This is a genomic window from Streptomyces sp. NBC_01261 (assembly GCF_036226385.1).
GTDB lineage: Bacteria > Actinomycetota > Actinomycetes > Streptomycetales > Streptomycetaceae > Streptomyces.
Window position 1 is genome coordinate 4,068,289 of sequence record NZ_CP108463.1, and the last position, 56,754, is coordinate 4,125,042.

The window sequence follows — 56,754 nt, forward strand, 5'->3', positions numbered from 1 at the left end:
GAGACCTACAAGGAGCGGTGACAGGGCGACAGGTGGCGAGCCGTAGGCAGTCTCGTCTCAGCCTCAGCTGCCGCTACGCCCGCCCCGCCCAGCCCGCTCACCCTCACCGGCCCCGGCACCGAAGGCACCACCGAGGGAGAGTCCGTCGGCCGGATCATGCGGGCCCCGCGGGTCCTGCGGCTCACGCCGCCCTCGCTCGATCAACTGCCGTACGAGAGCGATGAGTTCGGCAGGCTCGAAGGGCTTGGCGAGAAACGCGTCGACGCCGACGTCGAGCCCGCTGTCGACCTCGTACTGGGTACAGGCGCTGACGATGGCAAGGGGCAGATCACGGGTCCGGGGATCGCTACGCAGCCGAGCGGCGGTACGCAGCCCGTCCAGCCGAGGCATAACGACATCGAGGGTGACCACATCGGGCCGCACTTGGTGAATCACGTCCAGACACTCGGCACCATCGGCCGCGGTCACGACCTCGAAACCCTCCAGCTCGAGATTGACCCTGATCAACTGCCGGATGACCTTGTTGTCGTCCACAACAAGCACCCGACCCGACGCGCCTGGCACAACTCGAGAGTAGGTCCGGACCGGCCACCGCGTCCGGGTTTTCCCCACTTCCACCCCCTGCGAGCGACCCACCACCCCTCACCACCCACCTCCCTGACCACCGAGAAACCTGTTCATGAACACGGGTAGGGAGCTGGTAGGGTTCTACCCGTCGCCGCGATCACCGCGACGGACACGCCCCCGTAGCTCAGGGGATAGAGCAACGGCCTCCGGAGCCGTGTGCGCAGGTTCGAATCCTGCCGGGGGCACTCGCCAGTCAGCCAGCAAGAATCATGCTCTGACCTGTGCGGATGCCGACACGAGAGAGCGGGAGTCAGTCTCACTGACTCCCGCTCTTTCTCGTTGTCTCTCAGTGTTCGCGCACTATCTGCGATACGCCAGACGTGGGCTCTGCCCGAGCTGGAACGGTGCCTGCGCTCCCTCCGAGAGGTCGTACGCTCAGCCCACCGACAACATGGGGGCAGACGTGAAGGACGAAGAAGACCTCGGAAGAGACGCCAAGGAAGCATTGCAGCGACTGGAAGCCAAGCTGCCAAATGCGTCCGCCAATTCACTTCGCCTGCCCGTAACGGACTTCAACGAGGTTACATCGGTCAGCAGCATACTCACACCCACCCTCTCCCAGATGACTCCCAGCGAGCTCAATAAGGCCCTACATGGTATCGACGCACTAATCAACGCATCAGATTCCCTGGGCACTTCGGACGTCAAGGAGAGGGGAATGATTCGACAATACCTAACACGGCGTCGAGAGAATATCATTCTCCGACTCTGGGAGCACACATACAAGAAATCGGCATCGTCACTCAAAGAGCTGATTGACAACCTTCCCGACGACGAACAGCGCCGTCTTCTTGAAGCCGAACTGGAAGACCTGCAGCGCGACACATTCAAGCTCCAAGCAGAGAGTCGCCAGGTCATAGCCAGACGCGAACGCGACGACGCCATACTCCGCGCCGAGTTAATGGAACGCAAATGGGAAGTTTGGTCAAAGATTCTAGCAAGGGAGTCGGTAGCAACATTCGCAGGCTCGCTGCTTCTTGTCGGACTTGCAGTGACGCTAATAGTCGCAATGTTCACCAAAACGCAAACCTCCGAAATTATCACCAATAGCTTCCTGATTGTGCTTGGTTATTTCTTCGGCCACAGCGGAAACTCTCGGGGTTCAGACCAATAAGCCGGAACCCCGAGAAGGTCTCACTGTTCTTCTTTTTCTAGATCCTTATCGATTAGCTGATTAGCCACTTCCTCGTGACCATCGATGCAGCCGTGATATCGGCGATGAATCACCTCGGGTGAATTACCCACACGCCGGGCCACCTCAGCGATCGGGACGCCTGCGTTCAGCCAGCGCGTGATGCACGTGTGCCGCAGGTCGTACGGGCGCCCGGCCAACGGTGAGTCGACGCGTTCCGGCGGGAGGGCGAACACCCGCGCTTCCTCCCACACGCGCCAGTACGTCGACGAACCGACCACTCCCCCGCGCTCGTTGCCGAACACGCGCCCTTCCTTGGCGGTCCCGAACTCAGTCAGGTGGGCCCGCAGGATCGCGACGAGAACGGGCGGGATGGGGACCGGACGGTCTGTGTCCGCCTCACGCGCCTTCAGCCCCCGGCGGTCGTGCCGCTCCCCGGAGTCGGTCCACTGCTTGCCGGAGACGGGACGCGTCTCTCGCAGCGTCAGCGTGCCCCAACCCACGTCCGGCAGGTGGCAGTCGGACAGCCTCAGCCCGACCGCCTCAGCGGGCCTGAGGCCCGCGTAGTACAGGACCGCGTAGAAGGCTGCCAGGCGCCGCCCGCGGTTGCGGTCCCACGAACCGACGTAGGAGACCGCGGTGAGCAACTGGCGCCCCTGTACGGCGTTCACGAGGACGCGTCGGTCCACCACCGCGCCGGACCCCACGCGCTTCTTGTGGGCCCCCTGGAGAGGGTTCTCCGGGAGTTCCTTGATGGCCACCGCGTGTTCGAGGGCGGTGTTCAGGGCCCGGCGCCGCCGCTTGTGCGTCTCCCCCGCTGCCGGGGTGCCGTCCAGTCGATAGCTGAGGCGGTACAGCACGTCTTCGAACACCTCAACGTCGACCAGGTCGACAACCGGACGGTCCTCCGTCGTGAGCCACTCGTAAGCGGCCTTCAGTTCGGCCGGCGGGAGCTCCCCCGAGTTCGCGGGGACGATCGCCCACCGGAATGCCAGGCGCAGGTACTTGTCCTCAGGGGTGTTCTCGCCTCGCTTGACCATGGCGAGTGCCACGGCCGCGAGACCGTCCGCCATGCCCTCACGGGTTTTGGCGGCGCTCATGCGCCACCGCCCGGCGATGTACTTCCGGCAGAACTCGAACCACCGCAACGACGGCTTGGCCTCAGCCGCCGTTGCCGCCGCTTCAGCCGCGCGGACTTCGGACTCAGGCTGTCCGCTTTCGATCTCGAACGCTTCGCCCTTGCGCATGGCCGCACGCAGCTCCGAGCGTCGGTTGTCGGCAAGTGCCGACGTGGCGAAGGTCGCGCTGCTCACCTTCCCGCCGACGACCCAACGGAGTTGATACGGGCGGGCCTTGCGGTCGACCTTCGTGACCTTCCACAGCCGGATGTCGAGGGAGTACCCGGGCCGGGCCTCCCCGTGTGGGCGGAGGGCCGGGGTGTCTTCGGTCGTGCTCACGCGGCGTCCTCCCGCTCCGCGAGCCAACGCTCATATTCGGATCGGCGGATGCGTACGTCACCGTTCGGCAGCTTGATCGAGCGCGGGCCCTTCCCGAGTTGGCGCCACCGGTAGAACGTCGACGGAGCAACCTTCAAGTCGGTGATGACCTCCGCGACGGTCAACTTCTCGTCCAGCGTGCGGGCGCTCATACCGCCGTCCCTTCGGCTTCGGTCGACCCGGACAGCCCGGACAGCTCCAATTCCGACTGTCCGGGTTGTTCGTGCTGGTCAGAGGGGGTAACCGGACAGTCGGACAGCGCGGACACCTCTTGGACACCCTGTGTCCGGGTCTCGGTGTCCGGGTAGTACCGGCCACCGGCGTCCTTGGTGAGCTGTCCCGCTTCAGCCATGCGCGAGCACGTCCGGCGGATCGTGTCCATGTCGACCTGTGGCAGCTCGCCCGCCATGTCCTTCGGCTTCGCGCCGGGGTGGGCGCGGACGTAGCGGAGGATCGCGGCTCGGGTATCGCCGACGGTGTGGTCGGTGACCGGGCCGTCCAGCAAGTGCCAGGCCCCGGAGGCGGGTTGGAAGCTGAGCGCGTACTCGGCTTCGTCCACGTCACGGCCGGTGACGTGCAGGATGCCGTCCGCCTGCCCGCGGGCCCGCTTCAGTACGAGCGTGGCGTCCGCGGCGCCCGCGATGCCGTTGGTCCCAGAGACCTCCGTCAGGAAGTCGTCCGAGCCCGCCTTGCGGACGTGATGGACCAGGACAACGGCGATGCCGTAGTGGTCCGCGAGCCGCTTCGCGTAGCCGACGGAGACATAATCCGCGTCATACGCGGACACCCCTTGTGGGGCTTGGCCGCGCATCTTGGCGAACACGTCGATGACGACCATGCGCGCGTCCGGGTTGCGGTCCAACCACTGCGCGATGGCCTCGGTACCGCCCGCTGGGAAGGGCGGGCACTCGGTCACGAGGGTGAGCCCAGCGGGCGCCGGCTGTCCTCCCAACAGCTTGCCCATACGGGTCTGGAGACGGCGGGGGGTGTCCTCCAGAGCGAGATAGAGGACCGGTCCGCCGTCGACAGGGACGGAGTCGAACGCCTTGCCCCCGGCGGCGACCGCAAGGGCGAGCCCGAGGGAGAGCCAGGACTTGCCGACCTTGGGCGGTCCGGCAAGCAGGCTCACGCCCTCGGCGAGGAGACCGGGCACGGCCCATTTCGGCTCCGGGAAGTCCGCAGCCATGAGCTGATCGGCCGTCCACGCGGTCCGCGCGCGTTCCCGCTTCGGTGGCGGCACGGTGGGGGGCTGGGGGTCGCTGGGGACGGAGTACAGGTGCAGGGGCGGAATCGGGTTGGCGCTCATGCCGCGACCGTCCGAGGGCGCCGGGCCCCGGCCCTGAGCCCAGAGGCGATCGTGCGCCGCGCCTCACGCTCGCCCTGCCCTACCTGGAGTGCGGCAGTCAACAGCCAGCCGGTCACGTCGGCTTCGCTCAGCTCTCCCCCGGCAACGAGCTGCCCGAGGGCGACAGACGCGATGTACAGCTCGTTGTTGTGCTGATCCTCGCCAGAGCCGGTGACCCGCTCGACTTCCCCGTTGACCGCTGCGTTCAGGAAGCCCGTGCGCCGTCCGCGACCGGCGAGGGCAACCCGGATGGGTTTCTGCGGGGGCAGCGGTGCGGGGCGCAGGAGTTCGGCGAGCCAGCCCGGCAAAGCAGCCACGGGCGCGTTGCGGGTGACCTCGTACGGGCGCCCGGAGAACGTACTGCCCGCTCCGACCACGAGTCCGCCCACAGCGCGGGTGTCGACCTTCCAGCCGAGCCCGCGGGCACTGTCGCCGGCCGTGTTGCGCAGGGGCTCGCCCTCGGGTGCGGAGAAGTACAGGTGAGTGCCGCCGCTCCACGTGCCGACGGTGTAGGTGTCGGTGGGGAGGGGCTGGCCGTGGCGCTCGCAGAGCACGGCCAGCACGTCGGCGCCGTCCGTGACGCCGTGCTCGGCCCATGCGGCCGGCGGGGTGTCGGCGGGGTGCTTGGGCCGGTCCAAGTCGATGACGACCAGGCCGGACGGGCCGGTCGCGATGCCGACGTTATACGCGGCGTGCGTCCAGCACCGGGTGATGCGCTTGCGATCGGTGGTGGCGTGCTGTTCCCAGTCACGGATCGCGGGGCGCTTGTCTCCGGGGATGAGGGGGAAGACGCGCCAGTCGTGTGACGCTGCGTCAAGTGCTGCCGCGAGTTGGGCAGGGCCGTCGGGGTACGGCATCCTGGGGTTCTCCTGTTCTGTCTTCGGATGGCCAGGGAGAACCGCGGCGGCGGGCGACCTTGCTGGGGAGTCCTGCCGCCGCGGCGTTGCTACAGGTCGTCGTCTGTGTCGTCGATCGGGCCGGAGTAGCCGAGCGGGCTGGACGCGTTGTGGGCGCGTTCCAGGGCTGCCGCCATCGCGGTGGCGTGCTGCTCCGCTTCGCGCAAGGCCTCGGATACGGCCATGGCGTGTTCGGTGGGGGTGCCGTGATCGGCGGTGAGATGTCCGGCCGTGTGGAGATCGGCCAGGGCCGTGCCGATCTGGTCGAAGGCCTGCGGCAGCCGGTAGGCGAGCGTGGCGAAGGCACCGACGGCCCGGTACACGGTGCCGGGGTAGGCAATGCCCGGGTGCCCGCCGGAGGCCCACCGGGTGGCGTGGTTGAAGGCGCGGACCGCCTCAGCGGCCTTGCGCGGGTGCTGGACCGGATCGGTCCTGCGGGTGCTCATGGGAGATCCCTTTCGTCAGGCTACGTTGAGCAGGGGTTGTTGCCAGGCGGGAAGGGCAGCTAGCACGCGAGTGCGCCAACGGAGCGCGTAGGGAAGGCAGTTGGCGCAGTTCTTGTGCGGGTGGCCGGGCATCGGGGGCCGTCTTCGGGCGTGGTAGCTCCATGCGGCGGAATCCGCCGACGCGAGCAGGTTGCCGACGCGTTCCAGGCCAAGGGTCTTGAAGCCGAAGCCGTGCAGCTTGAAGCCGTGCGCGGCCATAGCGGTGACGATGGCCGCGCCCTCGCGGGTGGACTGCAAGCGGCAGACCGAGCCGAGCCCCACCGTGGGCTCTCGTCCCAGGTCGGCTCCGGCCCGCTCGTACAGCTCTGCGCAGCGCTCGTAGTCCGCGATCGTGCGGCCCTGAAGCACGGGGGCGATGCGCAATTCGGGTGCGAGGGAACGCAGTTCCAGGAAGTTGGCGACGGTGCGGCGCTGGTGTTCTGCCACGCTGAGCTGGGTACCAACGAAGACGTTCGGGCCGGCCGTGCCGCCGTGGATGATGAGGTCCTCACACATCCAGTCCTGCGGTGCAGCCCAGTCGTAGGGGCCGACGTGCTCCCAGATGCGGCGCAGGTCCTCGATGTACTGGCGCGGGGTGCGCGTCCAGGTGCCGTGGCGCTGGAGCTCCGAGAAGCCGCCGGAGTCCACCGCGTACGGACCTTGCGCCTCATCCAGCTTGACCGCGTTGACGAAGTGCTCGGACTTCAAGAACAGCGGTACATCGGTCAGGCGGACCCAATGCCGCTTGTGGGTGGTCAGATAGAACCTCACCGCTCACCCCGCGGGAGTTGGGGCAGGCCGGCGGCTTCCAGGGCGGTGGGGTCGAAGCCGGGCAGTGCGGCGCGGGTGACGAGTGCCTGAGCGAGTTGTTCGGCGTAGGCGGCGCCGGTGCGGGCCACTTCGATCTGTGTGGTGCCGCGGATGGTCTCGATACGTTCGACGTGGGCGCGTTCCTCGCGCCGGTCGCTGACGTGCCGCTCATGGGTCAGGCGGTCGCGGCGGTCGGTACGCCAGTAGCGTGCGGCGAGCGCGTAGGCGCCGACCGTCGCCACCGACCACAGCAACAACGGCAGGGGCAGACCGTCGGCATACCCGGCGACCCCGGCGAACGCGAGCGCTCCGGAAGCGGCGAACGCGGTCCCCGCGATCGTGCTGTCACCGGCATAGCCGACGCTCGCGCAGGCTCCCGCCGCGGCGGCTCCGACGGACAGCGCGGTCATCAACACGGCGTTGCCCACGGAGTGTTCGGCGCCGTTCGCATTCCAGATCCGGGCCAGCGCAAGCACGGTCGTGGTGGCGAGCGCGGGCGCGGCCTTGGGCGCCACGATGACGAGCCAGTGGCGGGCGATGATGGGTTCGTTCATGGCAGTTCTCCCGTTCAGTTGCCGAGCTGGGACAGGAAGCGGGCGAAGGACGCCACCAGGTCATGAATCGGGCCGTAGGCGCCGGTCCCCGCGGTGAAGAAGCCGAAGAGGAACAGCAGCACCGCGGCACCCGCGCCGGCCGACTTGGTCTTGACCGCGAACCCGGAGGCGATGCCGAACAGCAGCACCGCAGAGAAAGTCAGCGTCATCGGGAGCCTTCCGGGCGCGGGGTGTCGGTGCCGGCGCGGTAGATGCGGGCCCAGCGGTTGTAGAGCCAGCGGCCGATGCGTATGCGCTTGCCGGTGGCGTTGCAGCGGCGGCAGTCCTTGCCGCGCTTCTGGCGTCCCTTGCGGTCGGTCTTCATCTGGAAGCCCCAGCCGTTGCACTTGCGGCAGTTGCCGAACGGCGAGGCAGCACACACGGCGACGTAACACAGGGTTACAGCGAAGAGCATGGCGATAGCGAGCAGGGTGGGGGTCATCAGAGCCCTCCCAGGCGGTTTTCAGGGGTTTCCGCAGGTGGGCCGCTATCCGCTAGCGGCCTGATCAGATCGGGTTTGGGGCGCTAGCGGGGCCGCTAACGTTAGCGGGGTGTGCCGCTAGCGCTAGCGGCCCCGGAGCGTCAGCCCGCGTCCCGGTTTCCGTCACGCTCCGCAATCGCCGTAACGATGTGGGAGCGGTCGATACCGCGCCGGTTGACCACCTTGCCGTTGACCCGGCGGCCCACTTGGATCGTGGCGATGCCGTGGGGCTTGAGCGCGGCGGCGAGTCCTTCGGGGTCCCAGCCGTTGTAGACGTCCTCCCGCAGGTCGGCGAGGCGGGCGACGACGGTCTCGGACCACACCTTCGGTTCGTCGGCAGGGACGACGGCGAGGATGTCGCGCAGCAGGTCGTACGCGCTCGCCACCGCCTCCGGCTCTTCCCCGAGCGCATGCCCGGTCAGCAGTCCGGCCTTCTCACGCGCGGTGCGGGCACGGGCGGCGATGCTGTCCGCGCCGGGTCCGTCGACGTAGACCGAGCCGACGATCCGGGCGTCGGAGCCTTCACCGATGAAGTAGTGAATGCCCTTGTCACCCCAGCTGAACATGGTCGCCCGCACGCCGCGCTTGTACGCGGACGTGCCCAACACCATGTCGTTCTCCAGCTGACCCATGACCTTCAAGCACCACCGCGCCGACGCATTCGCGCTGATCCCGGTGGGCAGTGCCTTCGCGTCGGGGCGCTGCGTGGCCAGCAACAGCACGATGCCGGTGGCCGGTCCGCGCTTGACCAGGTCGGTGGCGATCTCCTCGAACTCGTCCTTGTGCTTGGGGTGTTCGAACAGCACCTGGCACTCGTCCACCCCGATCACGATGGGGTGCAGGCCAAGGGAGCGCTTGTCGGCGAGTTCGCTGGTCACCTTCGACTCGGGGCAGATGTCCCGCGGCAGTGAGCGGATCACCTTGGTGCGCCGGCGCAGTTCCTCGCGCAGTGCCCGGAAGTCGTTGAGGCAGTAGAGGATCGACTCGTCGTCGTCGCCCGCGGCGTGGCGGTGGGAGACTGCGTTGCCGACCGGGTCCAGGTCGCCGGTGCCCTTCATGTCGTAGGTGTGCAGCTCTGCCCGCGGGTCCAGCGCGGCGATCAGGAGCAGGAGGCGGAGCAGGAAGGTTTTGCCCATGCGCGGGATGGCGCCGATGATGCCCGCGATGTACATCAAGGTGACGTCGACCCAGCGTCCCCGCTGGTCAGTGCCGTAGGCGACCGGCTTGAACAGGTTCACCGAACCACTGGTCAGCAGCGGCCACTTGGGCTTCTTCGACGTCGACATGTCCTGATCGCCGACCCACAGCACCAGGTGCCCGGTGTGCTCGTTCGGTACTGCCTCCGGCCACACGCACCCGAGTGGGCGGCGCAGGCCGGACGCGAGACGGTCGCGGCGCTCGATGACGTCGGTCACGGTGACGCCGTAGGGGAGGTTGCCCTCGGCACGCCAGCCGGGGCCGTCGCGGGTGATGGGGGCGGTGAACTCGAAGCCGTCGCGGCCTTTGCCCTGGGCCTGGTTGATGGCGGGGATGCCGAGCGAGCCGAGCGCCCGCAGCACGATGTCCGAGGTGAGCTTGACGGCCTTGGGCAGTTCCACAGCCCTGTGGATAACCGGGTCATCCGCACGGCGTCCGGCGAAGCCGAGCGCCATCACGACCGCGCTCACCGAGACGGCCTGAAGCCAGTCGGGCGCGAGGACGTACATGGCGAGCGCGGATGCGAGCCCGATGAACATCGCGAGCACGGTGACCAGGGTGCGCAGGCGGACGCGTCCGTCGCGCTGCCGCGACAGCTTCAGGTACTCGGCTGCGTCCTCGCGGCGGACCGCGGCGAGGCGGACCGGCTCGCCCTCTCGGTCGGCCATCCACCGCAGCGTGCCGCCCACGAACTTCGCGGCCCCAGACGGAGCTTGGAGCGTGAGCCGCATGGCGTACACCGGGGAGCGCAGCGCGTGATAGCCGACCGAGTGCGCGTAGTGACGGGCTACCCACGCGGACGCGGTCTTAAGTTCCGTGACGGACTGAAGCCACGGCGGAACGACCGGGCGGCGCTGCGCGGCGAGCAGCCGACCCAGGTAGCCCGGACCCGTCGCCTTGACGGTCGGAACGTCGACCATCACGCGGGTCGTCGGGTCGCCCGACTCGGCACCCGACCGACCGGCCTCCGGGTCGGTGTCGGGTCGGGTGGTCGGGTCGGCCGATTCGGTGCGGGCCGACCGTGCCTTGTCGAGGTCGACCACCTCTCCCCTGGAGTCGGGGGCGGGGTCGGTGTTCAGCTCTGCTTCGAGTCGGTTGAAGAGTTCGTTCTCGTCGTCGGGGTGATTCACTGACAGTCCTTCCAAGGGGAGGAAAGGCGGGGTCGGTCCGTCGCTGTAGGAGGTGGGCGGACGGACCCCGCCGGCTGGTGGTGCAGGGGTGTTCAGGCGGCGCGCTGTTCCTCGGGGTAGGCGCAGGGCACGCACATGCCGAGCGAGGTCGGGATGACGTATCCCGCGTCCGTACGGCAGTTGGGGCAGGTGCGGCGCGCTTGCATCGCCTTGGCGAGCGCGGCGCGTTTGCCGGGCGTCATCGGCCGGACGGGCTTGGCGCGGTCGACGCGGTAGAGGTAGGCGACCAGCGGGCCGCGGCGGTAGCGCGGGCGCAGCACCTGAGCCACAACTGGCTGACCGCCTGGACGTAAGCCACGGGCGCGCAGTTGGCGGCGCGTGGCGAGTCCGTCGGGGGCGTAGCGCCACGGGTAGGTGGGCACTCCGTACGTCGCACCGGTCGGGTCGAAGCACTTGCCGAACATCAGGCGGCCTCAGCCGTCGTGTTGTCGCTCTCCGAGCTGTCCACAGAGTGCAGCGGGCGACCGTCGGCGCGTTCGGCCTTCAACGCGTCACGGAGCGTGCGGGCGTTGGCCTGCGAGACGTGCACCGCGGTACGGATGCGGTCCGCGGTCAACTCCCTGTCCGGCCACTGCGCGGTGAGCGTGCGTGCCTCACTCAGCAGCTCCTCGAAGGTGCGCTGTGCCTTGGCCTTGCCTCTGGCGGGGGTCTGCCGGCCCGGCCGGGGCTTGGCGTCCGCCGGGGGCGCCGGTGGCGCTGCCGGGGCGGGGGTGGGCTCTTCGGTGGCGGGGGCGAGGTCGCCCATACGCAGCATCACGCGCTCGCGCCGCGGGGTCTTCCTGCGCCAGTTCCAGCCGAACCGCTCATGCAGGTCCGCACGGGCCAACAGCCGATCACGCTCGCAGCCCAGCGCCACGGTGTAGGAGGTGACCTCCCACAGCGTCATGCGCCGCCACAGCGCGAACGTCGACACCGGCGCCAACAACCAACGGGAGAACCGGATCTTCTCCATACGCCTGCCGGTGGCAGCGCCGATCCGCACGGCGTAGACGTGCGCGCCGATCTCGGAGAACACCACCCACAGCAGCGGCATCGTGCCGTGCGCGACCTTCGCCGACAGGGAATGACCGGCCGCGATGTTCAGCCCACACGTGATCAGCGTGAGCACCCAGGGCACGAACCGCACCCAGGCGAGCGCCATGTCCATCCGGATAAGGAGGAGGTTGGCGACGGTGAACACCGGGATGGACACGTCGATGCCGACCGGCAGCATCCACGGAGCGGAGAATCCCCAACTCGCCGCGGCAGCGGACACCGCGTCGAAGGAGGAGATCAGACCGAGCGCGCCGACACCGGCCGCGGCGAGTGCACCGATACCGGCGAGGCCCATTTCCGGGCGGGTCAGCGGCGGCACCCCGGACGGTTGGGCTTCGAGGGCGGGAGACGTTGTGGTGGTCATGCCGCCGCCTCCGTCCCGCCGTGCGTACCGGCGCGGCCGGCGCGGCGACCGCGGACCGTCCCGCACTCCTTCTCCAGGCTGAGCGCGTTCGACCAGGGCGCCTCACAGCGCTTCGCCCGGTACATCTGCTCATCCGCGAGCCTCAGCAACTCGGACAACTCCACCTGCTCGCTGCGCGGATGGGCGCGGACGGCGCCGATGGACGCACTGACCTCCAAGACGTGGCCGGCCGTCTCCACCGGCTGTTCCAGAGCCTCGGAGAGCAGGTGCAGGGTCTCGTTCAGGTGGTCGTCGCTGTAGGCCCACGCGATGGCGGCGAACTCATCCCCACCGAGTCGCCCTACCACTGCGGAGCAGTAGTCGGCCCACGCCGCGAGCCGTTCGCCGGTGGCGCGGATGACCGCGTCCCCCGCGGCATGCCCGTGGGTGTCGTTGATCTCCTTGAACCTGTTGAGGTCGACCAGGTAGACCGCGACTGGCCTAAACCGAGCGAGTACGCGGTGTTCAGCGCGTTCGGTGAACGCATCCCGCGTCCACAGACCGGTCAACGGGTCCCGGCGCGCAGCCTCGACACGGCGACGCAGGCGCAGCGCGTGCAGCGACCAGCCGGCCGCCATCGGCACACCTGACACAGCAGCAGTCAGCAGCTCACTCATACCGCACCGCCCTGGAACGGCAGGTTGACCAAACCAGTCAGCGCGGCGATCTCGTCGCCGCGCAGCACGGTCCGCTCATCCATGGCGTGCGCCACGGTGCGGATCTCGCGCCACAAGTGACCGACCTTGCGCCGCGCCATGCCCTGCACCATCCCCCAGGACTTGCCACCCTCCGGAACGCGGGTGCGACCGAGGCGGTAGCCGAACTGGCGCAGGACGTCGATGGCCAGCTCACGGTCATGGGCGGCGGCGCACGCGGCAGCGCGCTCCGGGGTCCACAGGCCGTAGGCCATCAGGTAGGTGACGTGGGCGAGTTCGCCGGCCGCGCACTGTGCGGCGTAGTGCCACGGCGGGGTGTCCTGCGTCTGGTGAGCGGTGTTGCCGGTCACGGCCCACTGGCCAGGCTCCGGCTCCCACGCGATGACCTCGGACGTGATGACGTGCATGCCGTACGCCATGGACAACACGGCGTGCCCAGCCTCGTGAAAGGCCATGCCCAACCGGGCCTGCCCGTAGGTCAACGGCATGTTCAGGAACGCACGGGGCTTGCCGGTGTGGTCAGCCGGTGCCTCGGGGGCGGGAGTCGTCGTCCTCATGCCGCCGCTCCCTTCCGGGATACCCGGCGCCGGACGGCCGGCCGGGTCAGCGGGACGACGTTGAACAGCTCCGGGGCGTACGCCTCGATCACCTCGACGGCGATACGGGCCACGGTGTCCGGGAGACCGGGGTTGTCGGCGAGGATGTCGCGCGCCGCGTCCTCACGGGCCGCACGCTCTTCATCACTCTCGCCCTCGACCCCGAGCCACAGCTCAACCGGGGTGCCGAGCGCGAGTTCAACAAACTCGCTAGCGGTCAGAGCCTCATGGCCTGCCACGAAGGTGCGCAGCCTCGAACTACTCACGGATGTCTCCTGTAGGTCGGTGGAAGGGAGATGCCGGGCGGCGGGCGACCTTGCTGGGGAGTCCCGCCGCCCGGCACATGTGCGTCGAAACACACGCCCCCCTAATGGAGAACATGTATTACGTGTTCCTCATCTTGCAGAGAGAGGTTCGCCCCGTCAAGCCCTTCGGCTGTTTGAGGTCTGCGGGCCTCTCCCGCTCGATGTACCTACAGACTGGCGTCGGCAACGACGACGATCGACTTCGCAGATGTCCGGCTCAGGTCGTTCTTAGCTACCGTGAAGTCGAACCAAGTCGTCCCAAGAAGTCGGAGGTTGACATGGCAAACGAGCGACTGCGCGGCGCGATAGTGGACTTGGGCCTGACACTCGATGAGGTCGCCGAACGACTCGGGGTCGCAGCCAAGACAGTCGAACGATGGATCAACGAACCTGAGCGCAAGCCCTATCGCCGCTTCCAGTTCGCAACAGCATCGCTGTTGAGGTGCGAGGTGTCGTACCTGTGGCCCGACGAGCGCACGTCAGCTGAGGTCGCGGCTGCCGGCAACGCGGAGTTGGTCAGGCTCTATCCGCACCGGTCCGTTGTGATGCAGACCCTCTGGACGAACCTCTACTCCAAGGCGACACGTCAGTTTGACCTGTTGGTGTACTCCGGGTTCTGGCTCACGGAGGACGCGTCGTTCCACCGCATCGTGAAGGAGAAGTCAGCCGACGGCGTGCCCATCCGCTTCATCCTGGGAGAGCCCACGTCGCCGGCCGTGGCAGTGCGCGGCGAGGACGAAGGGATCGGCGCGGCGATGGCGGGCAAGATCCGGAACGCCCTCATCAACTACGGCCCTCTCTTCGGCCTCCCCGGAGTGGAGTTCCGGCTGCACGGTACGACCCTCTACAACTCCATCTACCGGTCCGATGACGAGATGCTGGCTAACGGGCACCTCTACGGCGTCGGCGCCTACATGGCTCCCGTGCTTCATCTGCGACGTGTGCCCGGCGGTGAACTCTTCGACGCCTACGCTGAGAGTGTTGAGAAGGTCTGGGAATCGGCCCGCCCGATCTCATCACCTGCCGATTGGGAAGGCACCGCCTGATGAGCCGCATCGACTACTTCCGCGATCCGAACGCCCCGCTGGCCAACTCGGTGGTGCCCTCGGTCACCGCGGTCGTCCTAGACGACGTGGGGCGGTTGCTGCTCATCCACAAGACAGACAATGATCTATGGGCACTGCCCGGCGGCGGCCACGACATCGGCGAGCACATCGGCGACACCGTCGTCCGTGAAGTCTCGGAAGAGACAGGCATCGACGTTGAGGTAGACAGCATCGTGGGGCTCTACACCGACCCTGAACACGTGCTGGCCTACGACGACGGAGAGGTCCGGCAACAGTTCTCCATCTGCTTCCGAGCCCACCCCATCGGCGGCTCGCTCCGCACGAGCAGCGAGTCGAAAGAGGTCCGCTGGGTTGACCCAACGGACCTTGACCGACTGGACATTCACCCGTCGATGATGCTGCGCATCCGGCATGGTCTCGACGAATCACGGCGAGAGCCCTACATCGGCTGACCCTCTGATGAGACCTCCGCCAACCGGCCCTCAACACGCTTCGCGGCTGTGTGGATCTCAGGGGCCGCGCGCTGAATGAACCGCCCGACGATCGTATCCGGACCGTACCGGTGCACGATCTCATCCAACCGCTCGGCCGAGGTGGTCGGCGTCCCGTCAGGCGTCGTCGTCATGTCGCAGTACAACAGGGCGTCGACCAGGTCCGGACGCTCTAGCTCGAACTCCCCCTCCAGCTCCAGCCTGAGTCCCCGTTCCTCCGCTTCCAGCAAGGCGCAGGAGTGGTGCGCAACGAGACGAACGACCCGCTCGTCTGCCCGCTCCTGGTCCCGGAGGAAACGCGCACCATCCAGGGGATGAAAGCCGGTCCTGGCGATGGCCGGCGAGTACCCGATGTCATGCAACACCGCGGCAGCTTCCAGCAACTCGGCATCGTCACCCAAGATCGGGCCCAAGGAGCGAGCGCGCTTGGCGACCCCCAGCGAGTGCGCCCACCGGCGCGGAAGCGGATCGGACAGCAGCGATTCGGAGAGCGAGTACGCCCACTCAGTCAGTCCCATGGCGGCCAAGACTACGGCTGGACGTTGGAGGTTGGGAGAGCGCGCACGGTTCGCCCCTTGCCGTGAACCGTGGCGAGCAGTCCGTATCCCTCCATCTGCGCAAGGACCCGGCGCACGGCGGTGCGGGAGGCTCCGAACCGCTCACACAGCTTCGCCTCGGACGGATACTTGCCGCCCACTGACAGCGAGTCCTCCGTGATCACATCAGTCATCCGTTCCGCGAGAGATCGACGATCGCCACCCCGAACCACACGCCACCCAATGCCGGGCACAGACTCAACAACACCGTCGCCTTCTAGAACCTTGAGAGCACGACGGATCGTGTTGCGGGAGACGCCGTGCATGTCCATGAGCTCAGCTTCAGACGGCAGGTGGCCACTACCGTCCCCTGCTTCGATCTCGCTTCTCAGCGCCTCCGCGATGACCAAGTAGGTTCCGCGCGGACTGGCCTCCGGCACTTCGGCTCCTCTCACTCCGCCCATTGCTCGCTGTCAAGAGTGCCACTAGGCCCCACAGCGCATCGACGAACAGCAGTGTTCCATGTGTCCGGCTGTCCGGTTAGGGCTCTCAGCTGCGCAAATGGCCCGGACAGCTGAAAGGGCGGGTGTCCGGGCTGTCCGGTCACAGACGGCTGGAACACGGGCGCGCGGGTGTTCCAGCCGTCGGGGGAGCCGCCCCCTTCGGGTGCACGAAGACGGGGACGATTTCCAATCTGCTGTTCAGCGATCGACGCACCGGTAGGCGAAGAATGCCTACTCACTCAGGCGATCATTCAGCCTCGTAAACGATGGACTGACCCGTTGCGTCTTCGATCAGATCAACAAGGAGGCTAAGACGTTCCCGTAGGAATGTCTCATATTCTCGCTTCATCAATCCGCCACCTTCGCCCGCCTCGATCAGGTGCGACTCAAGAACCTCCGATAGCTTCTTCTGCGAATCTGGGTCTTCCTTCGCATATTCCGCAATATGGCGATCTCGAATAGCACGCTTCGACTCCTTATTAACCAAAACTCGATTCATAATGAGATCAGGGTCGCGCAACTCCCCCTCTCTAAAAGTGGACTCTTGAATGAATTTTGTCGGGAAGGCTCGAACGTGGTCAAGGGTCGCCGAGATACTGGAAATAGCCTGCGCTGACTCGAAATCCTTCGCTCCAGCATGAATCAGCAAGGTCATGACTCCACGGAATAGAGCTTTCCTGTTTGCCCGAGCCAGCAAGAGATCTGCGTCCACTAGGTTGAAGTTCTCGACAGCCTCAGGAACACGCTCAGGGTTTTCCGCAAACAACCAGTCACGAAGCGCGCGATAGTCAGCACCCGCCTGACTGTTCGCACCTTGATCATAGTTCTCAGAGAATACCGAGCACCAATAGAAGTGCCCCAACTTCTCCAAGGCATCGGCCTTCGCTTTTGAGCGCAGATCGGAAATCTCCGCAAAAACAGCAGCCATGGGAACAAGAATCATGCCGTACGGAATCCAGGCGCTAGATACTGCGCCGCATTGGCTCTTCAGGTAGTCGAGAGTGTCGGACATACCTGCAACGGCTGACTCCCAGTGCCTATTCACTTCGTGGGCAGTCAACTTATTAAGGACGTCCGCACGCTGTGCCGATCCGCGCGCCCGCAGAGAGACGGCCTGGAGCAAGCTGTAGGCGTCTACACCGTACTCGCTAATCAAGGGATAGCGACTTAGCGCAGCATCCCACAGATCGCGCATACGAACGTTCAACGGATAAAACTTGGCAGTTAGGAGGTCGAAAGGAGTGAGCTCCTTGCCGCTTCTATTCAAAGTCTCGAAGATATTACAAACAGCAACGAGCGGCGTGCTGGCAGGTAGGTCCACAACAGGAAAAGAGTAAGACTCCAGCGGTTGAAGATAGCTATCACGGAATTGATTCAGAAGCTCTTCAAGGTCATCCGCTGCCTGATTGTCCGCCTCCACGCTCCGAGCCAGCTTCTTGAACCACGGACGAAGACGATCGTACTCAGACACAGGGAATGTGGCATTTTCAATCTGCCACTCGGTGTCATTTGGATTGAATCGCGACCGTGCACGAGAGTCGTGCGCAAAGATTGCATCATCCAGTTCTACTTCATCCAACGACCGAAGAATTCCAGCCTCACGATCAATGAAGGGCCAAACTCGGATGAAGAATTTGTGACCGCCACTACCAGTCAATGCCTGATACATCGAGGTGAGTCGCTGCTGCCCGTCAAGAACCAAACGGTTCGGCCGTCGATCTGTGCCACTCACCCCATCGAAGTACCTATACCCGAAGCTGACATCATCGTTCTGCGTCCAAGTGAGCAGAGTGCCGGCAGGATAGCGAGAGATAATCGACTTGAGGAGTTCAACCGTGCGCTTGGGTTCCCATACGAAATCTCGCTGAAAATTCGGAAGCGCTAGTGTGCCCTTTTTGATGGCCATCACGAGAGACCCTGTTGATTCAGGCAGAGCCTTGAATACAGGATCCTCCTTGAACATTGACGACATGACGCCCTACTCCTTCCTGTAATCCTCAAATGCCGAGATCAGCGACTCTCGGAGATCTGACATGTTCTGGAATCGATCATTGGGATCCTCTGCAACACATCGAAGTACAGTCGCCTTGAACTCCGGAGGAATTTCATTGAGACGGTTCCCTCCGGGCGGCGGCATATTCCAGACAAGACAATGAATGAGGATCTTACCGATTGCCCAGACGTCAGCCGTCTCGTTCACGATATGGGCGTCATCATACTGCTCCGGCGCAGCATAAATTGTGGTACCAACAAGTTTTTCAGCATCAGTGATTCTCAAGCTCTCGGAATTCACATTACGACAATAGCCGAAATCCGAGACAACCCAATCACCTTCCAGAAAGAGTACGTTATTTGGCTTAAGATCTCGATGGATCACACCTTCCCCATGGGCGTACTCCATTCCATCAATTACTTCATGGATGACACCCAAACTCCAACCAACGTCTCTTCTTTCTGAATCAAGGATATCCTGAAGGGAGCCTTCGGCAAGGGGCATGGCGTACCAAGGCTTCTGCCCTCGGCCCGAAAATCCCAGAACGGGCATAATATTGGCGTGCTCCAAGCGGCCCTGCTCTCTGACCTCACGTAGAAATCGAATTCTGTCTTTTTCAAATTTAGCTGGATCCGATTTCCTACTGTCTTCGGGTGTCAGATATTTGAGAGCAACTTCTTGGCCCGTGTCCACGTCGATCCCGCGATGAATCGTTGCCTGACCCCCAACAGCGATCCGAGCGCGCTTTCTATATCCCGGCATCCCGTCCCTGCCCCTGCCCTGTAGGTCGCAGAAGTCTAGCCCTACACGCCCCGACGCTGGCGCAACATCACAACTGGGCCGGCGTGCTGGCACTCCCGCGTGAGGTGTCCGGACTGTCCGGCTGTCCGGTTGAGTCCCCCACCTGCACAAACAGCCCGGACAGCTAAAAGTGCCGGTGTCCGGGCTGTCCGGTTACAGACGGGCTGCAACACCCCCGGGTGTTGCAGCCCGTCGGCGAAGCCGACCGCTCTATGGGCGCAGGAGCCGGAGGCGACTTCCTACTTCGCACTATCTGCGATACAGGAGGGCACCACACGCCTCCGCGGATCAAGGAACCTGCTGGTCAAAGCCGATTCGTAAGCCGAACTCTGATTGTGCTCCGGAGCCGTGTGCGCAGGTTCGAATCCTGCCGGGGGCACCTTGATTTAGGTGCCTAAAGACCCCGCCATCAGCGCTTTAGCTGAAGACGGGGTCTTCGCGTGTGTGCAGGCGGATGCCGCCGAAAGCAGCCGTTTGCCAGTGATCACGTAATGACGACGTAATGATCTTGGCGGCCTTTCCGGCAGGTCAACGTCCGTTTGCCGTCTCCTTGTCCCGTCTCTGCGCAGGCAGCCAAGTCTCTCCGTCTGACCGCGCTCAAGTGAAGATCCCGGGCATGTGGCTACGCGGCCCGTCTTCAGCCTTCACGCTGGCCACATGTGAGGTCCCGCGGTACGAGCCCTGGGTACGGACGGCCAGCACCACGCCCATTCGACGCAACCACCGCTGTCCGCATGCGTCTTGGGCTCGGCCGCTCAGGACTCCGCCAAGGCCCTGCTGTCCCATACGGCCAGCACGTTGGATCAAGGAGGAGAGATGCTGGCGAACCTACTGCCTGGCCTTCGTGACGTCCGGGCACCACTGTCGGCGGGGTGCATCTGGCTCTTGACGCTCTGGCTGATCGTGGAGGATCGGGTCCCGACGCGGGAGCAAGCGCAAGGGGTGTGGGCGTCGTTGTACCGCCTCGGCGGCTTGATGGGCCCTGCCGCATTGCTGGCGTCCGCAGCCTTCGCCGCATACCTGATCGGCGCCATGTTGATGGTCCGCGTCGCCACGGTGAACGTGCAGGAAGCACGGAAGACGGCGCGACTGAGGAACATTCAGATGGCTCTCACGCCTCGCGTGTCGAAGCTCGCGTTCGATGACCTGGTCAGCTTCCTGCAAGCGCAAGGGCGAGTACCTGTACCGAATCCGAATGAGATCAGGGACCCTCGTCGTGAGCAGGGCGAGCGTGGTCTGGTCAACCTTGTCGCACGTGACGTGCTCGGCGAGACCAGGCAACTTCGTATCAAACTCCTGATCGCCAACTACGACTTGTTCAACGAGTACGACCGAGCCGTGGGCGAAGCAGAGTTCCGCAAGAACGTCGCCTACTCCCTCATAGGGCTCGCAGCCACGCTCAGCTGGCTCTATTCCCCTTGGTGGGCTCTCCTGCTGGTCGTGCCTTTCCGGCTCTACATCGCCGGGGTGGGGAGCGAGCGGATAGCCAACGACGTCATCATCCAGGCTGTAGTGGCGGGACTCCTAGAGCCCGCCACCTTGACCGGAGCCGCGGGACTGCCGGCAGTTCCCGCGGAGCGAGGCCCGTAGCGACGCGAGAGTCCGACACACCTCTGACACGACGAAGCCCCGGATCTCTCCGGGGCTCGTGTGAGGGGCGTGTGGGCTGTGTCAGTCAGTCTTCGGTGCCGCCCTCCTCCCCCAGGCCCCTCAGGATCCGGTCGTTCATCTCTTGCTCCTGGCCGTCGATGCACTTGGCGTAGATCTTCAGCAGGACGTCGACCGAGTGACCGGCACGGGCCGCCACTTCCGGGGCGGGCACACCGGAGTTGAGCCACTGGGAGACGCCCGCGTGACGGAGGTCGTACGGCCGGAAGGCCAGGACCGACGACACCTGATGCGGTACGAGCGCCAGTTCCCGAGCATGTTTCCACGCTCGCGAGTACGACGAGGCCGCGATCACGTTGCCCCGCTCGCTGGAGAACAACCGGCCGTCCTTCGCCGTGCCGAACTCCTTCAGGTGCTCGTGGAGCAGTCGCACCAGCGGAGGCGGAATCGGCACGATGCGCACTTCGCCGCTGGCCCGTTGCTTCAGGCCGCGCCGATCGTGCGCTTCCCCTGAGTCCGTCCACGCCTTCCCTGCCGTGGGACGGGTCTCCGCCAGCTCGATCCGCCCCCAGCCGGACGCCGGGAGTGCGCAGTCGGAACGGCGGATTCCTAACGCCTCGCCTGGCCGCATGGCCGCGTAGTACAGGCACCCGAAGAACGCCTTCAGCCGTCGGCCGCTCGCGCGCTCATAGCCACCAACGTAGGTGAGAGCGGTCAGCAGTTCGCGAGCCTGCCGAGGATTGACCACCACCCGACGGTCAACCTCCTGCACCGCACGCTTGCCTCGCTTACGCCGCACTCGGCTCAGCGGGTTGGACTGCAAGTGCTCCAACTCCACTGCGTATTCAAGTGAGTTGAAGACCACCGCCCTGCGCCGACGGTACGTCTGTGTCGCCGCAGGTTTGCCGTCCATCCTCCGGCCCAACCCGTCGATCAGCTCATGCACTCGCGCGATCTCCTGCAACTCACCCACGGGGAGCGAGGCCTTCTCGATCCACCGCACGGCCGCCGCGATTTCGTCCGGCCGCTCTCGTTCCCTGCGGGAAACCGGCAGGACGTACGAGCGCAGCGCCCTCCGCAGCATCTCGGGAGCGGGCCGCCCCCTCCCCGGCTTGACGAGGAGGGGAACAGCCGTCGCCAGGGCATCGGTCATGCTGTCCCGTTGCTTCGCTGACGCCTCCGCCCAGCGCGCTGCCACGTACTTCACCGCCAGGTCGAGGAACGACAGCGCCCCTTTCCCGCCGCGGAGCGAGTCAGGCAGACCAGTCACTGTGTCGAATGGTTCGCCTTTGTCGGCGGCTCGAAGCAGCTTGGCCCGGAAGCGATCCGCGAGCGCCTTCGTCTTGTGCGACTCGTGGAACGGCTCGCCGTCCACGGCCCAGCGGACGAGGTAAGTCGGCTTCTTCGCGGAGCGGTTGATACTCAACTTCCAGATGACGACCTTGTACGACTTCACGACGCGGCCCCCTCCGCACGCTCCGCCAACCAGTCGTTGAGTACGTCGCGGCGAACCCTCAACTCCCCGTTGGGTAAACGGATACAGGCTGGCGCGAGGCGCAGTTCGCGCCAGCGGTAGAAGGTGCGCCGGGAGATCCCGCCCAGTTCTTCGAGCACCTGCCGCACGGTGAGCAGTTCGGCCGTCTTCTCACGCGCCATGAAGACCACCGCCCTCCCGCACGGAGGCCGCCAGGAGTGCCGCCTCCGGCGAGTAGCCGCGTCCTGCATAGCGCCACTGGCCGACGGTGACGGTTGTCCGCCCGCCGATGCCGAGGGCGGTCCGCTGCTCCTCCGCACGGTGTTCTGCACGCGCCTCACGGAGTGCGGTCAGAGTCGTCGAGTAACGCCGTGACTTGGTGGAGAAGTGGCCGCCGTAGCCGAGCATGTGGGCCCAACGCCGCAACCCCAGAGACTCGAAAGGAGGTAGTCCACCGAGCCACCAGCACGTACTGATCATGCGGAGGACGTGAGCCCGTACCGGCAGCATGACCAGTTCCCGCGCCTGGTGGATCCGCCCGTCGACCGCGCCGGCGGACTCGGCACCCTTAGTGGCGTACTTCGCGATGTAGCCCGCAACAGCCGCGGAGGTCAGCCGCTCCCCCGCTCCGAACGCCGCGATGGGCCGCACGTCGACCTGTTCGCCGAACCGCAGCACGCGAGTGCCGACGACATCCACGCCAGGAGCGATGAGCCGCACGCGACCGACGACCGCCTGTATCGCGTCCATCAGCAGAGCCGTTGTGGCCCAACCGGGCGGTGCCGAGGCCGGTCCGTCCGGCCCGTCGAGGCGGATCACGGCATGGAAGTGGACCAGGCCCCGCCGCTGGTACTCGGCCACCTTCGCGTACGACAGCCGGGCCATGTCCGCGAGTTCGGTACGGGACAGCCCAGCGCGCCGGGCGATCTCGCGACGCAGTTCCAGTGCGAACCGGTGCCACAACTGACCGGCGTACGCCTGCCAGAGGACAGCCCCGGCATAGTCGTAGCAGCGCGGGCACAGAGGCTCACCGAGACGGGGCTCACCCTCTGCGTGTCGCTCATGGCACCCGATGGGCAAGCCATGCGGGCAGCACTCCCCCACCTTCCGGGGACGGCATGCCCGTACATGCCCTGCACGCTCACGACGCGTATGAACCGGCCCGAAGCCGGGAGCGGTGAAGGTGGCGAACACCCGAGGGTGCCCGCTCACCGACTCCGTGACGTTCTTGCCGCCGACCAGTCCAGCCCGGATCAGTTGGTAGGTGTCGGCTCGGTAGAGGCGCGAGCAGGACGGGCAGACCGACGCACGCCGGTTGCCGCATGCGGTCAGAAGCCGACCGCCGTAGACGTCCGAGGCGTACGAGAACACGGCCTCGCCTGTGGTCGTGTCGACGACGGTTGCCCCGCCGACCAGGTGGATCGGGTTGGTGCAGCCGGCAAGGCTGAAGATGTTGCGCCGCCAGGCTGCGAACTCCGGCTCTGCTGCCCTGGTGAGCAGAGCAGCAACGTTCTTCGGCATGGACGCGGTCATTGCCGACCACCGCCTCCGAACGCCTGCCCCATCACGGCGGCGATTGCTTCCGTACGAGTCTTGGCGCTGAACCGGAGTGTCGGGTCCGTGAGCCAGAGTGCAGCGGCGTGTGCCGGGCACAGATGCCGCTCGAAGCCGTCGAGCCCGACGAGGACGATCTGTTCCCGTCCGTCGCAGATCGACACTTCGGAGTCGACGACCCTCAATTCGCACTCGGGCAGAGGGGATTTGCGCGATCGATGCGCGGTGGACAAAGTGTGAGTACTCCTTTCACTGCTCATGTGGCGGATGGAGTGGGTTCCTGACGGGGTCGGGTTTGGCGACTTCGCGCCCCGTCGGGAGCCCGTCATACGGGCGATCACTGCTGTTCCTTGGGCGGGATCGCGACGACGCTGTACGCGATCGGTCCGAAGGCGCGACGTGCGTCGTAGTAGCCCTCGCCGAGGTCCTCCACCGGAACGCCGAGCGGAGCGGCGACGTGTTCCGTGCCCTCCCTGCGAGCGGTGGAGTCGGCCGCGTCGACGAAGACGCCGAACGATGCGTTGCGCGGTACGAGGACACTGGGGTTCGCGGTGAGGAAGTCCGCCAGCTTGCGCAGGCCGGCGATGAACGCAGCCCTGTCACCGGAGCGGATTTCGTACGTGGACATGGCTCGCCCACCTCTCTATTGTTCGGAGATCGGGTGAGGTCGCTTCAGAAGCGGAGTTGGCCGAGGAAGCCGCTGACCGCGACGAGGACCGCCTGAACCACCGGCGCGGCCACGGTCTTTGCCACCAGGAAGCCGAAGGTCCCGCAGAGCAACGTGTCCGCCCAGCGCAGGTAGCGGATGCGCAGCAGGAACCAGATGAACAGGCCGAGCAGCAGTACGGCCGACATGGACACCAGCACGGCAGTCCCCTCTCACTTGGCCGCGGTGAGCAGTTCAGGCAGGACCGGGGCGAGGTGTGCGTACTCGGCGGCAATGGCTTCCGCGTCCGCCTCGGTGACCAGGTGCGAACGGGCCCGTTCCCAGCCGTCGCCGGAGGCCAAGACAGCCGTACCGGCCTGTTCCGGGGTGATGGCTTGTGCGGCCTTGAGCGCGTCGGGGTTGAGGTCTCCGAGCGCCATTTCCGCCGTACCGGGATCGGCCACTCGGTGGCACACCCGTCCGCCGAGTTGGGCACGCAGTGCCGTGACGCCCGGCCCCAGGTCGGAGCCCACCCGTTGGCCGGCCACGACGAGGAACACCCCGAGCGCAGCGCCGAGTTGGGCAAGTCGGATCAACGCCGTACCGGCCGCGTGCGCTTCGTCCTTCTCGTTGCGACTCGCGACGAGAAACAGTTCCGCGATCTCGTCGACGATCACGACGACGGGTACCGGGCGTTCCTCGTCCGACAGACCCCAGATGTTGCGCACGCGAGCCGCCCGACAGACGGTCATACGGTCGAGGGTCAGGTCGACGAGCGCCGCCAGGAGCCGAACCGCTTGTTCGCGGTTGGTCGCCAGGGCGGACAACCGGGTCTCGTAGAGCGATAGTTCCATGCCGCCCTTGCAGTCGATGCCGACCAGGGCGACCGGTTGCGGAGCCAAGCCCGCTACGAGTGCGTTGATCAACGTCGACTTGCCGGACCGGGTGGCACCGACGATCAGCCAGTGCGGCACACGACGCAGGTCGATGACCCAACCGGCACCGGTCTCCAGCACGCCCACAGCGACCCGGAGCAGTTGAGCGGGCCCGCGCTGTTTCGGCAGCCGCGGAGATGCCAGTGGATCGGCAACCGAGGCGGCGATCCGTACGACTCCCGGCCTCCAGGAGGTGACCCGCACCCCATGGACCTGCCAGTCCTCCGCCATGGCGGGCCCCGCCTTGACGAAGTCCTCGGGCACCTGGCCCGGCAACAGCCGTACCAGCATCCAGAATCCGCCGCCGGTCGGACGTATGAGCCCGTGCCGGGGGACGCGCGGCTGAGGTGGAGGCGCCCCGTTGCCGACGAGCCCGGACACCACAGTCAGCGCCGGCCGACGGCTCACGGCGAGTCCGCACCCGGCCATCAACGGCCGCCAGGTGCGTACCACTTGGACGACCATGACCGGGAAGCCGAGTAACAGCCACCAGGCCACGGGGTAGCGGCGGCGCAGGGCCGGGCCTGCGAGGAGCAGGCCCGACACCAGCACTGCGGCCACCACCAGAACCCAACTCGGCCAGACCGTCCCTGCCGAGGAGGTGGAGGAGGCCAGAGTCATCACTGCCCGGCCCCCTTCCCCGCCGGAGCGCTCAGGGGCCGGATCTCCGCCGCACGGAATGCGACCCCATGCCGCCCGTCGTTCTCCCACGGCGTAGCGACCAAGTCCCGTACGGCCACGGGCATACCGAGCTGTACACCGGCCGGCTCACCGGCGACGCTCACGTTCACCACGTCCGCCGATGACCCGGCCATCAGGCAAAGACCGACCTGGAACACGGTCTTGCCGGTGTCACGGTCAACACGAAGCTGACCGGTCTCACGATTCGCAACCCGCGGAGCCGGGGGTACGGCACAGATGATCCCCGTGAACTTCGCGGTGTCGATCGGAAGGCTTGCCACTGATCTGAACTCCTCATCTCTGGCACCCGAAGGCCGATCCTTCGGGTTGCTAGACCACCCGTACTACGGGTGACTGGAGTCCAGAGTGCGACCCGTAGTACGGGTTGTCAACCGTCTTGTGATGGGGGATGGTGTCCAAGAAGTCGGACAGCTTGCCCAACTTCCTTGGGCAGCCGAGAGACGAACCGGCCACGGAGGGCCTTGCATGCCAGCGAAGAACACGCAGCCGAAGTACCGGCAGATCGCCGACTACCTGCGCGAAGGCATCCTGAACGGCACCTTCCCCGCCGGCCAACCGCTCCCCTCCGAGGAGGCGTTGGCAAAACAGTTCGGCGTGACGCGTCCCACAGTCCGTCAGGGCCTCACGGAGCTACGGGCATCCGGCCTGGTCGAGGCGATCATGGGCCGAGGCACATTCGCCCGCTCACCCCAGAGCCGCCCAAGCCTCACGCGCCCGCGCGGCGTCCGCCTGGCCCCCGACGGCCGGTACATGGAGGCCGACGGCATCCAGTGGACGAACGCCGAGCCACCGGTAGCCACTCGCACGGACGCTCCCTTGGCATTGGCGGATCTCCTCCGCATCCCGCCAGGCGAGCCGATGTTCACGTACGACGCCTTGCAGACCGCCGACCACGGCCGCCTCCGCCAACTCCACCGCACGTACGTGCCGTTCTCCATCCTGGTCGACACGAAGTACGAGGAGGAGGCTCCGCCGCCAGCGCCAGAGCTCTACGTCGCGCTCGCCGCGTTGGGGCACGAACTCCACTTCAGGGAGTTCGTCCGCACCCGCATGCCCCTACCGGACCAGGCTCAGGTCCTCCGCCTGCCCGAAGGTGTCCCGCTCCTACACGTCATCCGCGTGACGCTCGCCGAGGTAGACAAGCCGCTCGCCCTGGAGGAGTTCCACCTTCCCGGCGACGATCTGGAACTGTCGTTCAGGCTGTAGCTGAACCTCAGTTGGCTCAGACTTTCTCCACGTCATCAAGGCGGCTCGCTCCGCTCCCCGCGCTCGGCCCGGCCCCCGGCCGGGCCTGCGCTCCTGCCTCCGTCCCGCTCCAGCCCGCCCGGCGTCCGTGCCGCGCTCATGGCCATCAGTCGCCTGCTGCAGAGAAGCGGTACACCTCAGCTGGGCGGTCGACTCCACAACGGCAGACACTGCGGCCGGAGCAGCGAAGATCATGGCTACAACGTCTCGCTTGAACAGCCAGGTCGCCAGCCTGTCCGCCGCACCAAGGACCCAACGGGATCGCCGCCGCAGAAGCAGCGCCCGCGCAACCTCGTCCTCAAGTGACCACGCTTGCCCTCCTCCATCTCGGAACGCCGTGAGCAAGTACGGGACTTGACCTAAGATTTGGCGCTACTACGTCAGTTCAGAGTTGGGGGCCGAAGTCATGATGCGGATCAGTATGGTTGGCCAGGGCGCTGACGAAGAGTTGCGCTCACTCCGCTCCTGGCTCCTCGAATCCCCAGAGGTTCGCCGTCATGCGAAGATTTCCTGGGAAAATCCAGCGCTTCCAGCCGGAACCATGGGAACCGATGCACTCTCTGTGCTTCAACTAGCCACAGATAATGTTTGGCAAATCGCCACGTTTTCAATCAGTTATGCCGCATGGCGGAAGACGCGCACTCGCTCACCCCGAGTAACTCTAGAATACAACGGGAATTCAGTCATAATTGAAGGATGCGACCCAGAAATGGTCGAGCGCATCATTCGCTCCCTGAGTGAGGAGTAATCACTCCGTGGCGCTACCCCGATCTCATGATTCTCGAGTTGTACTGATTGGCGTGAGCGATTACGCGCAATTGCCCGGGTTGCCCACAGTGCGGAATAATATTGAGACATTGGGGCGTATTTTTACTAGCCCCTCATCATGGAATTTGGCACCAGAACATTGCACGATCGTGCATAACCCTCGTACGCCAGAGGAGCTGGTGGACCCAATTCTGCACGGCGTCGAGGAAGCATCGGACACGCTCCTAGTTTACTACGCCGGCCATGGCCTGAAAGGACTAAACAGAGGCGAACTACGCCTCACTCGATCGACGTCCCGGACAGGTGCTCCACACACATCCACGGATTACAACGATATTCGGGAAACGTTGCTGGGGTCGAGCGCCGCCCGTCGTATCGTAATTCTCGATTGCTGCTATGCCGCAAGTGCACTCGGAACCATGACGGATCCCGCGAATAGTATCGCTGACGACGCCCTTATCGAAGGAACATATCTCATAGCCGCGGCAGGAGAAACAGAATCTGCCATGGCGGAAGATGGCAGTGGATTTACAGTCTTCACGGGTGAACTCATCCGCCTGCTCAGCGAAGGCATTCCAAACTCTACGCAAGATTTACTAGATCTAGACACGGTATTCAGTTACCTATACAGCACACTGCGGGCGAAGTCTCGACCTTTGCCCCATAAGCGGGTGCGGAATTCACTGGGAAAACTCGCACTTGCCAAAAATCCTTCTCGACACGGAATCGAGAGGAAGCAACTGGCGCAAGCCGAGGGCGCAGCAGGCAATGAAGCTACTGAGGGAAGTACGGCTGACACCATTTCCGCCGCGATACGACGATCCGACAATGGCCATGCGGCCTCAATATCACGTCCTCCGTCACTCTCCGGACTCACAGGGATCAAATGGCCGACTGTAGAGCCAATTGGACTGAAGTCGTCGCCCGATAATCACGCGGTCGATCTTCAGGCTAAACTCCCGGTTATCAAAACTGCAACTGCTACTCCTACCCCCTCGGTTGACCCGCTAAAAAATAAAGAGGTGGAAGTCGTGTGGCGGGGTGTCCTGGAAAGGCTCAAGGCGCGGCGACGTTTCGCTTGGATAATCATGACACAGAATGCCAAAATCATGTCTTGTGACGGCGAGACTTTGGAGCTCTCTTTCGATAATCGATCAGCAATGGATGCCTACCTCTCGACTGGAATTGATGAGCTCCTCCTCGCAGTACTCCATGATGATCTCAATCTGCCATGGAAAGTCAAGGCATCTGTTGCGCTCCGACCTGAGCTTGCAGCTGATAACAAGAGCACGGTAACCGAGCGGAGAAGGCACCCAGGTGAGTGGCCCATCCATCCTGCAAGTCGCAGCGAACGGCCAAAGTCAAGTCTGACTCAGGAATCTCAGCCTAATCCCATTTCCTGGCCTCCGGTACGGAAGCCGCCACCTCCGGAAAATTTTCAGCGCATTCAGGAACTTTGGCCTAAAGTCTTGGATGAAACAAAAAGGCGCCGGCGATTCCTTTGGGTTCTACTGTCGCAAAACTCTAGACTCGTAGGGACAGCAGGAAAGAGTATCTTGCTTGGTTTCACAAACGAACAGTCCAGATTGGCATATCTATCGAGTGGGGTCGACAAGCTACTTGAGGATGTAGCAACAGAGATTCTTCGTTATAATTGCAAGATTGAAACCGTGCTCATTTCGGAGTAGTCATTTTTCAATCAACTGGACCCAACCTCCGACGTCTCTTAGTTAGGCACCGTCATCGTGGGCCAGCTGTCGCGGCTGCTCTGCTCGACAGCACGACAGCGTGGCTGAGGCCGGTGGGGCTACAGCGAGGCACACGCGCGCCTGTCCGGTCGACTAAGCCGCCGTCGTGGCTGACTGTCGTCGGCTGAGGTTCATACAAGACAAACATCGAAGGCATCCGTCGTCAGTTGAACGCAGGCTTTTGCCGAGTAGTGATGGAGCCTCATCTGTGGGCTGCTCGAAGTTTAGCCTGGTGAACTGGCCCTTTGCTCAGAAAGTACAGCCAGTAAGTCTACGCGTCTCGCCTGGTCCGCTCTGCACAGGATGAATTGGACCTCGCACATAGATCGGGCGCCAAGGCAGCGCCCTACTATTCTCAGCTCAAGCTCTCCTGCGCTTCATCAGTTGACCTCTCGGGGCGTGACGCCGAGTCGCTCGTGTTTTCTTCGGCTGATGCCTGCGGAAATTGCGATGGAGCCACACCAAAGGCTGCTCGGATTTTTGTTCCGACTCCGGCAGCTGTAGCATTACCTGCTTCGGCAACTATAGGCGTAACGAACTTAACGAGAAAAAGCCCCCCGATGTAGGCCCCAAGTAGCGCTGGAATACCGCCACCGCCCCACGTAACACCAATGCCGATTGCGGAAGCCTGCTCCGCGACATTCCTCAAGGGCATCCATGCCGAGGGTGGAGAATGGAAGCTCGGCACCAGGCTCTCGCCGCTATACAGCAGGTCAACCAGTAGGTGTCTTCCGTCTGATGAAAGGCCGCCGTGCACGTCTGAGTTCAGAGAGACGAAGAATTCGATTGCTTCGCTCGCACTCTCGAATACACGAATACTATTCTGCACTGAGGTGGCCGATTCCCTAGGGAACGGAAAACGGGCCGCATTAGGTGCGATCCTCGCGCGCTGAATCTTCCCTGCTTCTGCATGCGACAAGCGACCATCCGAGCCACTTATCTCGAGGGTTCCCGAGAAATTATCGCCGAGGTCAAGGAAGTCGACGTCCACACGTAGTGTCACAGATCGGCGAGGTGCAACGAGCCCTTGCCAACCCAGAACAGTTGCGGCTCGCCGCAAAACTTCCCGATCTGATACACCACGAGCGGGCGCCGGCGTAGTGCGCGGGGCCGCCTCTCGTTCTGTTCGGCTAGACCGCCCTAGGAACGGGTCCGACATGTATCCCCCTTGCCTGGAACGGAACGAGTCGCGATCTCTGCAGCAGTAGCGCGCTCGTGTCGGCGGCGGTTGAACGCGGACCCACTCTGGTCGGTTGAATCGTGACCCGTGTGGCTTGTGGTTGGTGGTGTTCAGTCGGTTTCTGTTGTGGCGGTGGGGACGCGTCCGAGTTGCCGTCCGCGCATCCGGTAGGAATCGCCTTTGAGGGAATGGACCTCGGCGTGGTGGACGAGGCGGTCGATCATGGCGGCGGCCACGGTCTCGTCGCCGAAGACCTCTCCCCAGCGTCCGAAGGGCTTGTTGCTCGTGACGATCACGGACGCGCGTTCGTATCGGTTCGAGATGAGCTGGAAGAACAGGTTCGCGGCCTCGGATTCGAAGGGGATGTAGCCGACCTCGTCGACGACGATCAGCGGATAGCGGGACAGTTTGGTGAGCTCGGCCTGGAGGTGTCCGGCGTGGTGGGCGGCGGCCAGGCGGTCGACCCATTCGGCGGCTGTGGCGAACGCGACCCTGTGGCCGGCCTGGCAGGCGCGGACCGCGAGTCCGATCGCCAGGTGTGTCTTCCCGGTCCCGGGCGGTCCCAGAAAAACTGTGTTCTCTTTGCCGGTGATGAAGTCCAACGTGCCCAGATGCGCGAGCTGTTGGCGCGTTATGCCGCGCAGATGGGTGACGTCGAGTTCCTCGATCGTCTTGATCGCGGGGAAACGGGCGCCGCGGATGCGGGCCTCGCCGCCGTGGCTCTCACGGGCGGCGACTTCGCGCTGCAGGCAGGCGACCAGGAACTCGGCGTGGGTCCAGGATTCGGTGCGGGCCCGCTCGGCGAGGCGCTCGGCGGCGTCCAGCAGGGCCGGGGCCTTCATCGCGCGGGAGTAGAAGGCCAGGTCGGACGCGGTCTGCTCGCCGGTCCGGCCGCTGCCCGTCTTCGTAGTGACCGGTTTGATGGCGGTGCGGGCCATTCAGGACACCCCGTCCCCGGTCTCGTCGCGGCCGGCGTCGCCCTCGATGAGGGTGAACACCCGGTCGTAGTCGGTCAGTTCGCGTTGCTCGACGTCGACCAGGCGGTCGGCGGCGGCCGTGGCGCGGAGTCGGGCGGCCTGGGCCGCGGTGTGGTGGCGGTACTCACCGCGCAGGGCAGCGGCGGTGCGGGCGTGATCGGGATCGGTGATGGTCTGGTGCTTGGCCCAGCAGCGGGCATGGCGGGCCACGACGGCCCCGCCGGGAGTGAGGATGGCGATGACCTCCTCGATGCTGGTGGTGACCTGGACTTTCTTGCCGATCGCCAGGGGGTGCACGGAGTAGTCGCAGGTGTCGACGCGGATGTAGTGGTCGCGTCCGATGCGGGTGAAGAAGCGCGACCAGCGGGGCGGATCGACGGGCGGGAGGGCGAGCATGCCGGCCCGGTCGGCCTCCCACCGCTCGATGGGACGGGTGCCCAGGGTGCGGTGGATGCGCCGGTTGGCGACGTGCAGCCACCGTTCGAGCTGGGTGTTGAAGTCGCCGGGTCCGCTGAAGGTGCGGCCGGGCAGAAAGCTCGTCTCGAGGTAGCCATTGGCCCTCTCGACCAGCCCCTTCGCTTCTGGATCACGGGGCCGGCAGAGGAAGATCTTGACCGCGAGGAGTCCGGCGAAGGCGGCGAAGTCGACGGTGACCCTGCCCTGGCCGATACCGGCCTCGTTGTCCCAGACCAGCATTTTCGGCACCGCATTCCAGCCGGTCAGCAGCTGCCAGTGACCGTCGATCAGATCGCCTGTCATCCGGCTCGGCAGCATCCGTGCAGCGATGATCCTCGAGTAGCCCGAGACCATCACCAGCACCGGTGGCCGCCCGGACTGGCCATAGCCGAGCGGGATGTCCACCGGCGGGAACCACAGGTCGCACTGAGCCAGTTCGCCGGGCTGATACGTCGTGCGCGAGACCGGATCGACAGGGAGGTAGGCGGGCCGCAGCTCGCGGACGCGGTCCTTGAGAATCGTCATCCCGCGGTCCCAGCCGATCCGCTCCGCGATCACCGTCGCCGGCATCGTCGGGGTCTGTTTCAGCAGCTCACGGATCTGCGGTTCGACCGCGTCGACCGCCGAGCCCTTCAGCGGCCGGGAGTACACCGGCGGCCGGTCCGTGGCCAGCGCCCGTTTCACCGTGTTCTTCGAGATGCCCAGGTGCCTTGCGATCGCCCTGATCGGCATCTCCTCGGCCCGGTGCAGCCTGCGGATCTCTGCCCAGTCCTCCACTTGGATCACCCTCTCCTCCCGATCTCCAATCAAGATCAGGTTGGTATGGATGCCACGAAGTGAGTCAGTTTTGATCCGCCGTCAGAGGGTCACCGTTCAGACGACGCCGACAGCTCGTGCTCGGAAGGACATCATGCCCACTCTTCTGGCGGCGCCACCAGATACCACCAGGGCTGACCGCACGTGGTCATACCAGGTACAAGAGCCCGTAGTAGCTGTCACTCTGTGCGCCGAAGGCACTCGAGCGCGCTACACCGGAAGCCGCGGGGCTGCTGACAGTTGGCAACCCGTACCACTGGTGGGCGTAAGGGGCACAGCGTCCGTGCCGGCTTCTCTCGTCTTCGTGACGGTGTCGGGCTGCTGCGGCAACCGGGCGAACCGCAGATTCGACTACAAGACGGCCCCACGGTCTGATTCACTGTCTACGATCAGCGAGCTGAAAACAGGAGGGAAAGTGCAATTCCATGTCGTCTCATCAGTAAGCGTCTTGCGTACAACTCACACCGCTCCCGGCGCCTACCTCATCACTGACAGCTGGGACGATTGGTTCACGTACTCTACTCTGTACGCCCTTACCTACCGAGATATGAATGGTCAGCTTCATGATATCGGCCACGTAAAAATCGGCCAATTCAACATGGCTTCCGGTCAGCGAAGCCCTTCGCTACCGCCCTCCTTCGGTCAGCTCGACGCAAGCTTCTTTTCTCTGGGGCAGGATGACAGTTACTACGAACAGCTCAACTCGCTCGGTGACGAGGTGCGCGACGAGATTCTGCGCGGCCTCCGCGACGTAGCCTTCGATGCTCTTCTTTTCGAGCAAGCTCTAAAAGAAGACGTGATGGGACGCTCCCTTCTCCGATTTGTTTCGCAGCAAACCGTCACTGGTCAGTTTCGTCGACTCACGGGCGGAGGCGCACGACTCGACCGGTACAGCTTCACCTACAAGTTGCCTGGTCTTTATCAGGGTAACGAAGGAGCAGGGCTCGCCTTCACTGTCGTGCCCGGGTCAGAGCCGCCAACAAACATTCAAGTGATAATCGGGCGAAATGGTGTTGGCAAGACACGACTCCTTAACAACATGGCCCGTGCCCTAGTGGATCCTGGAGCGGATCCAGACGAAGTTGGAACCCTCGAATTTGCTGGAACGGCAGGAGGGCGAGGTAGTTTCGCTAACCTGGTGTCCGTAACCTTTAGCGCTTTCGATCCATTTGAGCCTATTAGTACGCCGCAGAACAGAGCCTCCGGAATGCGGTACTCCTACATTGGCCTCAAGCGTATCAAGAAATCAAAAGACGAACGGCGTCCACCCAAGGACTGGACAGCCCTTGCGTCGGAGTTCAGCACGAGCGTCAAGACCTGTCTGCAAGGGGCACGCCAGATGCGCTGGCGGAGAGCTCTAAAGATGCTTGAGGCGGACCCAATCTTCAATGATGCGGCCGTGGCCGACCTGGCCGACTCGGAGATTAGCGAAGAGGAACTCAAAGGCCGAGCGAGAGACCTGTTTCGTAATCTTAGCTCAGGTCACAAGATTGTACTCCTCACGATCACGCGACTCGTCGAGACCGTGGAAGAACGATCTCTCGTCCTGCTTGATGAACCTGAGGCGCATCTTCACCCACCTCTCCTAAGTGCTTTCACCCGCGCTCTATCCGACCTGCTCGTCAACCGAAACGGAGTGGCAATAATCGCTACTCACTCACCGGTGATTCTCCAGGAGGTACCGAAGAAGTGCGCTTGGAAGCTGCGACGTTCCGGCCGTGAGGTAGTCGCCGAGCAACCGTCCGTCGAAACCTTCGGCGAGAACGTCGGAATCCTTACCAGGGAAATCTTTGGCCTGGAAGTTACAAGGTCGGGATATCACAGGATTCTTGGAGAGGCTGTTAGCGAAGGCGCCACGTACGATGAAGTCCTACAGAGATTCTCCGGTCAACTTGGGGCAGAAGCCAGAGCTTTGGTCCGCGCACTCGTCACTGCAAGAGACTCAGGAGCGAGCCTCTAGATGCGAAATGTGAAAATTCCAACGCACACGGCTGCCCAGAGTCTGAAAACCTGTATAGCCCGGGTTCAAGACAAAGATTTGAAGAAGCGACTGGCAGCGACTGAAGATCAGGTAGTCGAAGCCAGCAGGGAGTATGTGGCCGCCGCAAAGAGTGTAAGCCTCCATTCGCTTAAACCCAATAATTTCACCCTAAAGGGTGTGACGAAGAAGGAAATGACCGACGTCTACACGGATCGCATGGCGAAGAAGAAAGCGCCGGGAAGGGGAATTTATGACGAATTGATTCTAGCTCCTGCGCACGGAATCTGCCCGCTATGCGCTCAACGGCCCGTATCCACTCTCGACCATCATTTGCCGAAGGCCGAATATTGGGCTCTCGCTGTTGACCCACTCAACCTAGTGCCAGCATGTGCCGACTGCAACAAGACCAAGCTTAATATCGCCCCTCAAACAGCAGGCGCCGAAACTCTCCACCCCTATTTTGACAAAGTCGAGGGGGACCAGTGGCTCCGTGCCACTGTGGTAGAGGGTACTCCTGTCTCTGTCACCTTCTTTGTCGACGCACCTGCAGCATGGGATGCGGTTCTCCAGCAGCGAGTAAAAACGCATTTCACGGTTTTTAAGCTCGCGACGCTCTACGCCTGCCAAGCCGCGGACGAGCTATTCAACATCCAGTTTCATCTCGCGCAGATCTATGATGCGTCTACAGTTGGTGGGCCAGAACGAGTTCGAGTGCATCTGGCAGAGCAGGCGGAAAGCAGGGAGTACGCACACATCAACAGCTGGCAGACCGCCACCTATCAAGCGCTGGCCCGTAGCTCTTGGTATTGCGGCGGAGGATTTCGATAGTGGCTTGCCTACTGGCAAGGCACCCTCGCTTGGGTACGAAATTCCCGCACGGTAGCGATGGACATCGCTCACGCAACTGGGTCATACCTCAGTCCGTGTCGCCTTCTCCGAGTCCGGTTTGCTCGATCAATGGTTTAGCCTGACGATGCTTGCCCCGCCTCGCGTGGTCGAGCTGAGCGTCGAAGCGTTCCGCACCGTCCGCACCCTGCGCGATCTACTCACGGACGGCGCGCACGTTACTGACGGCACCTTCCAGACCGCACAACGCGTGTATTTCAGGGCCGTTCAGGCCACCGCATCCGCCATACGCCAAGATCTCGGCATCCCTGAATTGCCCTTCGCCCCCTTGGCTCCGAGCGACGACACCCGCTCCCAGCCTCGCACCTGAGCACCAACCCAGGGCGTGCGCTGCGCGCGTGAGTGTCTAACTGCGTGACAACGCCCACGAACAGCGGCGGACGCCCGCGAACATCTGCGGACCATCAACGCAGGTGAGAGACACACCAGCCCAAGGCGCCACCCCCACCCAAGTTGCTTCGGGACGAAGCGGTCCGTGGGTAACGCGTGCCGGACTTGCTCAGCGCGGGCGAACCGGTAGCCGTCCGTCAACGTCTCTGTGTCAGAGGACGGAGGCTCCATGGCACAGGGATTGAACAGCGGCGCGGACCATTCGTCCGACAACTTGAATGATGCGCTCAGGACGCTCACCAGCGAACTGGCACGGGCTGACACCAAAGCAAGCATCGTGCTGGCGACGACTGGCGTGGGTCTTGGTTTCGTCGCGACACAGGTCCCCAGCCACCAGGGGGTGACCGTACTAGCTGTCGGTGCAGCCGGCGCAACGTGCCTCGTGATCGCCATTGTGGTTCTGTTGATCACCGTCCGACCAGTCCACATCGACACTGTGACCGCCGAAGGGTGGTCTCGTTGGGCGGCTCTGGAACCCGAGACGCTACGCGACCACATGCGCGCGGATCTGCGAGCCGAGCGGGTTTCTTTCCTCTCCCGCACAGTCGTGATCAAGTTCCACCAGCTCCGCCTCGCAATCCACCTCATCCTGGCTGGAGTCGGCCTGCTGTTTGCCGCAACTGTGCTGAGCTTGATCCTTTAGGCCTGCGACCGAGAATGCAGCGCCGTGCCAGACTCGTGCCAGGTCGTACGGGGAACCACGGGGAATAGCGGGGAAGGCGCTGCCGACCGGTCCGGCCCTCTAGCAGCTCCGCTGCAGGTCAAGTCAGCAATCGCCGGTAGAAGCCCCAAGCTTCCCAAGTAGAGGTCTTGAGCCATGCGTCTCAGCGCACAGCTGAGTTAGCGGAGCCGCCTGCGTTCCGCCTGACACCGGGCTCTTGGGCGCTGCCCTCTGGCCGGTCTGTCAGGCACAGTGACGGCCCTCCGGGCGCTTCTCTCACCGGAGACAGAGGCTGGATCGTTAGTCTCTCGCGAGCCCTGGACTTCAGGGAGATCGTCTGGCCGCGCTTGAAGAGCGCGCCGCACCTCACGCCAGGCTCGGATGATCTCAGGAAGCTTAGACAGCACCTCGGTGATCTGCGTCAGTAGCAGCATGACGCAGCCAAAAGCAGCAAGGATCACCAGCGTCACGTTGTCCCAGCTCATGAGGACTGCCCCGGTGTCCGCTTGAGCGATGCTCGACGTCCATACAAGCTGAGCATGGTGACCCCCAACCGCACCTCGACGCGGTCGCCGGCATCGTGCATCGTGGCGCCGGGGATACCAACCTGGGGAGCTGTCAGTGATGTTGCGACGTCTTCGACGTAGGGAAAGCCATTCCATCGAAACGTCCATCGGTTCGCCGAGCCCCACAGCTGCTTCCCATAGCGTTCTTCGCTCCCGTCGTTGAGCCAACCAGAACGTCGTAGGGGGTCAGAGAACCAGTTGCCGATCGCCCACCTGCCCTGAGGGTCCTGAGTCGCGATTCTGGTCGCGAGACCGGCCAGCAGGCATTCAGTGTCTGCGCCCATGCCGGGTACTTCGTCTAGCTGTGTCTGCTCCGACGTGGTCAGGGGCTCGTCAACTGAGTAGAAGTCCCAACGCGGGGAAGGACGCCGCGAAGCGCCCCATGTGCCGGACGGGTTTCCTGTGACTACCAATTGGGCGCCCGTGGGCAGATGACGTGCAACGTACGTGCGCCGGCCGCGGAACTCTTCGAGTCGGAGCCCCGGTAGTGAGCTTCCTCCGTCACGGCTGGGTAGGAGGTACGGTGCCACGTTGTGCGGAACGTCCGTAATGAGAACGAGCCGGTTGTAGCGAGGCGACACCGTGATGTCGTAAGCCACGAGCGTGTGCAACCCCCACCGAGCAGGCGGACGCGCATCCCCGAGTCCCAATCGGTTGAAAAGGCCAAGTGCCAACAGAGCACGAAGGGTGCGTTGTTCGCTCAAGCAGGCGTCAAGACCGAGTGACCCATCCCGTGGAACCCCTGCGAACGCCCCCTCTTGAGGCTCACCAGTGAATTCCACTCGGGTTTGGGCAATGGCCTTCTTCACACTTTCAGGCATGCTGATACCTCGATGCCACCCGGCTAGCGCTCTCGGTCACATACCTCGTGAACCCACCGATAACTCATGCGGAGTTGGGTGCACCACACCCATATGCAGCGTCCGCAGGTGCCGGGCCTGTCGATACATTGCCGCCCTTCGACTCTCCGCGAGCCGAATGTGGGCAGCTTAGCGGATGGTCGAGCGGGTACGGGCGGAGTTGTACAGAGTCCACTGGGCAGGTGCCTCACTGATCCCAGGGCGTCTGCCAACTCGTGCGACGATCCGCCCGCACTACAAGCGCACCAGATCTAACGGGGAACAGCGGGGAACCACGGTGAAAGCAGCCGCGCCCCGCGAGGCCGCAGCTCGACTGTTCACCCACGTCAGCGGCCAAGTCAGCCGCAAATGCCCGCAGCTTCCCAAGCTGATCGCTCGCCGTTCGATGCGTAACGATCAGGCATCACCACGGCATCGGCCACGACGCCGATGTGATGCTCTCGCCATGGTCAGCGAGGAAACCTCAACGCACGAGAGCGACCCGACCGTCGTCTCTGCCAAGGAAGTAACTGCGGCCGTCACCAAGCGCCGTCGTAACCCAGGGACGAGCATGCTGACCCTCACCGCAGTGGCCTCCCTGGCAGTCGGCGCTGGCTTTGGCTACGCCATTGCGCACTCTTCCAAGTCTGGAAGCACCACTGCGTCCGGAGGCGCTCCACTCATTACCGGGGTCAGCGAGAAGACTGTCTGCAAACTCGTGAGCGGTGCGATGCAACAGCAACTCAGCATCAGACAGGCATCTCCTATGGCTGAGGAGAAGGGTGGTGCCTCCTGCTATCTGACGATGACGGAGGACGGCGCAGCTGAGCCGGCCGGGTTCGTGGTCGCCTTCTACCCCACCACAGCATCCTTGCAGCAGACGGTGGATGGCACAGACGTGATCCCTGAGAAGGCAGAGCCACTGTTGATCGAGGGGCGTGCTGCTGCTCGCCAAGTCCTATACGGCGACGCTTGGAAGGCTCAGCTCACCGTTGACGTAGGTGCTGGAGCAACGCTCTACGTCGAGCGGTTCGGCCCCAAAGACTCGCTGTCGGAACGAGAGCTGCGTCGGTCCGTCGACGACCTTGCCGCGAGCGTTCTCAAGGGGCAGAAAACGTGAGCGAGCAAGCGGTCAGCCTGGGCTCATTGCACTGGCTCGATCGTTCATGAGGGTCCCTCAGCTTACTGAGGGACCCTCATGAACGATCGAGCTAAGCGATGGTCTGCAGCTTTCCTTTCGATGGCAGGTGGAGCGCCTATTCGAAAGGTGGAGCGACTGCCACCCACATACTGCTGATCGAGCCCGTATCGACGGTTACTGCGGTGGGGTCGATGCTGGACTCCTCTGCAACCGTCGTTGCCCAGCAATCCCCCCAAGTCGCCACCCAGTCGCCGGCCAGGTCGCTGTTGGGATCGAGATCCTCGGGTTTGCCCGTGATGCCGTACGCGTCGAGGAGCCGTCGCTCGACTCCGAACGGTTCGCCCAAAGCGAGCTCCGGGCACTCACTGATCCAACGCCTGACGATCTGCCCGCGTTCGGCGATCAGCCATGCCTCCCCGTCGTTCTGCTCACCGTGGAAAAAGAGTTGGGCTTTGCCGAACTGCGCGCTCAACTCTCGGCATAGCTCGGAGACGTGCGCTGTCTGCTGCGGATAGGGCAGGCCGAAGTACGGTCCGACGACCAGGGTCCACCCCCGCATGGGTGGGATGACGACGACTGCGGAGAACGGCTCCTCCTCGTCGTGCGCCACCTCGTCGATGAGTTCCACCCCGTCGGCCCAGGTAATCTCCCGCACCTCCGTCAAACCGAGGGCCTTCTCCACCTTCGCCTGATCGACGGTCGCGACCGCGAGCCATGAGAGCCAACAGGCACGTATGAGTGGTGCGGATTCGGAGGTCCCCATGGCCTGCATCCTAGGGACCGACTCGTAGAACTCGCGCGCCCTGCCAACTGCTGGCGAGGTACCGGACGGACGTGCCAGATGCGTGCCAGATCTCGCGGAGAACCACGGGGAACAGCGGGGAACCAGTCGGCAACCACCCGGCCCCCGTTCCAGATCCGCCGCACGTCAGCTCAGCAACCGTCCATCTATGACCCAAGCTTCCCAGGCTGAGGTCCCGTGAGGGCACGAAAGTTGGTGGCTCCGTCACTGATATCAACAGGGACGTACGGAGGCGTGGCCACTAGCATCCGCCCATGACGTCACATCAGGCGAATGCCGCGTAGGTCCCCGCGCGAGGTGAGAGCCACCGCGCCCGATGGGCAAAGCGATGATGCAGTGAGCCCACTGCTCATCAGCGCGTGTCCTGGGCCGCCAACGTGCGCTGCCGTTCACACGTACCTCTTCGTTGACGGGCTCGACATGGTCACGCGCAGCGACAGCAGAATGGCCGGCCTCGATCCGAGACGGCTGCTCCGCCCAGGCGGACCGCTCTATCCGACGGATACGCCGCGCACAGTGGATGTGGCAACCCAGGAGCAGCCCGAGCCAGGGCCGGGCAGGCTGACCATCCAGGTCCGGCTCCGGGGCGAGACGGTCATCTGGTCAGACCTCATGTACCCGGGCCCTGATGGCAGGCCCATCGAGGAAATTCGCTTCCGCCTGGAGCAGTACCTGAGTGAAGTCGAGCGCACATACGCGGTGTTGAAAGACGGCCTGTAGCGGCTGTACGGCAACGCCCGTCTCAGTTTCCGTCTCATTCAGCAGCGTTCAACGCCGTTCAGACCAGACCGAAGCCGGTAGCCGCGCCCACGGTCGAACGCCCATGAACGCAGGTGAACGGCCCCGTCCGAAGGCGCAAGCCCAACCACCACAGTTGGAAAGCGTGCGCCTGGTTATGACGCTAGCGTACGGGCCGCATCGGTGATCAGCCCCACTGTCAGACTGGCGCTGTACGGTCCGCTCCATGGCCGAGAGACCTACGACGAACTGGCGCGACGGCATAGCCAAGGAAGCCGAAGAGCTTGCCGCCGGCACCCTGGCCCCTGAGTGCGCGTGCATGGCGGGGCTGTTCCCCGAAGAACTGCTCACGTCGACCGATGCCGTCCTCGACGCCTTCGAGAGGGAGCTTTCCGGGCTGAGCGAGGCGGACGACGCACAGATCTTCGGCGTCGTGGAACGCGTCGTCCTGGCTCTGAACGCAGTGAACGAAGCCCACAACGAAAGCGCCTACGAAACCGACGAGCGCGAGCAACTGTGCGACTTCATCGACCAATCGCTCACCGAGCACGGCATCGACATCACCGCGCTGACCGCCCGGCATGGACTCGGCCGCTACCAGATCACGGACAAGTGGCGGAAGTGGTAAGGCCGCCCGCTGAACACCCGTTCCTGACACAGCACCACAGCCGCACCAGATCCAGCGGAGAACAGCGGGGAACCACGGTGAAAGCAGCCGAGCCCGACGAGGCCGCACCCGAACCGCTCGCCCAGGTCAGCGCCCGAACCAGCCCCAAATGCCCGCAGCTTCCCAAGCTGATGGCGATGTGCAGCCATCTATGAGATCACCAGCAAAACTATCCACATCAGGGCAGCAAACGAGGGTAGTGCATACACGATTAGTGGCAGCGAACTCCAACCCGGTGGCCGACACGTCAAAGTCTCCGCATACTCAGAGAACAATGCGGTTGCGCGGCGTTGTATCGCTCGAAAGTACTTAAAATGTCGATGTCCGACGTACAACCAGCCAACCGTGGATACGATCCCGAACGCTGCGATCACCTGAGCGGAGGGCAGGTTTCTGTCACCAGAAGCCAGGATGGTGGCGTAGGCCACGGCCAAGAGGGACTGAGCTACCAAGAACAGGTTGCCTTGCTGGTAGCGCACATTGTCCTCGTGAAGGCAGTGCTGCCACAGCCGGTCGCCTGCGGCCGCCTGGCGTGCGTTCGCTTCATCGGTTGATTCCCCCATGAGAGCTTCTTGCCCTTCCGCTGAGCGGAACTACCCCGTCCGTAAGTGAATCGCGGCAGAGGCAGTGCGGCAGCGAAGTACAGCGGCCCCTGCGAACAACTTGCATGCCCCCATTGGTCGATCTCTGTACAGCTACGGATCAGAATATTCTGACATTTGCGGCTGGCCCCCACGAGGATAAATATGCACGCCCGCTGCGGAGTCGATACTGCACACTATGTTTCACCAATGACGTAGTTACCGAAGTACTTGGACCACGGTAGTAAGCAAGCTAGCCAAAGAGGCCACTACGACACCAAGAAGAATATATTTCTGAGATGTAGAGTGCAGACGCGCTGAACGCTCAGCCTCTGCTCGACCGGTGACAAAATCCAACAACGCTCGAAGTGTGTCGGCGTCTAACTCTTCTCCAGTTCCATCTTGAGTGGGCTCTGGATCACTTAGTAGTGCAAGGTTCTGAGTGTTTGGGGGCTGCTGACTAGCAGGATCTTCCCCCCGAGGCCTTCTTCGCGCAAAGCGTGCATGCAAGGTGTAAGAGTTTTGTGGACCAACTCCAGTGGGATACAAGTTCGCACTCTTTCTAAAAATTCCGGGAAATTCATTAAGTGCCTGCGTCACGGCTATTTCGGATAGACCAAGATCTTGGGCCAGCCCGTTGGGGGAACGACTGCGCCATCTCGTTAATCCCATGTATGTAATTAGCGCGATCAGTGTGTCAAGTTGTTCGTCGTAGGGTGATGCCTCAGCCATCTCGCCAGTTTGATGCCTCCCATTGATGGCGAAAAGAGGGCGAAAACGCCCAAAAAACTCACAATAGGAACAAGTCTCCGCCTCCGCCCGAGCCCCTCACTGCAACAGCGCCAGGTCTAGCGGGGATCAAGGTGCAGACGACCGACGGGATGACGCTCACGAGGTCCCACGCGCCCAGATCGGGTTGCCGACCTGGCCCCGGCGCCCACGCAGCTTTTCAAGCTGATGTAGCAGTTGGCCTGCCGTTCGTCCGGGCTGCGGCGCTGAGGCGCCGGTCCCGGCCGAGCGCCAGGCCAACCAACCGTCGAGGAGCAGTTCATGCCACGGGCGCTTCCCGAGGTGGTGGCACAGACACGTTCATCGTCGTGTCACGCGGCTCCGCAGCCAGTCCCGTCGCAATCAACCTCGCCAGCAGCTCGGCCGCTTCAGGCCGAACGGTCCCGAGCTGCACGATCCCGTCGCCAAAGACGTTCACGTCGGCCACCAGGCCGGCGAAGTCGGAGTCCAGGCCGAGCAACACGAGCTGATCAGCGAGGGTGCCGGCGCCTCGCCGTGCGCGGTTCCAGCCGCGTACGTAGGGCACGCCAGGGGACAAGTTCTCGGCTCGTTTGGCCACCACTCCGCGCCGGTCGGTCATGGCGTCAGGCCCTTTCCTCGTGTTCTTCGGCAATGGACGATCCGTGACTTCCGTCGTTTCCGTCTCGGCGATATCCGCTTGCCAGCGCCAGGCGAAGGAGTTCCGCGAGGCGCTCAGCCGTGGCCGGGGACACGCGGCCCAAGTCCACGAGGCCGTGCCCGAAGGCATTCACGTCCGCGCGCAGGTAAGGGAAGTCTTTCTCCAGGCCGGCGCGAACGAGGACGTCTCGCAATGCAGTGGTCGCGTCTCGGGCCGCGTACCAGCCGTCGCTGTCGAGAGGCGACCACGCGGCAGCGTCGCGCCCGTGGGTCGGCTCATCCGGCATCTGTGGTCGTCTCCTCAGGGAGGGCAACGACCGCTGAGTAGGGCGTCGGGTACTCCTCGTCGAAGCGGTCCATCCGTGCCAGGAGTTCCGCGGAGGCGACCAGGACGGTTGCGAGGGCGACCGGGCGCCGCGGATTGGGTTCCGGTCGGCGGGTAGGTGCGCGAAGCCATTGGTAGCGGTCCTCGGACAGAGGGATGGCTCCGGGGACGACGATGGCGCAGCCGTGGTCGAGGTACCGGTACGACGGTGGCGATGACGTTTCACGTTCGAGGTAGTACGTGAAGACCTCGCGGCCCTGCGAGCCGAGAAAGAAGCCGACTCGCTGCGCCCTTCGGTCGACGACCGCCGGCCCGAACAGCATCCCATTTCGTCGAAGACGGTCGAACATCTCCAACCCGAGACGCTGGTCCACGCTCAGCACGTCGAAGAAGCGGCCGGTCGACAGCGCGCAGGGCCTTCGGGGATCGTCCGTCCACACTTGCCGACACTCAGCGGGATCGTCCGCTGCGGCGGAGAGCCACTCCATGCCACTTCTGGTCATCCTCTGCACGTCATCTCACCTCGGTCAGAACCCAGTTGCGGCTGCAATACCGCCTGGTGTCCAGACTCAGGGGCACCACCCTGGTGAAGGCAGATGACGAGAGGTGACGGGGGATGACACATCGCGGGTGCACGCGTCATCCCCCGTCACGGGTCAACAACCCACGAACTCCGGTTACTTGCAGCGTGCACCGGTGAACAGCGCGTACATTCGGTCGTGAAACCAAAGAGTCGCGTGCCCCAGAAGTCGCACCCATGTACAAGTGGGGAGGGAACGGTCACGTCTTCGCTGGAGCCGATCAGCGTTCACTTACGGCAAGCCCGTGTAGGTCGCGGCTGGAGTCAGCCGCGGTTGGTACGGGAGCTGCGTCAAGTTGCGCTCCGCCGTGGCCACCAACTTCCGTCGGACGCCAGCGTGAAGCGCCGTATCGCCAGTTGGGAGAACGGGCACAGCACGCCAGACGATTTCTACGGTCCACTTCTGTGTGAGGCGTACGGCCTCAGCGCCGCCGAGTTGGGGCTGAACCACGAGGGCCAGCGAGACACCGGACTCCTCGACGCCAGTTATCCGGCGAGCCCCGAAGGGGCCATCGAGACCGTCGGCCTACTGTGGCGCGCTGATCTCAACCGGTACGAGCCCCTGTTACAGGCCGAGCCGTCCGAGCCCGCATGGAACGAAGCCTCGCTTCGGTGGCTGGTCGCACCCGAACCGGCCGTTCCTCGGCAACATCGAGATGGAATGCGCGTCGGTTTCGGAGACGTGGCCGCCATCAAGACCACCGCGGACATGTTCGCCGAGTTGGACGACCGTTTCGGTGGCGACCACGCTCGGCATGCTGCTGTCCAATACCTCAGCACCGAAGTGACACCACTCCTGCGCGGGCAGTACACCGAGCAGGTCGGGCGGGCCCTGTTCTCCACCGTGGCGGAGGCAACTCTCCTAGCCGGTTGGATGTCCTACGACGCCTGCCGCCATGGCTTGGCACAGCGGTACTTCCTCCAGGCCCTCCGACTGGCCCAGGACGCCAACGACCGCCGGCTTGCCGGAAGCATCCTGTCCGCCATGAGCCATCAGGCGACGTTCCTCGGCCGCTACACGCAAGCCGCGACACTCGCTCGGGCCGCCCTCATGGGCATCTCCCCCGTGGCTACTCCGACCCTGCGCGCCCAGTTCCACGTAATGGAGGCCCGCGCACTTGCCCGGACTGGCGACGTAGGAGCCTGCGAAGCCGCTTTGAGCGCAGCCACGAGGGCGCTTGAGAGCCGTAACAGCGACGACGAGCCGGAATGGATCAGCTACTTCGACGAGACCGAGCTTGCCGCCGAAGCTGCGCACTGCTTCCGTGACGTCAACAGCGCCCGGCAGGCCGTCGCTCACGCCGAGAACGCCATGAGCGGCAGTCACGTACGAAGCGACTTCTTCGCCACGATGGTTCTCGCCGACGCGCACCTACGTGCCGGCGATGTCGAGGAGGCATGCAGAGTGGCACTCGATGCCCTCGACCTCGGCGAGCAGCTCAAGTCAGCCCGATGCGTCAGCTACCTCGCCGAGTTTCGGAAGGGCCTCGCAGCCGTCGGCAACACCACCGAAGCGCGAGCCTTCACGGAGCAAGTCGGAGAACACAGACTCTGGGTGGCGTCCGAGGCTCACGTCAGTGTCTAACTCCCGCACATAGAACGGCCGCTCAGAACGGGCCCCACTTGTCTCGCCCCTCGCCGGTACGCAATGACCGCACGCGCCGCGCGAACTCCGCCGCAGAACGCTCGCTGCCGGCGACCTGGTGGCCGAGCCAGGAAACCATCATCAGTTCGCGGAGATCCGCCAAGGTCTCGTAACCGGGCCAGTTCATCAGGTCGAAGCCGTACCGGTGAACAAACTCGTCGTACTCAGCTTTCGTGTGCCAGCCGTACCGGTCGTAGAACATCGCGGTCTGGATCAGATCCCACTCGCGCGGAGCCAGCGCGAAGCCGTCGAGGTCGATGAGTACAGCGTGACCGTCCCGGTGACGGAGCACGTTGCCGATGCTCGCGTCCCCGTGGATCATCCCGAAGGGGAGGACGAAGTCCAGCCGGTCGTAGTCCTTGTGGAGCTTTGCGGCACGGTCCTCCAGGAACGTGCGGTCTTCCTCCGGGACGCCGTCCATCTGCCTCAGAGAGCCGGACAGCTTCGCGAACGGGTCGAAGTACGGCAGCCTCAGGGACTCGGGTTCCTCAAGCCAGTGGAGTCGGCGGAGCAGGTCGGCCAACTCGCCTACCGTGGCGTACTCCTCGTGCTCCTGGACGCTCTCCCAGAAGGTCACGACCCGACCGCCGACCACGAACGGTTGCGTGATGCCCGCCGGCACCCGAGTAGCCGGAAGATCTTCCGCCTCCAGCCACCGCGCAACCCGTACCGCCCGCTCCATGTCCTCCAGGACGTCGAGGTCACGAGCAACGCGAACGATGATCGGTGACTTCGATAAGCGGTACACGGCATTGGAGCCGAGCCGCAGCAACTCCGCGCCGTCCGAGTCCAGTTGGGCTTTCGCGCACGCCTCGCGCAGGACAGCCCCAAGGCCCTCCTCCGTGAACTCCGTGCCGCCGTCCTGGTCCCCGCCGCTGCCCGAGATCATGCCTTCGACCATACGGCGCCGCCCTGCCACTCGACAGGCCACCCACGTAATAGGGGCGTGATGACCTTGGTCAGCGGGCCCCTTGGATGCCGCTCCCCCGCAGGTCAGGCCCACAAATGCGTCACGGTCTCACCTGGGCTCCGGAGCCGTGTGCGCAGGTTCGAATCCTGCCGGGGGCACCTGTTATGAGGTGCCTAAAGACCCCGCCATCAGCGCTTTAGCTGAAGACGGGGTCTTCGCGTATGCGCAGACGTATCAGCGCCGCGAGATCGAGGCACCTTCACCCGGTATCCGGCCACGTCTCCGGCGGCTGTGGTGCCTCCGGATCCTTCTGACGCTCAACCTGGCGCCCGTTCTCGACCCTCAGGCTTGTCAGCCATGGCCAGAGATCGGGCAGTGGTTGTGCCGAGCAGGCGAGCCGGTGCTCGATGCGGCACCGCTGAAACGGATCCGGTGGGCACACGCCGTAGATCGTCACCCGCCCGTCAGACACCACGATCCATCGATGTTCCGCCGGCACGGTGTGGGCCAACGGCTCCATGTCCGGCTCAAGCAGAACCCAGTCGTAGTCCAGCGTCGCCACGCGCTCAGCCGGCAGGCCGCAGTACAGGCAGTGCGACTGCCCACCCCGCAACCTGCGCGGTCCTTCTTCTAAAGCCCCCATACCGCGAGGTTCGGCAGCCCAGACCCTCGTGCTAACCTCGCGCTTTCGCGAGTGGGCCTGTCCGGGTCTTGATCAAATAAGCGGAGAGTGCTGCTGACCTGCAACGATGGGACTTGTCGAGGGTCCTGTCAGCTGCGAGGAAAGAAGCACTCTCCAGGTGAAGAAGCGTAGCGGGTCGTATCCGCGTGTTCGTGTCGAGGGCGGCGGCCGTGGGGTGGTCTCGCAGGCCGGGGCGGTGCTGCTGGTCGAGACGGTCCGCAAGTCCGGGCTGGACACCGCGATATCGGCTGCACTGGCACCGTGGCGCAAGCCGCGGGCAGTGCACGATCCGGGGAAGATCCTGCTGGATGTGGCCCTGGCCGTCGCGCTCGGCGGGGACTGTCTGGCCGACGTCGGCATGCTGCGGGCCGAGCCCGACGTGTTCGGCCCCGTGGCCTCCGATCCGACGGTCTCCCGTCTCGTCGACGCTCTCGCTGCAGCCGGCCCGAAGGCTCTCACCACGATCCGGTCGGCGCGGGCCGAAGTACGGTCGCGGGTCTGGGAGTTGGCCGGTGCGGATGGTCCGTCCGCCGGTGGCAGCGTGGTCGTGGACATCGACGGCGTCCTCGTCCTGGCGCACTCCGAGAAGCAGGATGCCACCCCAACGTGGAAGAAGACCTTCGGCCATCACCCGCTCGTCGCGTTCGTCGACCACGGCGAGACCGGTTCCGGGGAACCGGTGGCCGCGCTGCTGCGGCCAGGCAACGCCGGCTCCAACACCGCCACCGACCACATCGAAACGGCCCAACTCGCCCTGGCCCAACTGCCGGAACACCTGCGGCGGGGCCGCCAGACCTTGATCCGCACCGACTCCGCCGGCGGCACCCACACCTTCCTCGACTGGCTCTCCCGCCGGGGCCGGTGGCTGTCGTATTCCGTCGGAATGACCATCACCGACGCCCTCCACCAGGCCGTACTGAAGATCCCGAAGAGGGCATGGACGCCGGCCTACGACGCGGGCGGCACCGAGCGGCCCGGCGCCTGGGTCGCGGAGATCACCGACATGCCCGACCTGAGCGCCTGGCCGAAGGGGATGCGGCTGATCGTCCGCAAGGAACGCCCGCACCCCGGCGCCCAGTTGCGCTTCACCGACCTCGACGGACTGCGGCTGACCTGCTTCGCGACCAACACCAAAGGCGGCCAACTCGCCGACCTCGAACTACGCCATCGCAGACGGGCCCGCTGCGAAGACCGCATCCGAAACGCCCGCGCCACCGGACTGCGCAACCTGCCCCTGCACGACACCGCCCAGAACCAGATCTGGCTGGAGATCGTCCAGATCGCACTCGACCTCCTCGCCTGGATGCCGATGCTCGCCTTGATTGCAGAAACCCGCCGCTGGGAGCCCAAACGGCTTCGCCTGCGGCTGTTCTCCGCCGCCGCCCAGCTGGTCACCACCGGCCGCTGCCGCTGGCTCCGCTTCACAGCCCGATGGCCCTGGAGGGATGTGATCACCCGCGCGATCCAGCGACTCGGAGCCCTGCCGAACCCCGGCTGACCAGCGACTACGACCATCCCGACGAACCAAAGCAACATCCCGGAGCCGTGGAACCCCGGCGCCCACCCGACGCGACAGCCGGGCCACCAACCTGCCCCAGCCCACGAAATTCCGCACCACGCAAGCACAGAGCCCCCGTCAACGAACCGACGAGGACTCATGAATGATCGAGGCTAAGAGGGAATTCGGACGGAACGCGTGATGCGTGCATCCATTACTGCCACTGCACACAACACAGAAGGTGCACCTCACAACTGACGGCCATCGACGCACGGCCGAGACGTCACGAAACCCCCGACCAGTTGGAGCCCGCGGGTTGCAGATCGGGGCTCCCCGACTGAGAGGAGTCGACCGCGCAACGGGACCCGTCCAGCCGTGACACGGCATTGAGCTGGGCAGGCAGGACCTCGCGCAGTCACTGCCAGACTCCCGCCTCGTTCCGGTCCCACCGCATGTCCGGCACGGGCCACGGCGACGTTCCGCCGCCGGATCGAACGCTCAACTCCCGTCCCAGGCATAGCCTTTAGAGGCGACCCGCGACTTTGGGTTAGGCATATACGAGCCCCGGGCTTCTAGCAGTCCGGATCTTCCGTCCACCTCGGACTGAGGACCTGTTGCCCGGGCCGCCGACCCCAACAAGCTGGCCAGCCAGTCCACTTGGCTCCGCGGTCTCCCCTACTCGTCCGCCCGGTACAGCCTGGTGTCCTTGTTCACGAACAGGTGGACGTACCCGCAGTGCCAGCAGATCAGGCCGGTGGCGTTCTCGTCGGCCCAGGCCAGTTTCATGAATTCCATGTCGGTGCTGTTGCGGAGGACGCCCCGGTCGCGGAACAGATCTCCTTGACAGGCCTGGCATTTGACACAGATGTCTCCCACCGCTGCGCGTACCGGCTTCTTCGCCATCGCGTGAGCGCCCCCGTCCCTGCCGGGTGGTCGGGACCAAGCCACTCACACCTGCCCCGGCGCAAAACCAAGCGGCGCGCCACCCCTGGTTGGGGAAGCGCGCCGCCGGAATTGCGTCACCGCCTCGGCGTCATGACGCCGTAGCGCAGGTGATCAGTGGTGGCCGCCGCCGCCGTGACCGCCACCACCGTTGTGACCGCCACCACCGCCGTGACCGCCACCACCGTTGTGACCGCCGCCGCCGTGGCCGCCGCCGTGGTTGCCCCAGGACTCGTCGTCCACGAGGCGGCGGTGGTCGTTGCGGAGGGTGGCGGTGTCGGAGTGGTTGTCCCAGGTGTAGTTGTGGCGGTCCTGGTAGAGGTCGCGGTTGGTGTCGCGGCCGACACCGGTGTGGACGCGGACGGTGGCGTGGCCGTCCAGGCGGTAGTGGTGGAAGGTGTAGGTCTGGCCGTCCTTGTTCGAGAGCTTCCAGCCGTCGAGGTTGACGGCGCTGCGGGTGTGGTTGGTGATCTCCACCCACTCGTTGTTCAGGGAGCGGTTGGAGCGGTCCTCCGGTCCCGGAGAGTCGTACTGCACGCGGCTGATCTCCACGTTCGCCCGGACCGCGTGGTGGTCGGCGGCGGTCGCCGGCAGTGCCGCCGCGCCGACGAGAGCGCCGGCGGCCAGAGCGGCTGCGGCCAGACGGCGGACGGACACGGAAGGTGAAGAGGTCACGGGTTCCCCCAGCATGGTGCGGGCACTTCCCTGGATACGGCTACGGCCGGACCCCGGGCTGTGCGGTGTGCGGGTGGCGGCCTGTTGGCCGCACACCCACACCTTCTCCACCGGGCGGACCGGATATGAGCGATACATGAATCGTGTTACGAGTCAGTCGTATTTCCGTGACTGTCGGCTGTACCGTCCATTTATGTGCGTGATGCACCAGGTTGACGCCCCGGCGAGCGGACGGGCCTTGCGGGCACTGGACCGGTTTCCGCTTTCGCCACGGTGCGCCACCCCAGGCCCGCCGCGAGCGTCACCCGAAAGTGAGTAACGGCGGGCCGCCCACCTGCACATCGTTACTGGTAGTAACAGTACTTCGCCGTTCCTGATGCCGGGTCACCGAACACCCCGTTGGTGCAGGGAGTGCCCCCGTTGAACGAGCCGTAGAAGTACTGGCCGTTCGCCCCGTACGCCACCTCGTGCGTGCCGGAGAAGGAGCAGGCGCCGTTCTCCGCCGCGCAGTTCGTCCAGGTCGCGAACGTCGGGGGTGGCGAGACGACGTAGCAACTCTTCGGCGTGCCTGGGATCGGGTCGCCGAAGACCGTGTTGGTGCACGGGGTGCCGCCCGGCAGGGTGGCGTAGCGGTACGAACCCGCAGCGCCGTACGCGACCGTCATCACGCCGGAGAAGGAACAGGTGTTGTTCTCAGATGCGCAGGGGGCCCAGATGTTGGTTGCCGGGGGTGCCGCTTCCGCGTAGCAGGACTTCACCACTCCGGATGTCGGGTCGCCGAATACCGCCGTGGTGCAGGGAGTTGAGCCGGTCGCCGTCGTGTAGTCGAAGCGGCCGTTCGCTCCGAAGGCCACTGCCGAGGTGCCGTTGAGTGCGCAGGTGCCGTTCTCGCTCGCGCACTGGGTCCAAGTCCCGGGCAGGGACTGGACAGTTGAGCCGGTGCCTCCGCCACCGCCGCTGCTGCCGGAGGTGAACGCCTGGAAGATCCGTGCGAAGTCACCGGAGTTCTGGCTGACGCCGCTGCAGGTGCTCTGGGCCGAAGTCGAGCCCGCGCAGCCGCCGTTGTCGCGGTTCTGCGACCAGTACGACGTCAGGGCGATCCCCCGCGAGGCGTCGAGGGCCTCGACGCTGCGGGCGTTGTCGAGGGTGAAGACCTCGCCGGCGCTGTCGTTCTGGCCGATCATCGGGGTGTTGCCGAGCTTGGCGTACGCGGCGGACGTGGAGATGCCGAACGCGCTCGCGACCTGGCCCGCCGCCGCGTCCACGGACGTGTTGGCCGCGTTGCCCATGTCGGTGCCCGAGGAGCCGTAGTCCATGGTCATCAGGTTGACGACGTCCGGGGTGAAACCGTTGGAGCGGGCGTTGTTGAGGACGTTCAGGCCGTCGCCCGAGAGGCCGCTGGGGAGGGCGGGGAGGGTGACGGAGATCGACAGCGCGCGGCCGTTGTTGGCGGCCCAAGTACGCACCTGGGCAAGGGCCTTGTCGCGACGGTCGATGCCGGAGGAGTTGGTGAGGGACGCCGACTCGATGTCGAAGTCGACGTGCGAGAGGTTGAAGGTGGTGATGACGTTCTCGATCTGCGCTGCCGCCGCCTCCGGGCTGGAACAGGAGTCGCCGATCTCGGTGAGCGCGGTGTCGGAGGTGTAGCCGCCGAAGGACACGGAGACGTCGCCGCCCAGGCCGCGGATGCCGTCGATCTGTGACTGGAGGGCGGACTGACCTGGCACCTGCCACTGACAGCCGGGGCCGTCGACGAACGCGGCGGTGAAGAACCTGGTGCCGTAGTTGTTGGCCACGTCGGTGAGGGAAACGTTTCCCGAGCCCGCGTCGAAGTACGGCGCGAAGACGTGGGCGGGCCAGGCGTTCGGGGCGGAGGCCGCCGACGCGGGGGCCGCCGCGGTGAGACCGGCGGCCGCGAGGGCTCCGGTCAGGAGGGCGGCGGAGAGGAGGGAGCGGGAAAGAGAACGGGCGAGGGAACGGGTGAGGGAACGGGATCTCGATCGGGTACGCATGAGCGACCTCCACGGGGGGACGGGGGGTGAATCGATTCAATCCCTGCGCAATATTGGTGCAGACCAATTCGCTGTGCGGGCTCAGGGAAGCAGCGTTGACAGGGGCGAGTCAAGGCAAGGGTGGGTCAAGGGGTTCGGGGAGCGACGGCGGATCCACCGCGGATCGGCGACGGGTGTCGTGACGGGCACGGATTGGTTGCGGGACGGCGCCGCTCCCCCACAACTGCCGTACACCGGCGGCACCATGGCCTCCCATGGGGGACTTGAGCGGGGGCAGCGGGGGCCGGGATCGCTACGTCGACTTCTTGCGGGCGTGGGCGATCGTGCTGGTGGTGTTCGGGCACTGGCTGATCACCGGGCTGGTGCGGGACCCCAACGGGGTGATCACCGCACCGGAGTTGCTCGCCACCGTGCCCTGGACCCAGTGGCTGACCCTGGGGTTCCAGATCATGCCGCTGTTCTTCCTGGCCGGCGGGCATGCCGTCGGCGGCTCCTGGGCGCGGGCCCGGAACGAGGGCCGTACGGCGACCGGTTGGGTGGGGCAGCGGGCGCTACGGCTGCTGCTGCCCGCCGGGGTGTACAGCGGGCTGGTGCTGGTCGCCGTCTCGATCTGCTCGGTGGTCGGGGTGGACCCCGGCATCCTCGCGCTCGTCGGGTGGGCGATGGCCATGCAGTTCTGGTTCCTGCCGGTGTATCTGCTGCTCAGTGCCGCAACTCCCGTTCTGCACGCGGCACATCGGCGGTGGGGGCTGCGGGTGCCGGTGGTGATGGGGATGGTCGCGGTCGGTGCCGACGCACTGGTGGTCGCCGTGCACGTGCCCTTCGTCGGGCTGCTCAACTACGTGCTCGTGTGGGGCGTCGCCTATCAACTGGGTTTCTGCTGGCGGGACTTGCTGCTCACCGAACGGTCCCCCGCTACCGTCTTCATGGCCGCGGGCGGCGTGGTCGCCTTCGCGGCGCTGGTCTCTGTCGGGCCGTTCCCGGTGAGCCTGATCCTGGTGACCGGGCAGAGTCCCAGCAACACCAATCCCCCGTCGGCGGCCATGCTGGCGTGGGCAGTTGGGCAGGTCGGGGTCGCGCTGCTGCTCGCGCCGGTGCTTCGGCGGTTGCTGGAGCGCGAGCAACTCTGGGGACTGGTGAGGCCGTTGGGCGGCGCCAGTATGACGCTGTACCTGTGGCACATGCTGCCGGTGCTGGTCGTCGCCGCCGTCTTCTATCTCACCGGGCTCGCTCCCGAACCGGCCTACGGGTCGGCGAGTTGGTGGGCGCTGCGGGTGCCCTGGCTGGTCGTGCTGGGGGTGGTGTTGGTGGGGGTCGTAGGGGTGCTGCGGCCGTTGGAGCGTGGGCTCGCGGTGGTGTACGAGCGGACGCGGCCGGGTGATCTGCCGCTTGAACTCCCGCGTCGGCCTTGGGCGTTGTGGGGTGGGATGGCGGCGAGTGTGAGTGCGCTGATCTGGTTCGCGGGGCATGGGTTCGCCTATGGCGGGCGGTTCCCGGTGCTGCCTGCGTCGGGGCTTGCGGTGGGGGTCGGGTTGGTCGTGGTGACGGGGCGGAGTGGGGCGGACCGGGGTGTGCGCCTCGGCGTCTGAGGGGCTTGTGTCGTCTTGCGAGTGCGGGTCCGCTGTGGCTGGTCGCGCAGTTCCCCGCGCCCCTTGGGGGTTGCTGCCGGGCTGGGTTCTTCCCTTGGTCTCCGCCCCGTCACCCTTCAACAGCGCTAGTGCCTACGGCACTTCGAGAGGTCGATGCGGACGATCTGGGGGTCGTGGTCGCTTGCCTGGTTCGCGAACTCCGCGTTGATGTGGACGACGTCGTAGTTGAGCGACGTCACCGCTGGGCTGGTCAGGATGTGGTCCAGGGTCTGGGAGTTGCCGTCGTAGACGTAGGTGTAGCGCTCGGCGGCGGGGAGGGTGGTGATCAGGGGCTTGAGGACCTTGCCGGCCGTCAGGGTGGTCACCGTCCGGGAGAACTCGTAGTCGTTCAGGTCGCCGAGGACGACCGCCTTGGCGTTCTTGTCCGCCGCGAGCAGGGACTTGACGAAGGTGTTGACCTCCGCCGCCTGGGCCGCGCGCTGGGTCTCCGAGCTGCGGGCCGGGGGCTGGTAGCGGCCGTGGATCGGCTGGTCGCCGCCCTTGGAGATGAAGTGGTTGGCGATCACGAAGACCTGCTCGCCCTGGAAGGTGAACTCGCCGACCAGCGGCTTGCGGCTGTCCTCCCAGGCCGCGTTGGTCGGGTCGATACGGCCCGGGGAGTAGGTGAGTTCGACGCCCTTGCGGGTCTTCACCACGCTCGTGGCGGTGGTCGCGTCGCCGCCCTTGTGGTCGGTGAACGAGACCCGCTTCGGGTTGAAGAGGAAGACCTGGCGGATGTTGCCGCCGGGCTCGCCGCCGTCCTGGTTGTTGGTCGGCGAGATGTAGCGCCACTTGTACGCCGGGCCGCCGGCCGCACGGACCGCGTCCGTGAAGCGCTTCAGGGTGCCCTCGGCCGTCACCGTGCCGTCGTTCGTCGCGCCGTTGTCGTCCTGGATCTCCTCCAGGGCCACGATGTCGGGCGAGTTGAGGTTGACCGCGACACCCTCGGCGAGCCGGTCGAACTTCTCCTGGGTGTCGAGCGCGTCCAGGTTCTCCACGTTGTACGTGGCGACCGCGAGCTCGTCCTTCTTCTGACGGCGGGTCACTTCCTGCTTCAGGCCCTTGTCGACGAGGGTGCCGAGCCGGGTGGCCTGGACGTTGTAGCCGCCGTAGGTGGAGTAGTCGAGGGGGCCGGTCGTGGTTCCTGACAGTTCGTCACCGACGTTGGCCGCGGGGAAGGTTGAGGTGGTGTCGAGCGACATCACCTCGATACGGCCGGTGTTGGGCTGATCGTAGGACGAGTACAGGGTGCCGCCGCGTGCCGTGGCGCTCTCGTTCGGCTTGACCGTGACCCACAGCTCGCCGTACGCGTCACTCGCGCCGACCACGCGGGCGTCGGCGAAGGTGACCCGCATGCCCTCCAGGGACTCGTGGAAGTCCTGGGCGTAGACGGTGGGTTGGAGCGCGAGGGACTCGATGCTGCCGCCGGACGCGGTCGGGATGTAGGCGTCGGGGACCGAGGTCGCGTCCAGTGTCATGGCGTCCGGCAGGGCGTTGCCGCCGGAGAGGACCGTGGTGGTCGGGCCGGTGATCTCGGTGTTCGACTGGCTGGTGCTGCTCGGGTAGTACTCGCTGACCTTGCCGGTGACCAGAACCGAATCACCCGCCGCCACAGTGGGCTTGGCGGAACCGGTGTAGACGAACACCGCCTCGCTGGTGCGCGGGTCGGTGTCGGGGGTCGGGTCCTGGATCCAGTAGCCGAGGGAGCCGCTGGAGCGGACGCCGGTGACGACGCCCGGGACGCGGGTGACCGTCTGCCCGGCGTACGGCGAGAGGCGGGTCGTGCCCTGGATGTCGTGGACGCGGACGGTGCCGGGGTCGGTGGGCGAGCCTCCGTCACCGCCGCCATCGCCACCGCCGTCGCCCGAACTGGGCGTCTGGCCCGCCGAGTTGACCGGTGACGGGGTGCCGGCGGTGAAGTCCGCCGCGTTGTCGTCGGTGTCGGCGAGCGAGTCGGCGCGGGCGACGGCGGCCGTGTTGGAGGCGCCGGTGGCCGGGCCGCTGCCCTCGCGGACGACCGCGGTGCCGTAGCCCGCGAGGTCGACGATGCTGGGGTCGGCCGCGCAGTCCGCGGCGGTCTTGCAGGTCAGCGCCGTGGTGCCGGAGACCAGGGCGATCGTGCCGGAGGTGGCGCTCATGGCGATCGAGCCGGTGGCGTCGGTGGTCGGCAGCGCGGTGGTGCCGCCGCTGCCGGTGCCCTCGCCGACCAGGTAGCGGGCGCCGGGGGCGATCGCGCCGGTGAGGGCGGTGACCTGCCAAGTGGAGCCGGAGGAAGGCGTACCGGGGAGGTACTGGACGCTGTAGCCCGACAGGTCGTAGGCCGTCGAACCGGCGTTGCCGAGTTCGACGAAGTCCCGGGTCAGGGTGGCTCCCGAGTTGCCCCCGCCGCCGTACACCTCCGCAACGACCGCCGATGCGGAGGGAGTTGCGG

The 56,754-nt window shown here is 65.0% G+C and carries 57 protein-coding genes and 1 tRNA gene (1 of these 58 only partly in view); 18 read left to right on the plus strand and 40 right to left on the minus strand.

Annotated features, from left to right (window positions below; genetic code table 11):
- Positions 1-63: 63 nt before the first annotated feature.
- Entirely contained in the window at positions 64-612 is a 549-nt protein-coding gene (locus tag OG226_RS17430; RefSeq protein ID WP_329353419.1) for a response regulator, read from the minus strand.
- A 128-nt stretch (positions 613-740) separates the two neighbouring features.
- Between OG226_RS17430 and OG226_RS17435 the strand changes: the two genes are divergently transcribed.
- A tRNA-Arg gene (locus OG226_RS17435) sits at positions 741-812 on the plus strand.
- Positions 813-1,030: 218 nt separating this feature from the next.
- Positions 1,031-1,741 (plus strand): hypothetical protein, encoded by a 711-nt coding sequence (locus OG226_RS17440; RefSeq protein WP_329349388.1) that lies wholly within the window; start codon positions 1,031-1,033, stop codon positions 1,739-1,741.
- A gap of 20 nt (positions 1,742-1,761) precedes the next feature.
- On the opposite strand, the gene OG226_RS17445 is transcribed toward OG226_RS17440, so the two are convergent.
- From OG226_RS17445 to OG226_RS17515, 15 genes are all read right to left on the minus strand, one after another.
- Entirely contained in the window at positions 1,762-3,216 is a 1,455-nt protein-coding gene (locus OG226_RS17445; protein ID WP_329349389.1) for a tyrosine-type recombinase/integrase, read from the minus strand.
- A complete protein-coding gene (locus OG226_RS17450) occupies positions 3,213-3,407 on the minus strand; it encodes a helix-turn-helix transcriptional regulator (RefSeq protein ID WP_329349390.1) in 195 nt (64 codons plus the stop codon). The genes OG226_RS17445 and OG226_RS17450 overlap by 4 nt, the downstream gene beginning before the upstream one ends.
- The gene (locus OG226_RS17455; RefSeq protein ID WP_329349391.1) at positions 3,404-4,561 is read right to left on the minus strand and encodes an AAA family ATPase; all 1,158 of its coding nucleotides are present in this window, start codon (positions 4,559-4,561) and stop codon (positions 3,404-3,406) included. Before OG226_RS17455 ends, OG226_RS17450 begins: the two co-directional genes overlap by 4 nt.
- Positions 4,558-5,457, minus strand: a complete 900-nt coding sequence (locus OG226_RS17460; RefSeq protein WP_329349392.1) for a bifunctional DNA primase/polymerase — start codon at positions 5,455-5,457, stop codon at positions 4,558-4,560. Before OG226_RS17460 ends, OG226_RS17455 begins: the two co-directional genes overlap by 4 nt.
- Before the next feature lie 89 nt (positions 5,458-5,546).
- Complete coding sequence (locus tag OG226_RS17465; RefSeq protein ID WP_329349393.1) at positions 5,547-5,942, minus strand: hypothetical protein; 396 nt, start codon at positions 5,940-5,942, stop codon at positions 5,547-5,549.
- Positions 5,943-5,957: 15 nt separating this feature from the next.
- Positions 5,958-6,752 (minus strand): deazapurine DNA modification protein DpdA family protein, encoded by a 795-nt coding sequence (locus tag OG226_RS17470; RefSeq protein ID WP_329349394.1) that lies wholly within the window; start codon positions 6,750-6,752, stop codon positions 5,958-5,960.
- Positions 6,749-7,345 carry a hypothetical protein gene (locus tag OG226_RS17475; protein WP_329349395.1) on the minus strand — a complete coding sequence of 199 codons (597 nt, stop codon included), beginning with the start codon at positions 7,343-7,345 and terminating at the stop codon, positions 6,749-6,751. The genes OG226_RS17470 and OG226_RS17475 overlap by 4 nt, the downstream gene beginning before the upstream one ends.
- Positions 7,346-7,359: 14 nt before the next feature.
- The gene (locus OG226_RS17480) at positions 7,360-7,554 is read right to left on the minus strand and encodes a hypothetical protein (protein WP_329349396.1); all 195 of its coding nucleotides are present in this window, start codon (positions 7,552-7,554) and stop codon (positions 7,360-7,362) included.
- Positions 7,551-7,826: a hypothetical protein gene (locus OG226_RS17485; RefSeq protein ID WP_329349397.1), complete on the minus strand. Its 276-nt coding sequence runs from the start codon at positions 7,824-7,826 to the stop codon at positions 7,551-7,553. The genes OG226_RS17480 and OG226_RS17485 overlap by 4 nt, the downstream gene beginning before the upstream one ends.
- 140 nt (positions 7,827-7,966) lie before the next feature.
- Positions 7,967-10,192, minus strand: coding sequence for a cell division protein FtsK (locus OG226_RS17490; protein WP_329349398.1), 2,226 nt, complete (start codon positions 10,190-10,192; stop codon positions 7,967-7,969).
- Between the two features lie 92 nt (positions 10,193-10,284).
- Positions 10,285-10,656, minus strand: coding sequence for an RRQRL motif-containing zinc-binding protein (locus OG226_RS17495; protein ID WP_329349399.1), 372 nt, complete (start codon positions 10,654-10,656; stop codon positions 10,285-10,287).
- Positions 10,656-11,651 carry a DUF2637 domain-containing protein gene (locus tag OG226_RS17500; protein WP_329349400.1) on the minus strand — a complete coding sequence of 332 codons (996 nt, stop codon included), beginning with the start codon at positions 11,649-11,651 and terminating at the stop codon, positions 10,656-10,658. The genes OG226_RS17495 and OG226_RS17500 overlap by 1 nt, the downstream gene beginning before the upstream one ends.
- Entirely contained in the window at positions 11,648-12,307 is a 660-nt protein-coding gene (locus OG226_RS17505) for a GGDEF domain-containing protein (RefSeq protein ID WP_329349401.1), read from the minus strand. The genes OG226_RS17500 and OG226_RS17505 overlap by 4 nt, the downstream gene beginning before the upstream one ends.
- Positions 12,304-12,903 (minus strand): hypothetical protein, encoded by a 600-nt coding sequence (locus OG226_RS17510; protein ID WP_329349402.1) that lies wholly within the window; start codon positions 12,901-12,903, stop codon positions 12,304-12,306. The genes OG226_RS17505 and OG226_RS17510 overlap by 4 nt, the downstream gene beginning before the upstream one ends.
- Entirely contained in the window at positions 12,900-13,208 is a 309-nt protein-coding gene (locus OG226_RS17515) for a hypothetical protein (protein WP_443066893.1), read from the minus strand. The genes OG226_RS17510 and OG226_RS17515 overlap by 4 nt, the downstream gene beginning before the upstream one ends.
- Before the next feature lie 317 nt (positions 13,209-13,525).
- On the opposite strand from OG226_RS17515, the gene OG226_RS17520 reads away from it, so the two are divergent.
- Positions 13,526-14,293 carry a helix-turn-helix domain-containing protein gene (locus tag OG226_RS17520; RefSeq protein WP_329353422.1) on the plus strand — a complete coding sequence of 256 codons (768 nt, stop codon included), beginning with the start codon at positions 13,526-13,528 and terminating at the stop codon, positions 14,291-14,293.
- Positions 14,293-14,766 carry an NUDIX domain-containing protein gene (locus tag OG226_RS17525; RefSeq protein WP_329349403.1) on the plus strand — a complete coding sequence of 158 codons (474 nt, stop codon included), beginning with the start codon at positions 14,293-14,295 and terminating at the stop codon, positions 14,764-14,766. Before OG226_RS17520 ends, OG226_RS17525 begins: the two co-directional genes overlap by 1 nt.
- Here OG226_RS17525 and OG226_RS17530 read toward each other — a convergent pair.
- The 4 genes from OG226_RS17530 to OG226_RS17545 all read right to left on the minus strand — a co-directional run bounded on the left by OG226_RS17530 (position 14,754) and on the right by OG226_RS17545 (position 18,599).
- Positions 14,754-15,323 (minus strand): HD domain-containing protein, encoded by a 570-nt coding sequence (locus OG226_RS17530; RefSeq protein ID WP_329349404.1) that lies wholly within the window; start codon positions 15,321-15,323, stop codon positions 14,754-14,756. The genes OG226_RS17525 and OG226_RS17530 overlap by 13 nt on opposite strands.
- A gap of 11 nt (positions 15,324-15,334) precedes the next feature.
- Positions 15,335-15,781 carry a GntR family transcriptional regulator gene (locus tag OG226_RS17535; protein ID WP_329349405.1) on the minus strand — a complete coding sequence of 149 codons (447 nt, stop codon included), beginning with the start codon at positions 15,779-15,781 and terminating at the stop codon, positions 15,335-15,337.
- A gap of 310 nt (positions 15,782-16,091) precedes the next feature.
- The gene (locus OG226_RS17540) at positions 16,092-17,816 is read right to left on the minus strand and encodes a GmrSD restriction endonuclease domain-containing protein (protein WP_329349406.1); all 1,725 of its coding nucleotides are present in this window, start codon (positions 17,814-17,816) and stop codon (positions 16,092-16,094) included.
- Between the two features lie 6 nt (positions 17,817-17,822).
- On the minus strand, positions 17,823-18,599 hold the full coding sequence (locus tag OG226_RS17545; protein WP_329349407.1) for a serine/threonine protein kinase: 777 nt from the start codon (positions 18,597-18,599) through the stop codon (positions 17,823-17,825).
- A gap of 855 nt (positions 18,600-19,454) precedes the next feature.
- On the opposite strand from OG226_RS17545, the gene OG226_RS17550 reads away from it, so the two are divergent.
- Complete coding sequence (locus OG226_RS17550; protein WP_329349408.1) at positions 19,455-20,228, plus strand: hypothetical protein; 774 nt, start codon at positions 19,455-19,457, stop codon at positions 20,226-20,228.
- Positions 20,229-20,313: 85 nt separating this feature from the next.
- Here OG226_RS17550 and OG226_RS17555 read toward each other — a convergent pair whose 3' ends face one another.
- The 8 genes from OG226_RS17555 to OG226_RS17590 form a co-directional block, all read right to left on the minus strand.
- Positions 20,314-21,702 (minus strand): tyrosine-type recombinase/integrase, encoded by a 1,389-nt coding sequence (locus tag OG226_RS17555; protein WP_329349409.1) that lies wholly within the window; start codon positions 21,700-21,702, stop codon positions 20,314-20,316.
- Positions 21,699-21,902: a helix-turn-helix transcriptional regulator gene (locus OG226_RS17560; protein WP_019060844.1), complete on the minus strand. Its 204-nt coding sequence runs from the start codon at positions 21,900-21,902 to the stop codon at positions 21,699-21,701. The genes OG226_RS17555 and OG226_RS17560 overlap by 4 nt, the downstream gene beginning before the upstream one ends.
- Positions 21,892-23,253: a replication initiator gene (locus OG226_RS17565; RefSeq protein WP_329349410.1), complete on the minus strand. Its 1,362-nt coding sequence runs from the start codon at positions 23,251-23,253 to the stop codon at positions 21,892-21,894. The genes OG226_RS17560 and OG226_RS17565 overlap by 11 nt, the downstream gene beginning before the upstream one ends.
- Positions 23,250-23,507 carry a hypothetical protein gene (locus OG226_RS17570; RefSeq protein ID WP_329349411.1) on the minus strand — a complete coding sequence of 86 codons (258 nt, stop codon included), beginning with the start codon at positions 23,505-23,507 and terminating at the stop codon, positions 23,250-23,252. Before OG226_RS17570 ends, OG226_RS17565 begins: the two co-directional genes overlap by 4 nt.
- Positions 23,508-23,611: 104 nt before the next feature.
- Positions 23,612-23,902, minus strand: a complete 291-nt coding sequence (locus OG226_RS17575; RefSeq protein ID WP_329349412.1) for a hypothetical protein — start codon at positions 23,900-23,902, stop codon at positions 23,612-23,614.
- 44 nt (positions 23,903-23,946) lie between these two features.
- Positions 23,947-24,141: a hypothetical protein gene (locus OG226_RS17580; protein ID WP_019060840.1), complete on the minus strand. Its 195-nt coding sequence runs from the start codon at positions 24,139-24,141 to the stop codon at positions 23,947-23,949.
- A gap of 12 nt (positions 24,142-24,153) precedes the next feature.
- The gene (locus OG226_RS17585; protein WP_329349413.1) at positions 24,154-25,476 is read right to left on the minus strand and encodes an FtsK/SpoIIIE domain-containing protein; all 1,323 of its coding nucleotides are present in this window, start codon (positions 25,474-25,476) and stop codon (positions 24,154-24,156) included.
- Positions 25,476-25,817: an SCO3933 family regulatory protein gene (locus tag OG226_RS17590; protein ID WP_329349414.1), complete on the minus strand. Its 342-nt coding sequence runs from the start codon at positions 25,815-25,817 to the stop codon at positions 25,476-25,478. The genes OG226_RS17585 and OG226_RS17590 overlap by 1 nt, the downstream gene beginning before the upstream one ends.
- Before the next feature lie 205 nt (positions 25,818-26,022).
- Here OG226_RS17590 and OG226_RS17595 point away from each other — a divergent pair, with 205 nt between their 5' ends.
- The 3 genes from OG226_RS17595 to OG226_RS17600 all read left to right on the plus strand — a co-directional run bounded on the left by OG226_RS17595 (position 26,023) and on the right by OG226_RS17600 (position 29,258).
- Complete coding sequence (locus OG226_RS17595) at positions 26,023-26,763, plus strand: GntR family transcriptional regulator (RefSeq protein ID WP_329349415.1); 741 nt, start codon at positions 26,023-26,025, stop codon at positions 26,761-26,763.
- 460 nt (positions 26,764-27,223) lie between these two features.
- Positions 27,224-27,550, plus strand: coding sequence for an effector-associated constant component EACC1 (locus OG226_RS51565; RefSeq protein WP_443066999.1), 327 nt, complete (start codon positions 27,224-27,226; stop codon positions 27,548-27,550).
- Positions 27,551-27,557: 7 nt separating this feature from the next.
- A complete protein-coding gene (locus OG226_RS17600) occupies positions 27,558-29,258 on the plus strand; it encodes a caspase family protein (RefSeq protein ID WP_329349416.1) in 1,701 nt (566 codons plus the stop codon).
- 415 nt (positions 29,259-29,673) lie between these two features.
- On the opposite strand, the gene OG226_RS17605 is transcribed toward OG226_RS17600, so the two are convergent.
- The 3 genes from OG226_RS17605 to istA form a co-directional block, all read right to left on the minus strand.
- The gene (locus OG226_RS17605) at positions 29,674-30,309 is read right to left on the minus strand and encodes a hypothetical protein (RefSeq protein WP_329349417.1); all 636 of its coding nucleotides are present in this window, start codon (positions 30,307-30,309) and stop codon (positions 29,674-29,676) included.
- A gap of 299 nt (positions 30,310-30,608) precedes the next feature.
- Entirely contained in the window at positions 30,609-31,436 is an 828-nt protein-coding gene (gene istB / locus OG226_RS17610; RefSeq protein ID WP_329348409.1) for an IS21-like element helper ATPase IstB, read from the minus strand.
- Positions 31,437-32,717: an IS21 family transposase gene (gene istA / locus OG226_RS17615; protein WP_329347227.1), complete on the minus strand. Its 1,281-nt coding sequence runs from the start codon at positions 32,715-32,717 to the stop codon at positions 31,437-31,439.
- Positions 32,718-33,030: 313 nt separating this feature from the next.
- Between istA and OG226_RS17620 the strand changes: the two genes are divergently transcribed.
- The 5 genes from OG226_RS17620 (at position 33,031) to OG226_RS17640 (ending at position 39,210) form a co-directional block, all read left to right on the plus strand.
- Positions 33,031-34,707, plus strand: a complete 1,677-nt coding sequence (locus OG226_RS17620; protein WP_329349418.1) for an AAA family ATPase — start codon at positions 33,031-33,033, stop codon at positions 34,705-34,707.
- The gene (locus OG226_RS17625; RefSeq protein ID WP_329349419.1) at positions 34,708-35,556 is read left to right on the plus strand and encodes an HNH endonuclease; all 849 of its coding nucleotides are present in this window, start codon (positions 34,708-34,710) and stop codon (positions 35,554-35,556) included. It begins immediately after the preceding gene.
- 163 nt (positions 35,557-35,719) lie between these two features.
- Positions 35,720-35,944: a hypothetical protein gene (locus tag OG226_RS17630; protein ID WP_329349420.1), complete on the plus strand. Its 225-nt coding sequence runs from the start codon at positions 35,720-35,722 to the stop codon at positions 35,942-35,944.
- 249 nt (positions 35,945-36,193) lie between these two features.
- A complete protein-coding gene (locus OG226_RS17635; protein ID WP_329349421.1) occupies positions 36,194-36,667 on the plus strand; it encodes a Pycsar system effector family protein in 474 nt (157 codons plus the stop codon).
- Positions 36,668-38,556: 1,889 nt separating this feature from the next.
- Entirely contained in the window at positions 38,557-39,210 is a 654-nt protein-coding gene (locus tag OG226_RS17640) for a hypothetical protein (protein ID WP_329349422.1), read from the plus strand.
- 136 nt (positions 39,211-39,346) lie between these two features.
- On the opposite strand, the gene OG226_RS17645 is transcribed toward OG226_RS17640, so the two are convergent.
- Positions 39,347-39,994, minus strand: coding sequence for a hypothetical protein (locus OG226_RS17645; RefSeq protein ID WP_329349423.1), 648 nt, complete (start codon positions 39,992-39,994; stop codon positions 39,347-39,349).
- 459 nt (positions 39,995-40,453) lie between these two features.
- Here OG226_RS17645 and OG226_RS17650 point away from each other — a divergent pair, with 459 nt between their 5' ends.
- Positions 40,454-40,753, plus strand: a complete 300-nt coding sequence (locus OG226_RS17650) for a hypothetical protein (protein WP_329349424.1) — start codon at positions 40,454-40,456, stop codon at positions 40,751-40,753.
- A 244-nt stretch (positions 40,754-40,997) separates the two neighbouring features.
- Complete coding sequence (locus tag OG226_RS17655) at positions 40,998-41,399, plus strand: hypothetical protein (protein ID WP_329349425.1); 402 nt, start codon at positions 40,998-41,000, stop codon at positions 41,397-41,399.
- Positions 41,400-43,067: 1,668 nt separating this feature from the next.
- Here the strand turns inward: OG226_RS17655 and OG226_RS17660 are convergent.
- Genes OG226_RS17660 through OG226_RS17670 form a run of 3 tightly spaced genes read right to left on the minus strand, consistent with a single transcriptional unit; the run spans position 43,068 to position 44,254 of the window.
- Positions 43,068-43,388 (minus strand): hypothetical protein, encoded by a 321-nt coding sequence (locus OG226_RS17660; RefSeq protein ID WP_329349426.1) that lies wholly within the window; start codon positions 43,386-43,388, stop codon positions 43,068-43,070.
- 4 nt (positions 43,389-43,392) lie between these two features.
- Positions 43,393-43,713 carry a hypothetical protein gene (locus tag OG226_RS17665; protein WP_329349427.1) on the minus strand — a complete coding sequence of 107 codons (321 nt, stop codon included), beginning with the start codon at positions 43,711-43,713 and terminating at the stop codon, positions 43,393-43,395.
- Entirely contained in the window at positions 43,703-44,254 is a 552-nt protein-coding gene (locus OG226_RS17670) for a bifunctional DNA primase/polymerase (RefSeq protein ID WP_329349428.1), read from the minus strand. Before OG226_RS17670 ends, OG226_RS17665 begins: the two co-directional genes overlap by 11 nt.
- 414 nt (positions 44,255-44,668) lie before the next feature.
- Between OG226_RS17670 and OG226_RS17675 the strand changes: the two genes are divergently transcribed.
- Positions 44,669-45,916 (plus strand): hypothetical protein, encoded by a 1,248-nt coding sequence (locus OG226_RS17675; RefSeq protein ID WP_329349429.1) that lies wholly within the window; start codon positions 44,669-44,671, stop codon positions 45,914-45,916.
- Positions 45,917-45,938: 22 nt separating this feature from the next.
- Here OG226_RS17675 and OG226_RS17680 read toward each other — a convergent pair whose 3' ends face one another.
- A complete protein-coding gene (locus tag OG226_RS17680) occupies positions 45,939-46,865 on the minus strand; it encodes a phosphotransferase family protein (protein WP_329349430.1) in 927 nt (308 codons plus the stop codon).
- Positions 46,866-47,145: 280 nt separating this feature from the next.
- Complete coding sequence (locus OG226_RS17685; RefSeq protein ID WP_328679059.1) at positions 47,146-47,529, minus strand: DUF6083 domain-containing protein; 384 nt, start codon at positions 47,527-47,529, stop codon at positions 47,146-47,148.
- A 157-nt stretch (positions 47,530-47,686) separates the two neighbouring features.
- On the opposite strand from OG226_RS17685, the gene OG226_RS17690 reads away from it, so the two are divergent.
- Positions 47,687-49,066, plus strand: a complete 1,380-nt coding sequence (locus OG226_RS17690; RefSeq protein WP_329347515.1) for an IS1380 family transposase — start codon at positions 47,687-47,689, stop codon at positions 49,064-49,066.
- Between the two features lie 1,056 nt (positions 49,067-50,122).
- Here the strand turns inward: OG226_RS17690 and OG226_RS17700 are convergent.
- Entirely contained in the window at positions 50,123-50,698 is a 576-nt protein-coding gene (locus tag OG226_RS17700; protein ID WP_329353424.1) for a lamin tail domain-containing protein, read from the minus strand.
- A gap of 329 nt (positions 50,699-51,027) precedes the next feature.
- Positions 51,028-52,695 (minus strand): chitinase, encoded by a 1,668-nt coding sequence (locus OG226_RS17705; protein WP_329349431.1) that lies wholly within the window; start codon positions 52,693-52,695, stop codon positions 51,028-51,030.
- 254 nt (positions 52,696-52,949) lie between these two features.
- On the opposite strand from OG226_RS17705, the gene OG226_RS17710 reads away from it, so the two are divergent.
- Entirely contained in the window at positions 52,950-54,284 is a 1,335-nt protein-coding gene (locus OG226_RS17710; RefSeq protein WP_329349432.1) for an acyltransferase family protein, read from the plus strand.
- Positions 54,285-54,409: 125 nt separating this feature from the next.
- On the opposite strand, the gene OG226_RS17715 is transcribed toward OG226_RS17710, so the two are convergent.
- Positions 54,410-56,754, minus strand: the 3' portion of a protein-coding gene (locus tag OG226_RS17715) for an endonuclease/exonuclease/phosphatase family protein (RefSeq protein ID WP_329353425.1). The gene runs 46 nt beyond the window's last position; only the last 2,345 of its 2,391 coding nucleotides appear in the window; its start codon lies beyond the right edge, outside the window; its stop codon occupies positions 54,410-54,412.

Bases quoted from the DNA above. Each gene is read 5' to 3' on its own strand.
- OG226_RS17450 (WP_329349390.1), bottom strand. From the start codon at position 3,407: ATGAGCGCCCGCACGCTGGACGAGAAGTTGACCGTCGCGGAGGTCATC.
- OG226_RS17455 (WP_329349391.1), bottom strand. From the start codon at position 4,561: ATGAGCGCCAACCCGATTCCGCCCCTGCACCTGTACTCCGTCCCCAGC.
- OG226_RS17460 (WP_329349392.1), bottom strand. From the start codon at position 5,457: ATGCCGTACCCCGACGGCCCTGCCCAACTCGCGGCAGCACTTGACGCA.
- OG226_RS17465 (WP_329349393.1), bottom strand. From the start codon at position 5,942: ATGAGCACCCGCAGGACCGATCCGGTCCAGCACCCGCGCAAGGCCGCT.
- OG226_RS17475 (WP_329349395.1), bottom strand. From the start codon at position 7,345: ATGAACGAACCCATCATCGCCCGCCACTGGCTCGTCATCGTGGCGCCC.
- OG226_RS17480 (WP_329349396.1), bottom strand. From the start codon at position 7,554: ATGACGCTGACTTTCTCTGCGGTGCTGCTGTTCGGCATCGCCTCCGGG.
- OG226_RS17485 (WP_329349397.1), bottom strand. From the start codon at position 7,826: ATGACCCCCACCCTGCTCGCTATCGCCATGCTCTTCGCTGTAACCCTG.
- OG226_RS17495 (WP_329349399.1), bottom strand. From the start codon at position 10,656: ATGTTCGGCAAGTGCTTCGACCCGACCGGTGCGACGTACGGAGTGCCC.
- OG226_RS17500 (WP_329349400.1), bottom strand. From the start codon at position 11,651: ATGACCACCACAACGTCTCCCGCCCTCGAAGCCCAACCGTCCGGGGTG.
- OG226_RS17505 (WP_329349401.1), bottom strand. From the start codon at position 12,307: ATGAGTGAGCTGCTGACTGCTGCTGTGTCAGGTGTGCCGATGGCGGCC.
- OG226_RS17510 (WP_329349402.1), bottom strand. From the start codon at position 12,903: ATGAGGACGACGACTCCCGCCCCCGAGGCACCGGCTGACCACACCGGC.
- OG226_RS17520 (WP_329353422.1), top strand. From the start codon at position 13,526: ATGGCAAACGAGCGACTGCGCGGCGCGATAGTGGACTTGGGCCTGACA.
- OG226_RS17525 (WP_329349403.1), top strand. From the start codon at position 14,293: ATGAGCCGCATCGACTACTTCCGCGATCCGAACGCCCCGCTGGCCAAC.
- OG226_RS17530 (WP_329349404.1), bottom strand. From the start codon at position 15,323: ATGGGACTGACTGAGTGGGCGTACTCGCTCTCCGAATCGCTGCTGTCC.
- OG226_RS17540 (WP_329349406.1), bottom strand. From the start codon at position 17,816: ATGTCGTCAATGTTCAAGGAGGATCCTGTATTCAAGGCTCTGCCTGAA.
- OG226_RS17545 (WP_329349407.1), bottom strand. From the start codon at position 18,599: ATGCCGGGATATAGAAAGCGCGCTCGGATCGCTGTTGGGGGTCAGGCA.
- OG226_RS17550 (WP_329349408.1), top strand. From the start codon at position 19,455: ATGCTGGCGAACCTACTGCCTGGCCTTCGTGACGTCCGGGCACCACTG.
- OG226_RS17560 (WP_019060844.1), bottom strand. From the start codon at position 21,902: ATGGCGCGTGAGAAGACGGCCGAACTGCTCACCGTGCGGCAGGTGCTC.
- OG226_RS17565 (WP_329349410.1), bottom strand. From the start codon at position 23,253: ATGACCGCGTCCATGCCGAAGAACGTTGCTGCTCTGCTCACCAGGGCA.
- OG226_RS17575 (WP_329349412.1), bottom strand. From the start codon at position 23,902: ATGTCCACGTACGAAATCCGCTCCGGTGACAGGGCTGCGTTCATCGCC.
- OG226_RS17585 (WP_329349413.1), bottom strand. From the start codon at position 25,476: ATGACTCTGGCCTCCTCCACCTCCTCGGCAGGGACGGTCTGGCCGAGT.
- OG226_RS17595 (WP_329349415.1), top strand. From the start codon at position 26,023: ATGCCAGCGAAGAACACGCAGCCGAAGTACCGGCAGATCGCCGACTAC.
- OG226_RS51565 (WP_443066999.1), top strand. From the start codon at position 27,224: ATGGTTGGCCAGGGCGCTGACGAAGAGTTGCGCTCACTCCGCTCCTGG.
- istB (WP_329348409.1), bottom strand. From the start codon at position 31,436: ATGGCCCGCACCGCCATCAAACCGGTCACTACGAAGACGGGCAGCGGC.
- OG226_RS17625 (WP_329349419.1), top strand. From the start codon at position 34,708: ATGCGAAATGTGAAAATTCCAACGCACACGGCTGCCCAGAGTCTGAAA.
- OG226_RS17635 (WP_329349421.1), top strand. From the start codon at position 36,194: ATGGCACAGGGATTGAACAGCGGCGCGGACCATTCGTCCGACAACTTG.
- OG226_RS17640 (WP_329349422.1), top strand. From the start codon at position 38,557: ATGGTCAGCGAGGAAACCTCAACGCACGAGAGCGACCCGACCGTCGTC.
- OG226_RS17645 (WP_329349423.1), bottom strand. From the start codon at position 39,994: ATGGGGACCTCCGAATCCGCACCACTCATACGTGCCTGTTGGCTCTCA.
- OG226_RS17650 (WP_329349424.1), top strand. From the start codon at position 40,454: ATGGTCACGCGCAGCGACAGCAGAATGGCCGGCCTCGATCCGAGACGG.
- OG226_RS17655 (WP_329349425.1), top strand. From the start codon at position 40,998: ATGGCCGAGAGACCTACGACGAACTGGCGCGACGGCATAGCCAAGGAA.
- OG226_RS17660 (WP_329349426.1), bottom strand. From the start codon at position 43,388: ATGACCGACCGGCGCGGAGTGGTGGCCAAACGAGCCGAGAACTTGTCC.
- OG226_RS17665 (WP_329349427.1), bottom strand. From the start codon at position 43,713: ATGCCGGATGAGCCGACCCACGGGCGCGACGCTGCCGCGTGGTCGCCT.
- OG226_RS17670 (WP_329349428.1), bottom strand. From the start codon at position 44,254: ATGACCAGAAGTGGCATGGAGTGGCTCTCCGCCGCAGCGGACGATCCC.
- OG226_RS17680 (WP_329349430.1), bottom strand. From the start codon at position 46,865: ATGATCTCGGGCAGCGGCGGGGACCAGGACGGCGGCACGGAGTTCACG.
- OG226_RS17685 (WP_328679059.1), bottom strand. From the start codon at position 47,529: ATGGGGGCTTTAGAAGAAGGACCGCGCAGGTTGCGGGGTGGGCAGTCG.
- OG226_RS17700 (WP_329353424.1), bottom strand. From the start codon at position 50,698: ATGCTGGGGGAACCCGTGACCTCTTCACCTTCCGTGTCCGTCCGCCGT.
- OG226_RS17705 (WP_329349431.1), bottom strand. From the start codon at position 52,695: ATGCGTACCCGATCGAGATCCCGTTCCCTCACCCGTTCCCTCGCCCGT.
- OG226_RS17710 (WP_329349432.1), top strand. From the start codon at position 52,950: ATGGGGGACTTGAGCGGGGGCAGCGGGGGCCGGGATCGCTACGTCGAC.